Here is a 57,671-nt window from a genome sequence, read left to right on the forward strand (position 1 = left end):
GCTAAGTCTCGCCGTGGCTCATTTAAGTTACTAACGAGTACACTCAACCCTGCAATCACCCGATTCTATTCTCTGAGTTATAAGCCAGGATTTAGAGGGTATATTTTAAAACCTTATTCAGGAAAGACGCATCAATTAAGAGTGGCACTAAAAAGTGTGGGCGCAGCTATTTTAGGCGATGCAATGTATTCAGGCTCGCTATCAAATCGTACCTATTTACATGCATATGCATTGAGCTTTTTTTGGCAAAGTGAACAAATACAGCTAACTTTATTACCCGATAATGGTGATGAGTATTTGGCGTTAATTAAACATCAAGATTTTCAAGCATGGCAATCGCCATGGCAACTGGATTGGTAAATGAGCGAAAAAGTTACAGATATACGTTTTGGTGGTATTAAACGTTTATATGGTCATCAACAGTTTGATTGGCTTCAAGAAGCACATTTTTGTGTAGTAGGTATTGGTGGTGTAGGAAGCTGGACAGCAGAAGCACTTGCGCGTACTGGTGTTGGTAAAATAACACTTATAGATTTGGATGATATTTGCGCCACTAACGTAAATAGGCAAATTCATGCGTTAACGGGCACTATTGGTCAAGCTAAAGTCGATGCAATGAAAGCGCGCTGCGAGCTTATTAACCCAGAATGCCAAATTAGTGTAATAGATGACTTTATTACGCTTGATAATATTCAAGAGCATATTCAAGGTTTTGATTATGTAATTGATTGTATTGATGCAGTTAAAGAAAAAGCAGCATTAATTGCTCACTGTAAACGTAATAAACTACCTATAATTACAACTGGTGGTGCTGGCGGGCAAACAGATCCTAGCCAAATAACGTTTGGTGATGTAGCTAAAACTACGCAAGACCCATTACTTGCAAAGGTGCGCTATATTTTGCGCAAGCAATATAATTTTAGTAATAATCCTAAACGTAAGTTTAATATTGATTGTGTTTACTCAACAGAGCAATTGGTTTACCCAGGAAGCGATGGCAGCGTATGTCATGCTAAGCAAAGTGCTGATGGCACAATGAATATGGACTGTAATAATGGTTTTGGCTCTGTGACTATGATCACAGGAAGCTTTGGTTTTTTTGTTGCTGCAAAAGCGGTGCGTAAATATCTAGATAAAAAACAACGCTCACAAGCTTAGTTTTCGTTAACTAAGCTTGTGTTGTGCCATGGTTTGAATTTTTTCAACCATGGCTTTAATACCATTACCACGTGATGCGCTTAAGTGGCTTATAAGGCCGAGCTTTTCAAATTCTTCATACGCATTTTTATTCACTACCTGTTCTGGTGTAAGCCCGTTGTAAAGCGCTAAAATAATGGCTAATAATCCTTTTACTATACGAGTATCAGAGTCACCTATTACAACAAGTGTATTTTCGGTTAAGTCAAATTCAACGAACATCCATACTTTGCTTTCACAGCCTGGTACAAGTGCATCATCAGTTTTCAAAACATCAGCTAAAGCCGGTAACGTTTTTCCTAAAAGCATTATCTCACGATATTTTTGCTGCCAAGCGGTCGCATTTTTTATAGATTCTGTGACTTTTTTAAACGTATTTGTCATGAGTTATCCTAATTAATTCTATTAAACTGGTGTTCAATCTAATAAAGCGATACATTTTTTAAGTGAATCAATGAATATATCTACATCTTTGTAGGTATTATAAAAAGAAAAACTCGCTCTTAACGTTCCATTAAGCCCTAAATGTGTCATTAATGGTTGCGTACAATGGTGTCCGCTTCTGACAGCAACACCATATCCGTCAAGTAAAGTTGCCAAATCGTAAGGATGTTCATCTTTAAAATTAAAACAGAGTGTACCAATATTGTCAGATAGGTTGCTGAATATGGTAATGCCATCCACCTTTACCAATTTTTGTGCCGCGTAACTAAACAATTCTTGTTCATATTGCTGTATTTGCACGTGATCTAATTCATTTAAATAGTCTAAAGCGGCACCAAAGCCTAAAACTCCAGAAATATTTGGTGTGCCAGTTTCAAATTTTGCAGGCGCAGGGCGATAAGTGCTATGAGTTAAGTAAACTTTATCGATCATTTCACCGCCGGATTGGTAAATATCTAGCGTATTTAACTCTTCATATTGGCCATAAAGTACACCTAAGCCTGTTGGACCGAGCATTTTATGGCCTGAGCATACATAAAAGTCACAGTTTAATTCACGTAAATCGGGTTTTAAATGTAGTGCACCTTGGGCTCCGTCCACTAAAACAAGTGAATTCACCTCTTTTGCAGCTACAATTAGTGGCTTTAAATCAGTGATATTACCCAGCGTGTTCGATGCTTGTGTAATAGCTAATAACGCAGGTTTTGTTTCTTTTATAAATTCACAGCATTTTTGTATGTTTAGCGTGCCGTTATTATTTAGCGGCAGAGAGACTAATTTAGCTCTCGTCTGTTGGCTCACTAGTTGCCAAGGCACTATGTTTGCGTGATGCTCAAGCGGAGATATTATTATGGTATGACTTTCATCTAAACGCTTTTTTAAGCCGTTAGCGACCAAATTTATGGCTTCTGTAGCACCTTTAGTCCATACAATCTCTTTACTTAAGACATTAAAAAACCTTGCAGTTTTATCCCGGACTTGTTCATAAGAATAAGTGGCTTGCTCGCTAAGTGTATGGCGTCCACGGTGTACATTTGCATTTTGAGACGTATAAAACTCAGTAATTGTATCTATAACTGATTGAGGCTTTTGTGAGGTTGCTGCTGAGTCTAAATAAACAAGCGGGCAGCCGTTTATTGTTTGATTTAATGTCGGGAAGTCTTTTCTAATTTTATTTATATCAAACTTTAAAGTAGGCATAGCTCATCTACATAGTGTTTTTAAGGCAGGGATTGTAATCGGTTTATGATAATTCTCAAGTGCTGTTAATAAAAAAGGCCGCAAAATGCGGCCTTTTAAACTAACAAGCGCTAATTAACGCTTGTCAGTTGATACGTAGTCACGTTGAGTGTAACCAGTATACATTTGGCGAGGACGGCTGATCTTATGACCAGGTTGAGATAGCATCTCATCCCAGTGAGTGATCCAACCAACAGTACGTGCCATTGCAAAAATTACAGTGAACATGCTTGTTGGAATACCAATCGCTTTTAAGATAATACCAGAGTAGAAATCTACGTTAGGGTATAGTTTCTTCTCTACAAAGTACGGGTCTTCAAGGGCAATTTGCTCAAGCTTCATAGCAATATCAAGAAGTGGATCTTGGATATTTAGCTCAGCTAAAACTTCATGACACGTTTGACGCATTACTGTAGCACGTGGGTCGAAGTTTTTGTAAACGCGGTGACCAAAGCCCATAAGGCGGAATGGGTCAGCTTTGTCTTTAGCTTTAGCAACGTATTCATCAATACGGTCCACAGAGCCAATCTCTTCTAACATGTTTAAACATGCTTCGTTAGCGCCGCCGTGAGCAGGTCCCCATAAAGAAGCAATACCAGCTGCAATACATGCATACGGGTTAGCACCTGATGAACCAGCAAGACGAACTGTTGAAGTCGATGCATTTTGCTCATGATCTGCATGAAGCATAAAGATTTTATCCATAGCTTTAGCAGTTACAGGGTTAACTTTATATTCTTCAGCAGGTACAGAGAACATCATGTGTAAGAAGTTTTCTGCGTAGCTTAAATCGTTACGTGGGTATACAAACGGTTGGCCGATGTTTGTTTTATAAGCCATTGCAGCAATAGTTGGTAACTTAGCAACTAGCTTAACTGCGCTTGTTTTACGTTGTTCTGCATCAGTAATATCAAGGTCTTCATGATAAAAAGATGATAACGCACCCACTACGCCACAAAGCATTGCCATTGGGTGAGCGTCAAAGCGGAAACCTTGGAAAAAGTTAGCAATCTTCTCGTCAAGCATAGTGCTTGTAGTGATTTCATTCTTAAAAACTTCATATTGTTCTTTAGAAGGTAACTCACCATTTAAAAGTAAGTAGCAAAGCTCAATATAGTTAGAATCTTCAGCTAATTGCTCAATTGGGTAACCACGGTGAAGTAGTACACCTTTACCACCATCAATATAGGTGATTGCAGATTCACAAGAACCAGTCGACATGAAACCTGGGTCATAAGTAAAGTGACCATGTGAACCTAACGTACGTACGTCGATTACATCTTGGCCAGCAGTGCCTTGATAAATTGGAAGTTCGATTGGATCTAGTCCATCAATATGGACTGTGGCTTTTTTATCTGCCATCGCTATGTATCTCCTATTAAGATATCTATTCTGATTTTTAGATTTTAAAGTTCTGAAATCTGTTTTAAGCACATCTTCGCATTTTAACGTGAAAGAGGGGGTTAAAGTCAATTTTTATAAACATTATGCATATATGTATAATAAATATTCGGTATTAATTAAATATAATACTATTGGCTAATTCGCAAACATCTCTAAATAAACAAGAATTGTAAAAAGTCCTGTGGGTATATATACTAACGGTGGTTTTAAACCGTATTGTATTTGGGTAAACATATTCTTAACAGCTTAAAATTTACTGTTTTGTGAACTTTAACTATTTTGATACGTTTATTCTGATAGTTCCATCAGTAATATTTGGTGGGTTTTTAGAAAAACAAGTAGATGAGCTCCACTGTGAGCAAAGATGGGCAAGTAACTGTGAAAAAGCAAAGACCTGTAAATCTAGATCTAACAACTATATCTATGCCGGCAACGGCTAAAGCTTCAATTTTTCACCGCGTCACCGGTGTTGCATTGTTTTTTGCTTTAACGTTTGTCATTTGGGCTTGGTCTGAGTCTCTCTCTTCAGCTGAAGGTTTTGAATTCGTCAAGGGTCTGTTTAACGGATTCATTGCCAAATTTATAGCTTGGGGCACTGTTTCTGTATTAGGTTATCACCTTATTGGTGGCATCCGTCATATGATTATGGATATGGGACATTGGGAAGAACTTGAATCAGGTAACCTCAGCGCTAAAGTATCAATGGCTCTTGGTGTTGTGTTTGCCTTATTGGCAGGGGTGTGGATATGGTTTTAAATCAAGCAACTCTTAAACGTGATGGTGTACAAGATTTCGTATCTTTACGTACCACGGCATTAATAATCAGCGCGTACGCGATTTTTATTATCGGCTATTTTTTAGCGACGCCAGAAGTCACTTTCGAAGCCTGGACAGGCCTCTTCTCTAACCTAGCAATGAAAGGGTTTACTTTAATTACCCTTATTTGCATTATGGTTCATACCCGCATTGGCCTTTGGCAAGTTCTTACAGACTATGTTAAGTGTTCGAAGTTGCGTGCTGTTTTAGGTTTTGTTTTAAACCTAATGGCCGTTGCTTACGTAGCTATTGGTCTAATCGTATTATGGGGTGTTTAAGTGAAATATTCTGTTCGTGAATTTGACGCCGTAGTAATTGGTGCAGGTGGTGCTGGTATGCGCGCTGCTTTAGCAATTACAGAATCTGGCAAAACGTGTGCATTAATATCTAAAGTATTTCCAACGCGCTCACACACTGTATCTGCTCAAGGTGGTATTACAGTAGCGCTTGGTAATTCACACGAAGACAACTGGGAATGGCATATGTACGATACCGTTAAGGGTTCCGATTTTATCGGTGACCAAGACGCTATTGAATACATGTGTCAAACTGGCCCAGAAGCTATTACTGAATTAGAAAACATGGGACTACCATTTTCTCGTTTTGAAAATGGCCGTGTTTACCAACGTCCTTTCGGTGGTCAATCGAAAAACTTTGGTGGTGAACAAGCCGCACGTACTGCTGCTGCAGCTGACCGTACTGGTCATGCTTTACTTCATCTTCTATATCAACAAAACGTTAAAAACAAAACAAATGTATTCTCTGAGTGGTATGCACTTGACTTAGTTAAAAACGACAATGGCGATGTAGTAGGGTGTACAGCAATTGAGATTGAAACAGGTGAAATCACTTTCTTCAAATCTAAAGCAGTTGTATTAGCCACTGGTGGTGCAGGTCGTATATTCGCATCAACAACAAATGCTCACATTAACACCGGTGACGGTGTTGGTATGGCAACACGCGCTGGTATTTCTATGCAAGACATGGAAATGTGGCAGTTCCACCCAACGGGTATTGCAGGTGCTGGTACGCTAGTAACTGAAGGTTGTCGTGGTGAAGGCGGTTATCTTTTAAATAAAGATGGCGAGCGCTTCATGGAACGTTACGCACCAAATGCAAAAGACTTAGCGTCTCGCGATGTTGTTGCGCGTTCAATGATGACTGAAATCCGTGAAGGTCGTGGTTGTGATGGTCCTTGGGGTCCTCATATCAAGCTGAAACTTGACCATTTAGGTGAAGAAACGCTTAACCTACGTCTTCCTGGCGTATGTGACCTAGCTAAAACATTCGCTCACGTTGATCCAGCTAAAGAGCCAATTCCAGTAATTCCTACTTGTCATTATATGATGGGTGGTGTTCCTACTAACGTAAATGGACAAGCACTACAAATCGATGCTCAAGGCAACGAAAAAGTAGTTGAAGGTTTATTTGCTGTTGGTGAGATTGCATGTGTATCTGTACACGGTGCAAACCGCCTAGGTGGTAACTCATTACTAGATTTAGTTGTATTTGGCCGTGCTGCTGGTAACTTCTTAGGTAAATACCTTAAAGATGTTGAAGTATCAAAAGCGGCTTCAGAGTCAGATTTAGAAGCGTCTCTTGCACGTTACAACCGTTGGGAAAATTCAACGGCTGGCCAAGGTGAAGATCCAGTTCAAATCAAAAAAGACCTACAGCAATGTATGCAGCTTAACTTCTCGGTATTCCGTGAAGGCGATTCAATGGCTTCAGGTCTTCAAGAACTTAAAGAAATTCGTGAACGTCTGCAACATGCTCGTCTTGATGATAAATCATCAGACTTCAATACGCAGCGTATCGAATGTCTTGAACTAGATAACTTAATGGAAACAGCTTACTCAACTGCAGTAGCTGCAAACTTCCGTACAGAAAGCCGTGGTGCACATTCTCGCTTTGACTACCCAGATCGTGATGACGAAAACTGGTTATGTCACTCAGTATTCAATCCTGTAACGGATGAAATGAGTAAGCGTGATGTAAACTATGCGCCTAAAACGCGTGAAGCTTTCCCACCTAAAGCACGTGTTTACTAGGAGATAGACGATGGCACAAGTACAATTTTCAGTTTATCGTTATAATCCAGATGTTGACAACGCTCCTCGTATGCAAGAATACACCTTGCAAACAGAGGAAGGTCACGACATGATGGTGTTAGATGCACTTATTCTTTTAAAAGAACAAGATCCTACACTATCTTTTCGTCGTTCATGCCGTGAAGGTGTGTGTGGATCTGATGGTGTTAACATGAATGGTAAAAATGGTTTAGCATGTATTACTCCTTTATCTACGCTACAAAAAAATGGCAAAGGTAAAATTGTAGTACGTCCGTTACCAGGCTTACCTGTGGTTCGTGACCTTGTTATTGACATGAGTCAGTTCTACACTCAGTACGAAAAAGTTAAACCTTATTTAATTAATGATCAGCCTGCAGCAGGCGAGCGTCTTCAATCTATTGAAGAACGTGATAAATTAGATGGGCTATATGAGTGTATTTTGTGTGCATGTTGTTCGACATCGTGTCCTTCGTTCTGGTGGAACCCAGACAAGTTCATTGGTCCAGCAGGCCTTCTTCACGCTTACCGTTTCTTAGCTGATAGCCGAGATACAGCAACTGAAGAACGTTTAGCGGATTTAGACGATGCGTTCAGTGTGTTCCGTTGCCACAGTATCATGAACTGTGTTAGCGTTTGTCCTAAGGGTCTTAACCCGACTAAAGCAATTGGGCAAATCAAATCTATGTTATTAAACCGAGCGGTTTGATTACTTAGTAAACGTAAGATGGCTAATACAGATTATTAGCCATCTTGTTATGATAACTATTAATTTCTGCGCTAAAGAAAAGGGCTTATAAATGCACGAAGGTGTGATGAAGGCATGGCTAGAATCTTCACATTTAAACGGCGGCAACGTTGCTTATGTAGAAGAGCTTTATGAAGCGTATTTAGACGATGCGACTTCTGTGCCAGATGAATGGCGAGAAGTGTTCGAACAATTACCTAAAGTTGATGGTGTGGATGTTGAAGTAAAACATTCAGAAGTTCGAACGCAGTTTGCACAGCTTGCAAAAAACAAGCATAGAGAAGTAGTGGTAGCAGAGGGTAGTGGCGGTGACCTTAAACAGGTTAAAGTTCTACAACTTATTAATGCTTTCCGTTTTCGTGGACACCAAAATGCAAACCTAGATCCATTAGGTATTTGGCAACGAGAGCGTGTACGAGATTTAGAGCTAGAGTACCACGACTTATCTTCAAGTGATTTTGACCGCGAGTTTAACGTAGGATCGTTTGCCGTAGGCCGCGATACTATGCCTTTAGGTGAACTATACCAAGCACTAAAAACTACATATTGTGGTTCAATTGGCGCTGAGTATATGCACATCACATCAACAGAGGAAAAGCGTTGGTTACAACAGCGTTTAGAATCTGTCCAGTCTAGGCCAAAATTCGAAAAAGACGAAAAGCTGCGTATCCTAAAAGGATTAACTGCTGCTGACGGACTTGAAAAATATTTAGGGGCTAAGTTCCCAGGTGCTAAGCGTTTCTCACTTGAAGGTGGCGATGCGTTAGTTCCAATGTTAAAAGAGCTTATTCACCGCGCTGGTGAAAGCGGCCAACAAGAAGCTGTTATTGGTATGGCTCACCGTGGTCGTTTAAATGTTCTTGTAAATGTACTTGGTAAAAATCCATCAGAGTTATTTGATGAGTTTGCTGGTAAACATAAAGAAACATTAAGTTCTGGCGATGTTAAATACCACATGGGTTATTCATCTGACTTTGCTACTAAAGGTGGCAATGTTCATATGGCGCTTGCGTTTAACCCGTCTCATCTTGAAATTGTAAACCCAGTTGTTATGGGCTCAGTACGTGCTCGTCTTGACCGCTTAGGTGACAGTTCTGGTATTAAAGCTTTACCAATTACAATTCATGGTGATTCTGCGGTTACAGGCCAAGGTGTTGTACAAGAAACGTTTAACTTATCACAAACTAACGCGTTTAGTTGTGGTGGTAGTATTCGTATTGTTGTAAATAACCAAGTTGGTTTTACTACATCTAAACAAGACGATGTACGCTCTACAGATTACTGTACTGACATTGCTAAAATGGTTCAGTCACCTATCTTCCATGTTAACTCTGATGACCCTGAAGCAGTTGCATTTGTTACTCAAATTGCACTTGATTTCAGAAACCAGTTTAAACGTGACGTAGTAATCGATTTAGTATGTTACCGTCGCCATGGTCACAATGAAGCTGATGAGCCTAATGCAACTCAGCCTGTTATGTACCAAAAAATTAAAAAGCACCCAGTTCCACGTTTAATCTACGCAGATCAACTTATAGCTGAAGGCTCTTTTTCTGAACAAGAAATAAAAGCACTTGCTGATGAGTACCGTAATGCATTAGACGAAGGCAACTGTGTTGTTTCAGAAATACAACCAGAGACATCGCATTCTTCAGATTGGGCAAAGTATGTTGGCCATGAATGGGATGTTGATTACGATGCCAGCGTACCTGTTGAAGAGCTCAAAGCACTCGGTGAGAAAATCGCTTCTTACCCAGAGCAATATAAAGCACAGTCACGCGTTAAAAAGATTTATGATGATCGTAAATTAATGGCTTCTGGTGAGAAACCTCTAGATTGGGGTATGGCAGAAACACTTGCTTATGCAACAATTGCAACTGAAGGCACTGACATTCGTTTAACTGGTCAGGATTCAGGGCGTGGTACATTCTTCCATCGTCATGCTGTTGTTCACAGTCAATCAGACGGCGCTACTTATACACCTCTACAGCACTTAAGCGAAGATCAAGGTACTTTTGAAGTATTTGACTCTGTTTTATCTGAAGAAGCTGTTGTTGCTTTTGAATACGGTTATGCAACTGCAGAGCCTACTTCATTAGTGCTTTGGGAAGCACAGTTTGGTGATTTCGCCAACGGTGCACAGGTTGTATTTGACCAATTCCTAAGTTCTGGTGAGCAAAAATGGGGCCGTTTATGTGGTCTTACAATTTTGTTACCACATGGCTACGAAGGACAAGGTCCAGAGCATAGTTCAGCTCGTTTAGAGCGTTTCCTACAACTATGTGCTGATCACAACATGCAAGTATGTGTTCCATCTACTCCTGCACAAGTTTACGCTATGCTTCGTCGTCAATCAGTTCGACCACTACGTCGTCCGTTGATTGTTATGACGCCTAAGTCGTTGCTTCGTCATCCTCTTGCTACTTCATCGCTTGAAGAGCTATCGCATGGTGTTTTCCATAATATGATCGACGAAGTTGATGATATTAACCCTGAGAATGTTGAACGCGTTGTATTTTGTAGTGGTAAAGTTTATTACGAACTATTACAAGAGCGTCGTAAGCTAGAGCAAGATAATATTGCTATTGTTCGTGTTGAGCAGTTATATCCGTTCCCACATGATGAAATGCAAACAATTATGGAGCGTTACCAACACGTAACTGATTTTGTATGGTGTCAAGAAGAACCACAAAACCAAGGTGCATGGTACTGTTCACAACATCACTTTATTGATGCAATCCCACAAGGTGCTAAATTAAAATATGCAGGACGTAAAGCGTCTGCATCACCAGCGTGTGGTTACATGTCAGTACATACTAAAGAACAACAAGCGCTCGTTGCCGACGCGCTTACTATAGAAAATAAAGGATAAGCAATGAGCACAGAAATTAAAGTTCCTGTTCTTCCTGAGTCGGTTGCAGATGCTACCGTTGCTACATGGCATGTAAGTGTTGGCGACAAAGTAACTCGCGATCAAAACTTAGTAGACATTGAAACAGATAAAGTGGTTTTAGAAGTTGTTGCACAGCATGACGGTGTAATTACAGAAATATCACAAGAAGAAGGTGCAACCGTACTTGGCGATCAAGTTATGGGTTTACTTGGTGATGCTGATGCAGCGCCAGCAAGTGAAGGTTCATCTAAAGAAGAATCAGCACCAGCTAAATCAGAAGACGCGCCAGCGGCGCAATCAGCACCAGCATCAGAAGGTAAAGAAGTGGACATTAAAGTACCTGTACTTCCAGAATCAGTTGCAGACGCAACAATTGCTACATGGCATGTACAACCAGGTGACGCAGTAACACGCGACCAAAACTTGGTAGATATTGAAACAGATAAAGTTGTTCTTGAAGTAGTAGCTCAAGAAGATGGCATCATGGGTGAGATCATTCACAACGAAGGCGATACTGTACTAGGCGAGCAAGTAATTGGTTCGGTTAAAGCAGGCGGTGCACCAGCGGCTCCAGCTGCAAAAGCAGACGAAACGCCAGCAGCAGATTCTAGCGAAAGTTCAGATGTGTTAACACCATCAGTTCGTCGTTTAATTGCTGAGAAAGGCTTAGACGCTTCTAAAATTAACGGCACGGGTAAAAATGGCCGCGTAACTAAAGAAGACGTTGATACGTTCTTAAAAGCACCAGCGCCAGCGGCTAAAAAAGCAGAAGCTTCAGCTCCTGCAGCACCGATGGGCGATCGTACTCAAAAACGTGTTCCTATGACTCGCCTGCGTAAAACGATTGCTACACGTCTTCTTGAAGCTAAAAATTCAACTGCAATGTTAACAACATTCAACGAAGTGAACATGGAACCAATCATGAGCCTTCGTAAGCAGTACCAAGAAGTATTTGAAAAGCGTCATGGCATTCGTTTAGGTTTCATGTCTTTCTACGTGAAAGCGGTAACTGAAGCACTTAAACGCTTCCCAGATGTTAATGCATCAATTGATGGTGACGATATTGTTTACCATAACTATTTTGATATCAGCATTGCAGTATCTACTCCACGTGGTCTAGTTACTCCAGTACTTAAAGATTGTGACAAACTATCTGTTGCTGAAATCGAAAAGGGTATTCGTGAATTAGCACTTAAAGGTCGTGATGGTAAGCTAACGCTTGCAGATATGACCGGTGGTAATTTCACTATTACTAATGGCGGCGTATTTGGTTCATTACTATCTACACCTATCATTAACTTGCCACAGTCTTCAATTTTGGGTATGCATAAAATCCAAGACCGTCCGATGGCTGTAAATGGTAAAGTAGAAATACTTCCTATGATGTATTTAGCACTTTCTTATGACCACCGTATCATTGATGGTAAAGAATCTGTTGGTTTCTTAGTGACTATTAAAGAGTTACTTGAAGATCCAACTCGCTTATTGCTAGATGTTTAATCTAGTTGTATGAAATGTAAGCTGTGAATGAACATTCACAGCTTTTTTTTTGCGCCTTTGGTCTTACTGGGGTTTTCATGTTAAGCCTTGGGATCTATACTAGGTGCGCAATTTGGGATAGTTGTTTATTTGAAAAAATATTCAGCTCTTTTAGTATAAAAAATTGGATAAAGCATCATGAATTTGCATGAGTATCAGGCAAAACAACTTTTTGCCGAATATGGTTTACCAGTTTCTCAGGGTTTCGCTTGCGATACACCTGAAGAAGCTGCAGCAGCTGCTGAAAAAATCGGCGGTGATATGTGGGTTGTTAAAACTCAGGTTCACGCAGGTGGACGTGGTAAAGCTGGCGGTGTAAAGCTAGTAAAAACTATCGACGAAGTAAAAGCGTTTGCAGCTAACTGGTTGGGTAAAAACCTAGTTACTTACCAAACAGACGAGAAAGGCCAGCCAGTAGCTAAAATTTTAGTTGAAAGCTGTACTGACATTGCTAACGAATTGTACCTAGGTGCAGTAGTTGACCGTGCATCTCGCAAAGTAGTTTTCATGGCGTCTACTGAAGGCGGCGTTGAAATTGAAACTGTTGCTGAAGAAACACCAGAGCTTATCCACAAAGCTGAAATTGATCCATTAGTGGGTCCTCAAGCTTACCAAGCACGTGAACTAGGCTTCAAATTGGGTCTTAACCCAGTACAAATGAAGCAGTTTGTTAAGATCTTTATGGGTCTTGGTAACATGTTTACTGATTTTGATTTCGCACTACTTGAAATCAACCCGTTAGTAATTACAGACGAAGGTAACCTTCACTGTCTTGACGGAAAAATCGGTATTGATGGTAATGCACTTTACCGTCAACCTAAAATCCGTGAGTTCCACGATCCATCTCAAGAAGATGCACGTGAAGCACACGCAGCAAGCTTCGAGCTTAACTACGTTGCTCTAGATGGCAATGTTGGGTGTATGGTTAACGGTGCAGGCCTAGCAATGGGTACTATGGACATCGTAAACCTACACGGCGGCAAACCGGCTAACTTCCTAGATGTTGGCGGCGGCGCGACTAAAGAACGTGTTTCTGAAGCATTCAAAATCATCCTTTCTGACGACAATGTTAAAGCTGTTTTAGTAAACATCTTTGGCGGTATCGTACGTTGTGACATGATTGCTGAAGGTATCATTGGCGCAGTTAAAGAAGTTGGCGTAAATGTACCTGTAGTTGTACGTTTAGAAGGTACTAATGCTGAATTAGGTCGTGAAGTTCTTAAGAACTCAGGTCTAGATATCATTGCTGCTGAATCACTAACAGACGCTGCTGAGAAAGTTGTTGCTGCTGCGGAGGGCAAATAATGTCTGTATTAATCAATAAAGATACAAAAGTTATCTGTCAAGGTTTCACTGGTGGCCAAGGTACTTTCCACTCAGAGCAAGCGCTTGAGTACGGTACACAAATGGTTGGTGGTGTAAGCCCAGGTAAAGGCGGTCAAACGCATCTTGGTCTTCCTGTATTCAACACAGTTCGTGATGCTGTTCAAGAAACTGGCGCAACTGCTTCAGTTATCTACGTACCAGCTCCTTTCTGTAAAGATGCAATCTTAGAAGCTATCGATGCTGGCATCGAGCTGATTGTTTGTATCACTGAAGGTATCCCTACGCTTGATATGGTTGACGTTAAAGTTAAACTAGATCAAACAGGTACTCGTATGATCGGTCCTAACTGTCCAGGTGTTATTACTCCTGGTGAGACTAAGATTGGTATCATGCCTGGTCACATCCACAAACCTGGTAAAGTAGGTATTGTTTCTCGCTCTGGTACTTTAACGTACGAAGCGGTTAAGCAAACTACTGATGCTGGTTTTGGTCAGTCTACGTGTGTTGGTATTGGTGGTGATCCAATCCCAGGTACTAACTTTATCGACGTTCTAGAAATGTTCGAAAAAGATCCACAAACTGAAGCAATCGTAATGATTGGTGAAATTGGTGGTACTGCAGAAGAAGAAGCTGCAGAGTACATCAAAGCTAACGTAACTAAACCTGTAGTATCTTACATTGCTGGTGTTACTGCACCAGAAGGTAAGCGTATGGGTCACGCTGGCGCAATCATCGCAGGCGGTAAAGGTACTGCTGATGAGAAATTTGTTGCATTAGAAGCTGCGGGCGTAAAAACTGTACGTTCACTTGCTGAAATCGGTAAAGCACTTAAAGAGAAAACAGGCTGGTAATTGCTTGTTTCCTTTGAAAAGGCCCGCTTATGCGGGCCTTTTTGTTATTGAGGTAAATTTAGAACGGATAACTAATATGCTGAAAAAAGCGTACAGTCAAATCTTGTCGTTGTTTATTTATAGCCAGCTCGTTACATAATGCACGAATTGTTTTCTCTACTTGGTTCATAAAGCGGCCATAACCAATTTCATGTTTATCCTGCTGCGTTGCGACAATAACAAAATGTAGTGTTTCTACTAATTTTGTTGCTTCATAAAAATACTTAATTTGATTTTCATTTGATTCAACATTAAAGCTCAACTTTTGTAACTCTGCATTACCTTCATTTTTATCTATTTTACTGTTTCGGACAATGGGTATTGCGCCATTAGCTACCATTGCACCGTGTGTTAGTTTGTTTTGTTCACATGCGCGTTTAAAACTATCTGCAAAGTAATCATAAAACTTTTCCACATCGTTATTGTTCACTATTGTTTGAAACTGTGTTTTGATGGCCCGAGAAACCACAATGGTAAATGTTGCGTAAGTCATTTCAGCATAGTCACTAGGAATATTACATTGCCTTGATTGATAACGAGGGAAGAGGCTTCTGAGTTTATATCCATAACTCTCTTTATTTCCCTTATCTTTAGCAAATAGATCGTAAGTTAGATGTTGGTGATCGCGAAGTTTAAATTGGGGCTGATTTATAAATAACTGTTCTTGGAGTAAGTTTAATACTTTTTGCACTCTATTGTGAAACAAAGCGGAGTTTGCACGTAAGTCTTCACCCGTGGCTAAAAACAAGAAACGTATTTTCTTACTTTTTATATCTGGTGAGTAATAAATTTTATGTGCCTCGTGATAACGAGGATTATAAAAAAACAACATCTGCTTGTCGGTTTCTAGTTGATATGACTCATCATGAAAGCGTACAACCGGTAGTTTATCGTTTGCTAATAAATGTACATTATGCAGGTCATACTCATCACAACATGCAAATAATTGACGCGCAATACGCTCGTAGCAACAGTTTATAGTGCTAAAGCTATTATAAAATGCTTCATTAGGTATTATTTCAGCCAATAAATAGTGGTTAGCGCGTGCATTAGTTGGAATATATACACGGTGTTGATTAAGTGTCGCCATCTTAGAATCCTTATAAAGTAGGTTATTTAGCTACTATAATTGGCTTTGATGACCTAAATGTTGCGTTAAAACAAATTTTATTCATAAACAATTGAACAAGTGGATTAAAGTTAATCAATATCTAAAATAAACCTTAATCTATTGCTGTATGTTAGTGTATGTTTTTGTAATAATGCATTAGTTTTGTTATTACGTAATATTTAGAGGATCACACTCCTATGGCGGAAATTGAGAATCGCCCAAGTAACTTTATTAGAACCCGAATTGATGAAGACTTAGCAAGTGGCAAACATGCGACAACGCATACACGTTTTCCACCTGAGCCAAATGGCTTTTTACATATTGGCCATGCCAAATCAATTTGTTTGAATTTTGGTATCGCAAAAGACTACAATGGTTTATGTAACCTACGTTTTGACGATACAAACCCTGAAAAAGAAGACATTAACTACGTTAACTCTATTAAAGAGGATGTACAGTGGTTAGGCTTTAATTGGGATGGCGACATAAAGTATTCTTCTAACTATTTTGATACTTTATATGGTTACGCAGTAGAGCTTATTGAAAAAGGCTTAGCGTACGTTTGTTTTTTAACTGCAGACGAAGCACGACAGTACCGCGGTACATTAAAAGAGCCAGGTAAAAACAGTCCTTATAGAGATACCTCAGTTGAAGAAAACCTAGCGTTATTTGAAAAAATGCGCGCTGGCGAATTCAAAGAAGGTGAATGTGTACTGCGTGCTAAAATTGATATGGCAAGCTCATTTATGGTGCTTCGCGATCCAATTATTTACCGTGTACGTTTTGCTCATCATCACCAAACAGCTGACAAGTGGTGCATTTACCCAATGTATGACTTCACTCACTGTATTTCTGATGCGCTTGAAGGTATTACACATTCATTATGTACATTAGAGTTCCAAGATAACCGTCGTTTATACGACTGGGTACTTGATAACATTAGTTTAGAATGTCACCCACAGCAAATTGAGTTTTCGCGCTTAAATCTTGAATACACTATTATGTCAAAGCGTAAGCTAAATGATCTAGTAGTAAATAACTATGTAGAAGGGTGGGATGACCCTCGTATGCCTACTATTGCAGGTCTACGTCGTCGTGGTTATACACCAGGTTCAATCCGTGAATTTTGTTTGCGTATTGGTGTAACAAAACAAGAGAATATGGTTGAAATGGGCATGCTTGAAGCCTGTATCCGTGAAGACTTAAACGAAAATGCACCACGTGCAATGGCTGTACTCGATCCTGTTAAAATCGTTATTGAAAACTACGATGCAGATAAAGTTGAAACTTTATCAGTGGCTAATCACCCAAATAAAGAAGAAATGGGGCGTCGTGATGTTCCATTTACTCGTGAAATCTATATTGAACGAGAAGACTTTAAAGAAGAAGCGAATAACAAATTCAAACGTTTAGTACTTGATAAAGAAGTACGCTTACGTGGTGCTTATGTTATTAAAGCGCAGCGTGTTGAAAAAGACGAAAATGGCGAAATCACAACTATCTTCTGTACTTACGACAGCGAAACACTTGGTAAAAACCCAAGTGATGGTCGTAAAGTAAAAGGTGTTATTCATTGGGTTTCAGCACCAGAGTCTATTAGTGCAGAAGTTCGTTTATACGACCGCTTGTTTAGCGTACCAAATCCAGCAGCTGCAGAGGAATTTGAAACTACGCTAAACCCGGAGTCACTGGTTGTTTTACCTAATGCTAAATTAGAACCATCGCTTGCTAATTCACAAGCAGAGCAGGGCTTTCAGTTTGAGCGCACAGGTTATTTCTCTCGTGATTCTAAATCAGAGAACGTTGTGTTTAATCAAACAGTGGGTCTTCGCGATTCATGGTCTAAAACTCAATAAGTAATACTTAAAATATACCCAGGATTTACTGGGTATATTCAATATTATCGTCTTTTAGGCACAAAAAAACCTGCTGTTAGCAGGTTTTTTTATTGCTTATAAAATCGGTATTAGCTGTTAGCGTCGCTAAATTCTTTACACGCTACTTTATCATTACACTCACCGTATAAATACAAAGAATGGTTTGTAAGAGTAATACCATTTTCTTCAGCAATTTCTAGTTGACGACGCTCAATCATGTCATCTTCAAACTCTACTACTTTGCCACATTTCAAACATACTAAATGATCGTGGTGAGTGCTTCCTGAAAGTTCAAATACTGATTTTCCGCCTTCAAAGTGATGACGGCTTACAATACCCGCATCATCAAATTGGTTAAGTACGCGGTATACAGTTGCAAGACCAATTTCTTCACCTAGATCCAAAAGAATTTTGTAAACATCTTCAGCACTGATGTGTTGGTTATCTGGAGATTGTAAAATCTCTAATATTTTAATACGCGGTAAAGTTACTTTTAAACCGGCTTTTTTAAGTTCCAAGTTATGATCAGTCATTAAATCTGTCTCAATTTTATTTGGTTATACTAGACATCTTGCAAAGATGTACACGACACATTAGCAACAAACAGGATAACGTGCCTAAGCGTTAAGTGCAAAGAACAATTGATTTATATTGCCTCTAAAGCTTAAAACGCTAACTGTTTGATAATTATTTAAACAGCTAGCGATATATGCAGTAAATTAGTCAGCTAATTCACTTAAACACATTTCTTCATATACTTGAGCAGACCATGCTTTAACACGTTGTTCTGTAAGCTCTGGTTGACGGTCTTCGTCGATACCCAAACCTACAAAGTGCTTATCATCAGCCATTCCTTTAGATGCTTCAAAGTCATAGCTTTCACTTGGCCAATGGCCCACAACAATAGCGCCACGTTCAGTAACAATATCGTTGATCATGCCCATTGCATCTAAAAAGTACTCAGCGTAATCTTCTTGGTCACCACAACCAAAAATAGCAACAAGTTTACCTTCAAAGTCTACTTCCTCAAGTTCTGGGAAAAAGTCATCCCAGTCACATTGAGCTTCACCGTAGTACCAAGTAGGGATACCGAATAAGATTAAATCAAATTCAGCAATCTCTTCTTTAGAGCTTTTTGCAATATCATGAACAGCCACTAGCTTTTTACCCAATTCTTTTTGGATCATTTTTGCTACGTGTTCTGTGTTACCTGTGTCACTTCCGAAAAAAATGCCTACACTTGCCATGGATTTAAAACCTTTTATGTATCAATAGCCAATCTTTCTTGTAAAATCGTTTCAATCAGCGCACTGCGGCTAATATTTTGTGCATCTGCCATATCACTCAATGCTTGATATAACTGCGATGAAACTTTAAATTCAACACGCTTTAAACCACGTGCTTTATCTCTTTTTATTTGATTACGTTTATTTACCTTTAACTGCATATCCCGAGAAAGGGGATTGGTTTTAGGTCTGCCTGGGCGTTTTTCGTATTCAAATAAATCGAGTGTAGTTCTATCTGTTTCTGACTTCGCCATGCTTAACCTACACCTGCGCCTTGCCAAAATACTTGAATAAGCCCTTTAGCAATAAAGCCTGAACAACCTAAAAAGAGCACGCCCCAAACAATGTATTGTCCGAACTTTGGTACATTGCCACTTTTTAGTACGTCTTTAATTGCCATGCCGATGAATATGAAAATACCGGCTAAGCCAAAATACAACCCTAGGGTATCAAATTCGTTAATTAACTGACTGACCATCAACGTATAACCTTTAAATTAAACGGCGCGTACTATAGCATATAAATATTCATATATTTAGTGCGCTGAATCAAAACACGCGATTAAAATTGCTTTAAACCGCAGTTAAAAAGTCATTTATCGCTTTATTAACAGCAAGAGGCTTTTGAGCATGAAGCCAATGACCTGCGCCATGAATAATTTTAGCCTTGGTGTTTTTAAAGCGTGCTGTAATTGCAGTACGATGCTCGGGCAATATATAGTCAGAATCATTACCTTTAATGAAAAGAGTATCGCATAAACAAGAATTGTTTTCATTAACATTGGATGTGATTGTCGAATATTTTTCATCAAGCACATTTAGGTTAAATCGCCATGCAAAATGACCTTCTTCATTTTTAGCGAGGCTTTTAAGTAAAAATTGTCGAACCCCCAGCTCTTCTATATAAGGCTGCATAATTGCATCAGCTTGCTTTCTATCATCTATTGATTGCGTTGAAACTGCTTTTAATGCTTGTAATATTTTTGTGTGGCGAGCAGGGTAACTAACAGGTGCGATATCAAGTACAACCAATTTATTTACCAGTTCAGGGTGTGTCAGTGCTAATTCCATTGCGACTTTCCCACCCATAGAATGCCCAACTAAATGAGCTTTATCTATGTTTAAATGTGCTAATAACTCAACAATATCTTGAGCCATTGCAGGGTAGTTCATTTCATCACTATGAGGAGAAAGCCCGTGGTTGCGTAAATCAACGTTAATAACATTAAAGTGTTCACTTAATGGTTTTGCGATTACATTTAGGTTTTCTAATGATCCAAAAAGTCCGTGGATCAAGATAACATTAGGGCCTTGCCCTTGTTGCTTGTAATTTAACTGCATACACGCCTCCTGAAAATTTCGCCATAGTTTGCCGAGCATTGCTCTAAAAAGCAAAAAATACAGCGACTATTTATAAAATTGGGCTTTTGTTTGTTAAATCAACAACAATCAAGTAAATATTAATATGTTTACGGGAGTGCTTGTTGTAACTCGCATTTCTGATTGGTTTGGGTATAATCACACGGGAGAAAAAAATGTGACCCGTAATGACAGGAAGAACATGAAACAAATCGACATAGACGACGAGTTATATCAGTATATTGCAAGCAATACGCAAAGTATTGGTGAAAGTGCATCCACTATTTTACGTCGTTTATTAAATCTGAGCGGCGAAAAAATTCAAACCGCAAACGTAGAACTAACTCAAAATAATCAAACTGCGACTACGTCTACCGCCACATTAAAAAGCTCAGAGCTACCTGCTGCTGAGACTTCAAAAAAACAAACGCCTGTAGCTCACGCACCCGTGAAGCAAAAAAGCGATAATGTTTTTAATGTATTAAATAAAGAAGAGCTGGCAATGCAAAAGGGTGTTGTTGGGCGCTTTTTGTTTATTTTAAGTGCATTTTACCGCACACATAAAACTGATTTTTCGGCTGTGCTAGATATAAAAGGGCGTGACCGTGTTTACTTTGCTACTAGTAAAGAAGCCTTAGTAAATAGCGGTAGTAGTATGAACCCTAAAAACATAACTGATAGTGAATATTGGGTTATGACAAATTCTAATACAACGCGTAAAAAAATGATGCTTCATGAAGTTGCTCTTTGCCTTGGATATAGTGCAGAGCAAGCTGAAAAAATTCGCGATTACCTGTAAGGAAATATAATGGCTATTCACTCAGGCGCAGGCAAAACTGCTCCACAATCAGCACTGGTTAACGTACCTAAATTAGTATCTGCGTATTACTTAAACGAACCTGATCTTGAACAAAATCCAGAGCATTGTGTGGCTTTTGGTACATCAGGCCACCGTGGTTGTTCTTACGATGTTAAATTTAACGAGTCACACATTTTAGCGATTACTCAGGCTATTTGTGATTATAGAAAACAAAATGATATTTTTGGTCCGTTATTTTTAGGTAAAGACACACACGCACTGAGTGAGGCTGCATTTAATTCAGCTATTGAAGTTTTAGTTGCTAACGAAGTGCAAGTGATAACGCAAGAAAACGGTGACTTTACACCAACGCCAGTTATTAGCCACGCCATAGTTAGCCATAACAAGCTACACCCAAATGAGCTTGCAGACGGTATTGTTGTTACGCCTTCACATAACCCTCCTGAAGATGGTGGCTTTAAATACAACCCACCTAATGGCGGACCTGCTGATACCGACGTCACTAAGTGGATTGAAGACAGAGCAAATCAACTTTTATTAGAAGACTTGGTTGAAGTTGAGTTATTCCCATTCGCTAAAGCTTCACGTTCAGGCTTTATTCGCTACGAAGATTTAATGACTCCTTATATTGATGATTTAGCAAATATCGTTAATTTAAAAGCCATTAGCGATGCAGGTATCAAAATTGGTATTGATCCACTAGGTGGTTCAGGTATTAATTTTTGGCCTGTTATTGCTAAAAAATATAATTTAGATTTAACCGTCGTTAATGATGTTGTTGACCCACGTTTTGCTTTTATGCCACTTGATAAAGATGGCAAAATTCGTATGGATTGTTCATCACCTTATTCAATGGCAAACCTTATTGCATTAAAAGATGATTTTGATGTGTCTATTGGTAACGACCCTGACTACGATCGCCACGGTATTGTAACGCCAGATGGTTTAATGAATCCAAACCACTTTTTAGCAGTGGCAATTGATTACTTACTTAAACACCGTGAATGGAATGAAACAGTAGAGATTGGTAAAACACTGGTTTCTAGCTCTATGATCGATAAAGTAGCAGCGCGCAATAATCGAAAAGTAAAAGAAGTACCCGTAGGCTTTAAATGGTTTGTTGAAGGCTTAAGCAAAGGCAAGCTTGCCTTTGGTGGCGAAGAAAGCGCAGGTGCTGCATTCTTACGTTTTGATGGCTCTGTATGGTGTACAGATAAAGACGGCTTTATTATGGGGCTACTTGCTGCAGAAATACTTGCAGTAACAGGTAAAACTCCATCAGCGCTTTATAAAGAACTAGAACAAGAGTTTGGTTCTCCAATTTATAAACGCCTAGATGCACCGGCCTCAAGCGGCCAAAAGTCACGTTTAAAAGCATTGAGTGCTTCTGATGTTAAAGCAGATACACTTGCTGGCGAACCTATTTTGCAAAAACTGACTCATGCACCAGGCAACGATGCCGCCATTGGTGGTTTAAAAGTGGTCACTGAAAATGGCTGGTTTGCAGCGCGTCCATCAGGTACTGAAGATATTTATAAAATATACCTTGAATCATTTAAAGGTGAAGAGCATTTAGCGTTACTTGAAAAAGAAGCTAAAAAGTTAGTCGATTCTGTGATCAGCTAACACTGCTTAAACTATTTTAAAACGGCTGATTTATTCAGCCGTTTTTGTTTCTATACCTCTACCTTGTGCATATATATGCATAAGAGTTTACTCTCACATTACTTTTAAAGGGCTTATTACATGTCAGCCAATCCATCTTACTTAAATGAATTAAAACAAACAGGTGATTTTTTAACGCTTAGTCGTGACAACGAATGGCATTTAGATGCAGGTGAATTTGTTTTAGATAATGGAACTCGTGTAAATATACACGATACCGGTGTAATTGAGTTTCAACCTGCTGTTAAAACAAGCAAAGATGTAATTTATTCAAGCGCTGTACACGGTAACGAAACTGCGCCAATTGAAATTTGTGATGCGCTCATTAAACAAATTATAAAAGGTGAGCTAGTCCTTAAGCAGCGTGTTTTATTTATTTATGGTAATCCACAATCAATTAATATTGGCCTGCGTTTTGTAGAAGAAAACTTAAATAGATTATTTAATGGTCACCATACAGTTGAAGGTGTACCAATGAATAATGAACGAAACCGCGCTGCAAAGCTTGAGCAATACGTAAGTGACTTTTATGCCCGTGGCCAGCAAGGCAGTAGCCGATGTCATTACGACTTACACACCGCAATTAGAGGCTCTAAAAACGAAAAATTTGCTGTGTATCCATTTTTACATGGTAAGCCATGGAAAAAGTCACAGTTACAATTTTTATTGAGCTGTGGTGTAAATACCGTACTTATGATGAAATCACCCGCAACAACGTTTAGCTATTATTCGTCGTTTGTTCATGGTGCAGACTCGTTTACGGTAGAGCTGGGTCAGGTTAAGCCATTTGGCCAAAATGATATGGCCCGCTTTGAAAAAACAAAGCAAACATTAACTGCATTAATTAGCCAAAATGAAGTTAAATACCCTGATTTTAATGCAAGTGAGTTTGAGTTATTTGCAGTGCACCGCACAATTAATAGAACAAAGGATGATTTTAGTTTCCCTTTTTCTGATGATGCTGAGAACTTTACTGGCTTTGCGAAAGGTGAACTACTTGCAACCGACGGTGATACAGCGATTTACGCTGACGTTGAAGGTGAGGCTATTATATTTCCAAATGCGAGCGTAGCATTAGGCCAAAGAGCACTGCTTACTGTTATTCCAATGGATATTGATAGTAATTTCGTCTAATTAAACTCATCAGACCACGACTGGCTTCAAGTTAACTATATGATTACTCTTAATTAAAGTAACCGTATCGTTAACTTGCCACTTATTTAACCTGTATTTGCTTTTGTTTCGTCCCAGATGTGTTGAATAACACTTTACGTTAACGTAAAGTGTTGGCAGCTTTAATTAAAGATAGTGCAGATGTTGCAAAGTTTAACCAGCAACAATCACCCACAATAATAATTTAAAGGGGCACTGTTTTACCGACAACAAAAGAAGGTAGGTTATGAGTAATCCAAATAACGTATCGCTGAATATTAACCACGAGCTTGAATTTATTGATGGCCAAGCACTTAATATTCCAACCCTTAGTATTTTAACTGAGGACGGCGACATTCATCCTAGTGCAACCGCACCTGATATTTCAAAACATACCGCTATTAAGTTATATGAAACAATGCGTTTTATACGTTTGTTAGATGAACGTATGCAAGGCGCGCAGCGCCAAGGTCGTGTTAGTTTTTATATGCAATGCCTAGGCGAAGAAGCCGCAGTTACAGCCTCTGCTGCTGCTCTTGATCAAGACGATATGATCATGGCTCAATATCGTGAACAAGCTGCACTACATTATCGTGGTTTTACACTCGATCAATTTATGAACCAAATGTTCTCAAATGAATTGGATTTAGGTAAAGGTCGCCAAATGCCAATCCATTATGGCTCTAAAGCGCTAAACTACATGACGATTTCATCGCCACTGGGTACGCAAATACCACAGGCAACAGGTTATGCATATGGTCAAAAAATAAAGCATATCGACGCTAAAACAGGTGAGCTTGCAAGCACAATTGATAACGTGACTATTTGTTACTTTGGTGAAGGTGCTGCATCAGAAGGTGACTTTCATGCGGGCTTAAATATGGCGGCTGTTCACAAAGCGCCGGTTATATTTTTTGCACGTAATAACGGCTATGCCATATCTACCCCTGCTGATGAACAGTTTAAAGGCGATGGTATTGCGTCGCGTGGTGTAGGTTATGGTATTAAAACAATTCGTGTTGATGGCACAGATGCACTTGCTGTGTATGCAGCGACCAAAAAAGCACGCGAAATAGCCTCAACACAAGGTGAGCCTGTGCTTATTGAATCGATTGCTTATCGATTAGGCGCGCATTCTACATCAGACGATCCCAGTGGTTATCGCTCTAAGGATGAAGAGGCAAATAATCAAATCTGTCCTATTGATAAATTTAGAAAATGGTTGGTCAAGCAAGATTGGTTAAACGAAGAAGACGATATAAAAGCAAAAGAGTCGATTCGTGAAGAAATTTTAGCAGCGCTTAAGCGTGCTGAAGTTGTTGACAAGCCCGCTTTAGAAGAATTGGTATCTGACGTTTACGATACACCAATTCCATTATTGCAACGTCAGTACGAGCAATTAAAAGAACATATAAAACAGCATCCAGATGCTTACCCAGTAACTGCAGGGAGAATTAAGTAATGGCTAAAATGAACATGCTCCACGCAATTAACTCTGCCCTCGATATTACGTTGAACGAACACCCTCAAGCCTGTATTTTTGGCGAAGATGTTGGTTACTTCGGTGGTGTATTTAGAGCAACATCAGGCTTGCAAGAAAAGTACGGTAAGCATCGCGTTTTTAATACGCCTTTAACCGAACAAGGTATTTTAGGTTTCGCTAATGGCTTAGCGGCTTTTGGTGCGCCTGCATTGGCAGAAATTCAATTTGCTGATTATATATTCCCAGCGTTTGATCAAATAGTAAATGAAGCCGCTAAATTTCGTTATCGCAGTGGTAATGAATTTAATGTAGGTAACTTAACTATTCGTACGCCTTATGGCGGTGGTATTGCTGGTGGCTTATATCACTCGCAATCACCCGAAGCCTATTTTGCACATACACCGGGCTTAAAAGTGGTTGTACCGCGTAACCCTTATCAAGCTAAGGGGTTATTACGTGCCTCTATTAAAGATGATAACCCTGTCATATTTTTTGAGCCTAAGCGTTTATATCGTGCATCAACAGGCGAAGTGCCAGAAGAAGATTATAGTATTGAATTAGGCACGGCTGAAGTAGTAAAAGAGGGTACCGATATTACGCTTTTAGCGTGGGGTGCTCAAATGGAGATTATTGAAGAGGCAGCACAGCAAGCAAGCGAGCAAGGTATAAGCTGTGAAGTAATAGATCTTCGTAGTATTTTACCATGGGATGTTGAAACGATTGCTAAATCGGTTATTAAAACCGGTCGTTTAATCGTAAGCCATGAAGCGCCTATAACTAATGGCTTTGGTGCCGAAATAGCAGCAACAATACAACAAGCGTGTTTCTTGCATTTAGAGTCGCCAATTTTACGTGTATGTGGTCTAGATACACCATACCCGTTGGCACTTGAAAAAGAATACGTACCGGATGCACTAAAAGTGTTGGCTGCAATTAAACAATCAATGGATTTTTAGGGGTTACCATGGCGAAAGATTTTATATTACCCGATATTGGTGAAGGCATTGTTGAATGCGAAGTTGTTGAGTGGCTAGTTCAAGAAGGCGAAACCGTATCTGAGGATCAGCCAATTTGTGATGTGATGACAGACAAAGCATTAGTACAAATTCCGGCAGTGCATGATGGTATTATTACAAAGCTATATTATCAAAAAGGTGAAATTGCTAAAGTACATGCGCCTTTATTTGCTATGGATGTAACTGGTGATAGTACTAGTAATGAAGTAGTAGAAGAGCCAGTTCAAGCTGAAAATCAAACTAATAACAATGCATCTGATGTAGTTGAGGACTTTATACTCCCTGATATTGGTGAAGGTATTGTTGAGTGTGAGATTGTTGATTGGTTAGTCGCAGAAGGCGATGAAATAGAAGAAGACCAAGCGGTTTGTGATGTAATGACCGACAAAGCATTAGTACAAATTCCGGCAAAATATACAGGCACAGTAAAAAAACTATATTACCAAAAAGGTGAAATAGCAAAAGTACATAGCCCGTTGTTTCAAATGACAATTGCAGGCAGTGCAGTAAAGCCAAATGTTGATATAAACCAAGCGGTCGTAAAGGCTCAAACTAATGCCGTCGCTGAAAAAGTTGCCTCTGTTAAAACTCAGCAAGCTGCAAAGGTTATCAATCAAAAAGCGGTTGCGTCGCCTGCAGTTCGTCGTAAAGCACGTGAACTTGATGTTGATTTAACGTGCGTACCAGGTAGTGGAAAAAATGGACGTATTTACAAGCAAGATATTGAAGAGTTTGTAAAAGGCGAAGTGCCAAATACTATTGATACTTCACCGCTTAATAGTGATGCTTCTCAAAGTGCTGTACAAAACCAAACACAGAATCAAAGCGGTGGCGTACGAGTAGAGCAAATTAAAGGCATTAAAGCGGCCATGGCCAAGCAAATGGTGGCATCGGTTTCAACTATTCCGCACTTTACGTTTAGTGATGAAATAGACTTAACACAGCTTATAGCTTTGCGCAGCTCCTTAAAAGAGCAGTACAAAGCACAAGGCGTAAAGCTCACCATGATGCCATTTTTTGTAAAAGCACTCTCGCTAGCAATGAAAGAGTACCCTGTACTTAATTCAAAAGTGAATGATGATTGCTCAGAGCTTACCTATTATAACGATCATAATATTGGTATAGCGGTTGATTCAAAAATTGGCTTGTTAGTGCCTAATATTAAATCGTGCCAGAGTAAGAGTATTGTTGATGTGGCTAATGATTTAACACGCTTAACTCACTCAGCGCGAGAAGGGCGTGTTGCACCTGATGATTTAAAAGGTGGGACAATTAGTATCTCTAACATTGGTGCGATTGGCGGCACTATTGCGACCCCAATAATTAATAAACCAGAAGTAGCTATTGTTGCGCTTGGTAAACTACAGCATCTACCACGTTTTGACGAAAGTGGGCAGGTTGTGAGTAAAGCGATAATGCAAGTAAGTTGGTCTGGCGATCATCGTGTTATTGATGGCGGAACGATTGCTCGCTTTAATAACCTATGGAAATCGTACTTAGAAAATCCATCGGCAATGATGATGGCAATGAGTTAATAATATAATTGTTTAAACCTAATAAAAAACCAGCAATTTGCTGGTTTTTTGTTTTAAATGAGTCTGTTTTTATTTAAGATACAAGTGTTACTAAAAAGTAATAAAGTTAACCCCGTTAGGGAATATAAAAAATAACACTAAGGAAATTTCATGGAACATTATATGAACGCGCTTCGCAGCTACGCCGATTTTTCAGGCCGTAATCGTCGTAAAGCATATTGGATGTTTGTATTGATTAACACTTTAATCTCTATAGCACTTTCATTCGTTGATGAATTAATTGGCTTTTATATTATCAGCAATATTTATAGTTTAGCACTATTGATACCTAGTTTGAGTGCTGGCGCACGTCGCCTTCATGATACTGGCCGTTCAGGCTGGTGGCAGTTACTTTGGTTAGTGCCAGTAATTGGTTGGATTGTTTTAATTGTTTTTCTTGCACAAGATTCACATGAAGGTGAGAACGATTACGGACCAAATCCAAAAGAACTAGCTGCAGAGCCAGCTTCTGTATAAGAAAAATAACTTAATTAAAAAGCTCAGCAATTGCTGAGCTTTTTTGTATATGGCAATTTTAACTTAAAAAGTAAAGGCCATAACCAACGGCCAAAGCCGGAATAGATGTATACACAGTCGCAATTACAGCCGCTTTGGGTGCCATTGCTATTGCTGGAAATAACGCATCACCATCGTTAGATATTGCATTAGCAGTTAATGCACTAAATGGAATAATACCTTGAATATAAAGCGTTGTAACAATTATTTGCGGGCCACAACCTGGTAAAAAACCAATCACTACAGCAATTAGTGGCGCTAAATAAGCGTAATGTGCAAACCAGTTTTTTAAATCAAGACCTGCTATATTTACTAAAATCTCAAACAACATAAACGATGCCACTACCCATGCGGTTACAAAGTGTGTGTCTTGAAGTACTTTAATAATTTTAGAAGGTGGATTACATTCATCGTCTTCTGAGGTTACTTCTTTATAGCTTTCACCTTTAGAAGAATACGCCCATATAGTTACAGTAAATAACGCCATTGCAGCACCAAAAATACTAATACTTGTGCCTGTGTATTTTCCAAATTGATCAAAGTCGACATTAAATGCAATTAAAAAAGCAATAATGAGGCTTGGAATAATAGCGAACATCCAAACGGGTTTGCTTATTTTAATTATACGAGTTGGCAATACTTTAACTTGGTGTTTTTGTTCTTGCTTTGTTGGGCGTAAAAAGTCTTTTGCATGAAGGGCGTTTACTATAACACCACAAAGCGTGCCTACTACTAAGCCAATGGCCATTATGGTTAAACCTTCAGTAGGGCGAGTGGCAAGGAGTAAAAATGCGGCATCTCCCATTGTAGCTGTTAAAACAGCAACAATAGCCCCAAAACTTGCTTGGCCTTTTGTAAACTGGGTAACCACTATTATTGCACCACCACATCCAGGAAGGGCACCTAAAACGGCAGCAAAAAATATTTCTAATACCGGCGATTTAGCACTTAAATAACTAAGTTCTAATTGAGGTAAATGCTCTATGGCGTAGTAATAAATTAATAATGTAGCAGCAACAAATACGCTAACTTGAAAAAAAGCATCGCTTAGTGCTGTTATTGTAATTTCACGAAGTGATGGCACAGCTAAACATACCAATAAAAAAAGTGGCAATAATAAACGTTTATTTTGGCTAACAAAGCGTTTAGAAGCGGGCGTAATAAATCCTATTTGAGAGAGTAAAATCATACAGTGTTACCAATTAAATAAACTTAGTAACACTGTATATTTTAATTAAATGATAATCAATATCATTTGCATCTATTTAAATCGATTACTCTCTTTGAGTTTTTCGATGTTAAACCAATGCTATTTACGTTGAAATTCTGAGCTTGCATTCCACGTTGGCCATTGCTCTTGCTCAGAAATATCAAAACCTACTTTATAAAACAATTGTAAGTCTTGAACAGCACCCGATAAATCCCATTCGTCACGGTAACGATCACATGGTTGATGATAACAACCGCGAAGTACCAAACTCATGCGTTTACGATAATTAGCTGTTTCTTCGTCAGCTGCGACTGTGCCACCGCCTGCGTACATGGCTGGAATGCCCATATTAGCAAATGCAAAGTGATCAGAGCGGTAATAGCCACCAGATGATGGTTTAAGATCGCCTGATATTGTTCTGCCTTGCTCTTTAGCTGCAGTTGCTAAAAACTCATCCATTTGTGACTTACCAATACCAACCACATTCATGTCTTTTACTTTGCCTAATAAATTTAAGCTATCCATGTTTATGTTAGCGACTGTTTTATTAGCTGCAATCACTGGGTTAGCTGCATAGTATTTAGAACCTAGTAAGCCTTGCTCTTCAGCAGTTACCGCTAAAAATGTCATTGAGCGGCTAGGATGCTTAGGTAATTTAGTAAAGGCTTCAGCTACTTCAATAAGCCCAGCTGTACCCGTTGCGTTGTCGTGAGCACCGTTGTAAATTTGATCACCTTTACGTGTTTTATCTGTACCTAAGTGATCCCAATGCGCCGAGTAAATAACATGCTCATCTGGTTGCTCGCTTCCTGGTAACGTAGCGATAAAGTTATACGACACTGATTTTTTAATCGTGTTTTTAACATTAACAGAAGCAGTTAAATCGCCCATATCAACATGGTAAGCACCTTTAGCTGCGTTTTCTTTCGCAGTATCGAAATCTAATCCTGCTTTAGTAAAAAGCTCTTTTGCTACGTCAGTTGTAACCCAGCCTTCAACGGCTACGCGGTCCATATTGTTGTTTTCTTTTTGAAAACCAAACTGCTCACCGCTCCAAGAGTTTTCAACTACTGACCATGGGTATGACGCAGGTGCTGTTTCATGAATAATAATTGCGCCAGCTGCACCTTGTCGACTTGCTTCTTCATATTTGTATGTCCAACGACCGTAATAAGTCATTGCGTCGCCAGTAAATAAAGCAGGGTCTTTTGTTGCAAAGCCCGGATCGTTAACCAGCATTACAACCGTTTTGCCCTTAACGTCTAACCCTTCGTAGTCATTCCAATTGTATTCAGGTGCATTAACGCCGTAGCCCACAAAAACAAGTTCAGAATTTTCTATGCCTTCTTGTGCGCTAATGCGGCTGCTACCCATAACCATATCTTTTTTATATTGATAGTCTTTACCACCAATACTAAGCACCATATTCGAATCAGCTTCCAAAGAAACCAATGGCACTTCTTGTAAGTAACTGTCGCCATTACCTGGTTTTAAACCTAAAGCTTTAAACTGCGCAGTTAAATAATCAAGCGTTAGCTTTTCGCCAGGTGATGAAGGAGCACGGCCACCAAACTCATCCGATGCGAGTACTTTTACATGTTTAGCCAGTTCATCAGCTTGAATACTGTTATAACCATTTGTTACATCAGTAGGGGTAATACTTGTTGTTGCGCAACCTGCTAAAACAGCAGTAGTGAGGAGTGTGAGAGAGGAATAATGTTTCATGTCAGCTCTTTTTTTGTTTTGAGTTGTGATTAGTATATTAACTTCTATTAAGCAGAACCAGTTTTTGCGGTAAACTTCTCGTAAATTATAGGCATAAATTGTTAAAGGTTTAAATGAAGCGTTTTACTCCCCCCGAGCAGTGGCAAATCAGTAGTTTAGAAACAGGTGCATTTGCGCATTTACGTGAGCTATTTAAAGTTAACGAACTAACAGATTGGCCGGCGCCGCAGTGGTTTTCTCCATTTTTAACTGCTATTAATGAGAATAATATTCCTATTACTTTTGAAGATGATGCAAAGGTAGACTTTGGCGATCGGTATTACGAGCAAGTAATTTTTGAAACGGGTGTTGTACCTACACGCAGTGAAAATTGGCATGACTTATTTGGTGGGTTTATATGGTGTTTATTTCCAAAAACCAAAGCGTTAATAAACCATAGACATGTGCAAGATATTGCTGAGCATGGACTGCAACAGCGTACTAAGCATCGTAATGCACTAACGCTTTTTGATGAGTGTGGTGTTGTATTAGCTATAAGTGAGAGTAAATGGCAGCGGTGGCTTTGCGAACACCAATGGAAAACTGCATTCGTTGAACACAAACATGAGTGGGGTAAAACAATAAAACCTTTTATGTTTGGTCATGCTAATTATGAAATGCTAACAAAGCCTTATATAGGTTTGACGGGTAAAGCGTTATTCGTTTGTGTACCTAATGAAATATTTTGTAAAGATTTAGTAACTCAATACCAGTACCTTGACCAAGCCCTTTATGAGATGATTAATACAGATAACTGCTTAGCCGATAACAAAAAGCTTTCACCACTGCCTTTATTAGGTGTTCCAGGCTGGCATGACGAAAACAAAGACGACTCTTTTTACAACAATACAGATTATTTTAGAGCGAAACGAAGGATGCGAACATGATAGAAGTTGCTGGGCTTAAAAAGAAATTTAAGCTAACTAAAGATCACAAAAAAAATAAAATAGACGACATCGATCCTCGTGAAGATAAAGACTACTTTCACTCAGTACGAGACGTTAGTTTTAGTTGCGCTAAAGGTGAGGTACTTGGATTGCTCGGCCCAAATGGTGCGGGAAAAACGACGACATTGAGAATGATTTCAACTGCGTTGAAGCCCGATGAAGGCTCAATAACGATTGCTGGAAACGATATTGTAAAAAAACCGCTACTAGGGCGTAAGTCTATTGGGTTTTTATCAGGCTCTACGGGTTTGTATGGCCGCTTAACTGTAAAAGAAAACATAGAGTATTTTGCAAAGCTTCATGGCATGAACAAAAGCGATATAGCATCGCGTTGTGATGAGCTATTTACATTGCTAGATATGCATAAATTTGTAGATAAACGGGCAGAAAACCTTTCAACAGGTATGAAGCAAAAAGCAAATATAGCGCGTGCAGTTGTTCATCGCCCAGCAGTTGTGGTACTTGATGAGCCAACAACGGGCCTTGATATAATGACAACACAAACAGTTATTAAATTTATCAAAGGTTTAAAGGCGCAAGGGACGCCTGTTATTTTCTCAACCCATCATCTAGATGAAGTTACACTTTTATGTGACCGTGTCGCTGTAATTAACGAAGGTATTAGCTGTTTTGACGGAACAGTAGAAGAGTTTAAACAAGCAGGCAATAGTGATGAGCTTAACCAAGCGTTTATGAATATATTAACGGAGAAACATGATGTTTGAGGTTTTTAAAAAGGAATTAAGAGAGTTATTACGCGATAAAAAAACGCTATTATTTGTAGTCGCGCTCCCTGTTGCTATATTTCCGTTATTGTTTGCCGTAATGGCATTTATAAGCTCGCAAGCTGCAATGGACGCTGAGCAAAAAGTAAATACTTACGCGATTATCAACGGTGAATACGCACAAGAATTTACTGACAAAGTGTTTTATCACAAAAGTTTTGAGCTTTATAAAGGGGATAAAACCTTTAACAATATTGATGAGCTTAAAGCTGGTGTAATCGCTGGCGATATTGATATGGGTATTTATTTACCAAGTCATGCTGTGCAAACATTGGACGATGGAAAACAAAGCCAGTGGCAGGTTGTTTTTAACGATTCAAAATCTATCAACTTTTTATTCGAACGCGTTAAAGAGCTCGCAAAAGAATACAGTGACGTGCTGCAAACTCAAAAGCTAATCAGTTTTGGTATTGAAGAGTCTGTTAAAAAATCTATTCTTAATCCAATTGAAGTCATAAAAGTAGATACCGCCGATAAACGTGAAAACCTTGGCGAAAAAATTGGCGGTTTTTTACCTTACCTACTTATTCCATTAGTATTGATGGGGGCAACTTATCCCGCTATTGATTTAGGCGCTGGCGAAAAAGAACGCGGCACACTAGAAACACTGCTACTTACACCTATTACGCGTACAGAGCTGGTGCTTGGTAAATTTATAACCTTGTTAACTACATCCATTGCCTCCACAACCATAACCGTCTTAAGTATGGGCTGTTGGATAGCATTGGCGCTCGCATTTGCCGATCTTGATTTTATTAAAGCCGCGTTTAGTACATTAGCAGTTACCGATTTACTAATGATATTTGTACTATTGTTACCTGTTGCAGCTATATTTTCGGCCTTAGCTCTGGCTATATCTATCTATGCTCGCACGTTTAAAGAAGCGCAAAATTATATGGCACCACTTAGTATGGGCGTATTTTTCCCGATTATTATTTCAATCATGCCAAATATGGAACTCACTGCTAAAACAGCATTCATTCCTGTTACAAACGTAGCATTAGCAATTAAAGAAATAGTAAAAGGGACTGTTGATTACACATTTGTAGGCTTAATATTTTTAGCCACTGCAATCATTGCTGCTGGACTATTGGCATTTTGTGTTAAGTGGTTTAACAGAGAAGATGTGCTATTTAGATAATTATATAGATTTAGCACTCTGAAGATATATAAAAGGTAGCATTGGCTACCTTTTATATTTTAAAGGAATGATTGGTTGAAACAACTATTTTATAATCTGTGTAAGTCGATATGGGTACTCTCATTCATTTATAATTCATATAGAGAGAGTGTTCTAAATAAAACTAATGATTTAGTCTTTTTATTATAAAAATTATAACGATAACTGATTAGTTTGAGGGTCCAATTCTCACTTTAATACTCTATACTAATAACAATAAAAATTTATGGTGATGGTAAATGTTAAAAAGAAATATTTTTTTGAATGTGACAAAAAATAATAAATTAATGCTCGTTGCAACAATAATATTTGTTCTTATAGCTTTACCATCTCTGTATTTGTTCGATCAAAAAGTAAGAAGTGATGTGTATAATTCAGCTCAAATAGAATTAAAGCGTGAACTTGAAACAAAGAGCTATTCATTAAAAAAACATCTTAAAGACAGTGTTACCGCCATTCGTTTTTTAGATGCTACACCACCAATACAAGGCATTACCCGCGCTAAAGAAAATAAACTAATTGATCCTGTTCTTGGTACGCCAATAGATGTTTGGCAAGAGCGCTTAGCAAGTATTTTTACTGGTTTTATGCAGACCGATGACAGTATTTTGCAAGCTCGCTATATTATGCTCGAAGATGGTGGGCAAGAGATTGTTAGAGTTGACCGAAATCAACTTGGAGAGATTAATCGACTGCAAGGTCTGCAATTACAAAAAAAAGGTCAACGCGATTACATAATCAAAGCAAGCATGCTTGATAAGAAAAGTGTTTATATTTCTCCAATTAACTACAACCGTGAAAATGGACAGATACAAGAACCTTATATAAGCACTTTTCGTGTTGCTAAGCCTGTTTTTGATGAAAATAATAAAATATTTGCAATATTAGTTACTAATTACTTTGCGGATAAATTACTTGAAGATTTAACAGTTGAATCTCCACAAGGGACGCAGATTTACCTTATGAATAATGAAGGTGAATTTTTATATCATCCAAACCCTCAACTTCGATTCCGTTTTGAATTTAATAAAACTAAAACATGGTCTGAAGAATTCTCCACTGCAACTACCATGACAGAGCAAGGCACTTTACCAATAAGTAATTATCCAGTGGCTTACACTTTAAAAAAACGAATTTCGTTTGAGGGTGATATAGCCATGCTACCTTTAGAGCTTGGTGTAAGTGTTGATACAAAAACATTGTTTGCAAAGGTGAATGAGAGACGTCAAAACTTTATTGCAATGTTAGTGGTATTTTTTAGCGTATTTTTAGTTATTGCTTTTTTATACCAACGTTTTATAAACCGCAAGCTGTTAATTAATTCTCTAAAAGAGCAAAACAATAAAGTAATAGAAAATTCTTTGGATGCTATTTTTACAATTGAGCAAAACGGCGAAATTGTTCACTTTAATAATACCGCTAAAGAGGTTTTTGGTAGTTCAATTTCAGGCACTAATCCTGATTTTGTCTCGCTGTTTAATTTAAACGACGCAGACACTAATTGTATACAAGAGACTATTACAAACGGTTCAAAAATGCCGTTTGAAGCTATCTACACAGATGGTTATGGCAACAAACAATACTTTTCTATCACGCTTAGTAGTATTTTTGACGTATATAATAACCGTTATCAGGTAGCGGCTATTTTAAGAAATATTAGCTCATTAAAAAATACGCAATCAGAGCTCGAAGCGTTAAACAGTACTCTGGAGCTAAAGGTTTCACAAAGGACCATTGAACTAAAACGTGCAATTGACCAAGCATTAGCAGCAAGCCAAGCAAAAAGTGACTTTGTAGCAAATATCTCTCACGAAATACGCACACCAATGAATGGCGTACTAGGGATGCTTGAAATGCTCAAAGAAGATGGCTTAACCGATCAACAATACCATTATTTAAAACTAGCAAATAGCAGTGCTAATTCATTGATGAATCTGATTAACGATATTCTTGATTTTTCTAAAATAGAAGCAGGTAAGCTTGATATTGATAACCATACATTTGATGTTGTTACAGTATGTAGCGATATGATTAGCTCTTTAGCGTTACAGGGCCAACGCAAAGGTCTTGAAGTATTTTTAGATACTAAAGATGTAGTAGATAGAATGGTTATTGGCGACAGCCATCGACTTAAACAAATTTTAATTAACTTAGTTAATAATGCGTTTAAATTTACCCACCGAGGTGAAGTAAGTTTAACTGTCGGCTCCAAGTACATTACTGACTCAAAGTTATTAATGAGCTTTACAATAAAAGATACCGGAATTGGTATAGCGACTGAAAACATAGACAAACTATTTGAAGTATTTACGCAAGAAGATTCAAGCACGACCCGCCACTTTGGTGGTACAGGCTTAGGTTTATCTATATGTAAAAAACTTGCTCAGTTAATGGGTGGTAATATTACGGTTATAAGCAAAAAGGGCGCGGGTAGTACCTTTACCGCAACGGTTGAGCTACACGTTGCACAAGAGAAAAAATTAAACACAGGTATAGAGCTTGCTACAAGTATTAACGTAGCGGCATTAATAGCGCGCGATAACGTTTATAAAAACGTATGCGACTTATTGTTATTAACCTGCAAAGTAAAAGCAGAAAACATTGTACGACTTGACTACTTTAGTGAGCACAAAGAGTTTGAAGCTGATTTATTATTAATTGATGATGAGCATCCTCAAATTGATCCGTTAATTGATTACTGTAAACAGTTTAATAAAAAGTATGTTTTAATTTTACGAGATATGGTTACAGATAAGCCAATCAAAACGGTATTACCTGAAGGCAGCCATATTTTAAATAAACCACTCACTCAAGATCAATTCAGCTATAAATTGGCCAGCTTATTTGGTGCTAGTAGTGACTGTATCATAGCGCCACCAAAAGGCTTGGAAGAGGAACAAGTAGAGCCTGACCTATCTGCGTATCATGTATTATTAGTTGACGATAATATGATAAACATTGAAGTAGCTAAGGCGATATTAAAGCGTACTAAAGTAAAAATCACTTGTGCGTCAGACGGTATAGAAGCCTTAGAAGCACTGAGAGAAAACGAAGAGCAAGCTTTTGATGTTATATTAATGGATTGCCAAATGCCCAATTTAAATGGCTACGATACCACAAGTGAAATTAGAAATAGTAAGGCAGGGGTAGATTATACTCACATACCGATTATCGCTATGACAGCGAGTGCGATGGAAGGTGATAGAGAGCGTTGTTTAGCTGCTGGAATGAACGACTACATTACTAAACCAATTAAACCACAAACTTTAAAAGACAAGCTAATTACTTGGTTAAGTTAATCGTTTTGAAAATCAGCTGCTAAGCAGCTGATTTTTTTGGTTTGGTATTTGTTGACGTATTTAAAGGCGTGTTAAGAATAGCTATGTCTGCGCTATCGAGTATAAATTGTGTATCTGACCAATGTAGTAATTCTATCTTTCCATCTTGCTGCTCTACAAGCGCAGTACAGCTCTCAATCCAATCACCATCGTTACAGTACATAATACCGTCATCCACTTTAATTTTGGGATGGTGAATGTGTCCACAAATAATACCGTCTACGTTTTGTTTTTTAGCTTCATGAACTGCGGCATCTTCAAAGGCACTAATCGCTTCTCGAGCTTTGTGTACCCGAGCTTTTACCCACGATGCAAGCGAGTAGTAGTTACCACCAAATATTTTACGTATACGATTGGTCCAGCGATTTAAAAATAATAAAAAGTCGTATCCTGCATCCCCCGCAATACTAACAAGTTTGTTATAACGAGTCGCTGAATCAAAGTCGTCGCCGTGTATAAGTAAAAACCGTTTATTAGCTTTAGTGGTGTGAATAAACTGCTGGTGGATTTCAACACCAAATAATGTTTGATTTATATAGTTTCTAAACGCTTCATCATGATTACCGGGAATATAAATGACACGTGTACCGCTAGCTGCTTTTGTCTGTATGCAGTTTAATACTTCATAATGAGAAGGGTGCCAATAAAACTGTCGCTTCATTGACCATAAGTCAATAATATCACCCACTAAATAAAGTGTGTCAGATTCTACCGAGTTTAAAAAATCAAGTAAGTAATCAGCTTTACAATCTTTGTAACCTAAATGAACATCAGATATCCAAATGGCTGGATAATGTTGTTTTTTACGCAGTTGATTGTTTGTCATGCCCGTCATCCATAGTGTAATAATTAAACACTGTAGATAAATCTAATGACACTTATGAGACACTTTAGCGAAGCCTCCATGACAATTTATACCAAGGCACGTAATTAAATGATTTCTACAAAGCTAGGAAAGGTGAGTCATTGAGCAGCTATTATTACGCATTGCTATTAATCGAGCATAAAAAAGGCCGCATTTTAAATGCGGCCTTTTAGTCTATTTTGAGCGTGCGTGTTATTAACCTTTAACAGCCGCTTTAATTGCATCAATTGCAGTGTCAATATCAATCATTAGCTTTTCACCGGTGCGGCGGTTTTTAAGCTCAACTTTATTCTCGTCAAGGTTACGCTCACCAATCACCAGCGTGAATGGTACACCAATTAGTTCCATGTCATTAAACATAACACCAGGGCGCTCTTTACGGTCATCAAATAACACATCAAGACCTGCATCTTTTAAACCTTGGTAAAGGTTATTTGCAATATCAGGAATACGATGCGATTTGTGCATGTTCATTGGAACGATCGCTAAATCGAATGGCGCGATTGATTGTGGCCAAATGATCCCGTATTGATCGTTGTTTTGCTCAATAGCAGCAGCAACAATACGTGAAACACCAATACCGTAACAACCCATGGTCATGGTTTGGTTTTTACCACCTTCGTTTAATACTCCCGCTTTCATTGCTTCTGAGTATTTAGTGCCAAGTTGGAATATATGACCTACTTCAATACCGCGTTTTATTTGTAAAACGCCTTGGCCACATGGGCTCATATCGCCTTCAACAATATTACGAATATCAGCAACTTCGTAATCAGTTACGTCACGATCCCAGTTAATACCGCTGTAGTGCTCGTCGTCTTTATTAGCACCGGCAACAAAATCAGCAAGGATATTAGCGGCTCTATCCACAATAATAGGCATAGATAAGCCCACAGGGCCTAATGAGCCAGGTTTTGCACCAATAGCAGCAATAATATCTGCCTCTGTTGCCATTTCAAGCGGAGAGTCTACTAATGGGTGCTTTTCAGCTTTTAATTCATTTAAATCATGATCGCCACGAAGTACAAGCGCCACTAAACCACGTGCATCGTTTTCATCAGGTGCACCGTAAACAATTAAGGTTTTAACACCGCGATGAGGTTTTACACCGTAGTGCTTTTTAAGCTCATTAATTGTTTTAGCGTCAGGAGTAGGGAATGCTTTTAACTCTTTACTTGCTTCTGGGCGTGGATCGTTTGGCGCTAGTGCTTCTGCTTTTTCAATATTAGCTGCGTAATCACTGCCATCACTAAATGCAATTGCATCTTCGCCCGACTCAGCAAGTACATGAAACTCGTGTGATAAGCTACCACCAATAGACCCAGTATCAGCAAGTACAGGGCGGTAATCAAGGCCTAAACGCTCAAAAATGTTACAGTATGCTTTGTGCATCGCTTGATAAGTCGCATCTAAACACTCTTCACTTAAGTGAAAAGAGTAGGCATCTTTCATTGTAAATTCACGAGCACGCATCACACCAAAGCGAGGGCGACGTTCGTCGCGTACTTTAGTTTGTACTTGATATAAAGTAACTGGTAACTGCTTGTAGCTGCTTATTTCTTTACGTACGAAATCAGTTATTACTTCTTCGTGTGTTGGACCAAGTGCAAACGTACGGTTATGACGGTCTGTGAAGCGCATAAGCTCAGGACCAAATTCATTCCAACGGCCAGACTCTTCCCACAAATCAGCGGGTTGAATTACAGGCATTAGCATTTCAATAGCACCTGCTTTGTCCATCTCTTCACGTACAATGTTTTCTACTTTACGTAGCACACGTAAACCAGAGGGTAACCAAGTGTATAAACCCGAAGCGACGCGACGGATCATACCGGCTCTAAGCATTAACTGATGCGATACGATTTCAGCATCTGATGGCGTTTCTTTAAGTGTTGCGAGTATATATTGGCTTGTACGCATGTTTTTTCCGAAATAGAGTAATTATGTTCTTTTAATAGAGCTTAAGTTTAACAGCGGATGCTTTTACACTAAAGCGCTAAGTGAGTTATTTAGTTTTTTTCTATGTTTGTTACTACGTTATGCTCGCCATTGACTTGCCAGCGAATATTATAATTGTACAAAGTCATACCATAGCTTTGCTCGCCGTCTTTTTGTTTTTTATAGGCAGGGCGGGGATCTTGTTTTAAAACATTAGCTATAAAATCATGTAAATCTGGGTATTGTGTTTGCGCATTAACAAACTCAATTGCCTGAGGGCTAAATTCAACCGTCATTTGTGTTTCAGGGCGCGTGTCAGCAAAGCCAGCACTGGCGTCAAGCATTGCATCTGAATAGGGTAAGTACGGTTTAATATCGATAATGGGTGTGCCATCAAGTAAATCAATGCCAGCGAGTAATAAGCTAAGTTGTCCATTTTTATATTCAATACCTTCAAGTTTTACGGCGCTCATTCCAATTGCGTTTGGTCTGAATGTAGCACGGGTAGCAAATACACCTTTTCGCTCATTCCCACCTAAACGAGGTGGGCGCACCATGGCAGAATAACCTTTATCGGCCGTTTCATGAAAACGAAATAACAACCAAATATGAGTAAATTCATCTAAACCACGTACAAACTCTTCGCGATTAAAATCAGGTGCAAAAATAAGTTTTGCCTTGGCTTGTGGCACTAAACGAGGCTGCCTAGGTATAGCAAACTTTTGTTTATAAGGAGATTCAATGTGGCCAATAGCCGAAATGGTATAATCGCTCATAGTACTCGGGTACAAATAAAATAGAGCGCTATTCTACCTGCATTTAGTAATTATGGCATTAGTGTAAGTAAGTTTATTGCGTATACCAATTTTATTAAAAATATGATTATTCAAGCGCATTAAATAGCGCACTTACTTCGTTAAAAATTATTCATATAGACCATCTGGTTTAAAAATACTTATTAGACCGAGTGGTTTATATTAATGTATTTAAAAAGGACCTAAAACAAAAAAGGGCAAGCTAATAAGCTTACCCTTTTCAAGCATGTTAAAGATTAATTAAAACATGTATTGAACTGATACAGACGCTACATCCATGTCTGGATCAATATCGTCATCAAGTTTGTAGCGTTCGTACTCTAAACGAAATTGTACATTTGTTGTAAGTGCGTATTCAATACCCGCACCGTAAAATGCATCACCACCATCTGTAGACGCTGTTACGCCACCTACTGGTAAATCTTGTGTGTAATCTGCATCCCACTCAAGCCAACCGCCTTTTGCATATACAGAAAAGCTCTCTGTTATTGGGTAGCCCAAACGTGCGGCAAGCGATACGCCATCAATTTCAGCTTTGCTGTCTATATCACTTACTTCATCAAAGTTTTGATAAGCAAGTTCTAAGCTTAGGTATTCGTTAAACTGAGTACCAATATAGCCTTTAAGCATTTGTGCATCGTCGTCAAAGTCAGTGTCGTTGTCACTGTCTTCAAATTCAAAAGAATATTGACCGTAACCGATACCAGTATAAATACGTGGAGAATCGAAATCAGAAATGTCAGCGTGTGCTGCAGAGTTAAAACCCAGTGTTGCTAGTGCGATAGCTGAAAGAGAAAGTGTTTTAATCATTGAATAGCTCCTTTACAAAAAATAATCAAATGCTTGATTTCATTAATCAAACTTCAATTATCTAATTGCAGCGAGCGTGCCAATATTAAAATGGATTAAAAACACGCCATAATTAGTTCTTTTGTATTGGTTTTTACATTATTTAGCGTGTTTTATAATCAAAGTGAACTTTTGTGTAATCGTGTACTCTAAAATAAGTTGTATGTTTTACAAAGTATAGTGAGTTTTTTACATAGGCTTACTTTATTTAAATTACTAATTAGACTTCGTGAAGCAAGTTTTCTGTTTCAATTGCTATTTCTTTCATTTTTATAGCGTAATTTTCTAATTTAATGTCTTCATCGGTCACTGCTTTAAACGAAGGCACTTCTATTGGGTAGCCCGTTTCATCCATTGCAATAAAGCTGATAACACAATGGTTTGTTTCAACCATATTTTGCGTTTTTGGATCGCCACACCTAACTTGAATAAATATTTGCATGCTACTTCTACCCGTATGGGCAATTTTAGCTTCTACTTCGACTATTTGACCCACTAAAATAGGGCGTCTAAATTTAACACCCGCAACCGAAACAGTTACGCAGTAATGACCACTCCAACCTGCAGCGCACGCATAACCTGCTTGGTCAATCCACTTCATGACGGCCCCACCATGAACTTTACCACCAAAATTCACATCAGTAGGCTCTGCTAAAAAACGAAAAATAACTTTTGACGACGGCATAAATAACACTCTTATTATTAAAACTACTATTAGCATAACGTAAAAAAGGGGCCGAAGCCCCTGCAATTTAGGATATGTTTATAATTTATATGTAAAAAACGTAGTTATATAGCTATACAGCGCATAATTTAGTTACATATTAGGATAATTTGGCCCACCTGCACCTTCAGGTGTTACCCATGTAATGTTTTGGCTTGGGTCTTTAATATCGCAGGTTTTACAGTGCACACAGTTTTGGGCATTTATAACAAACTCTTTATTGCCTGCAATTTCTTGTACTTCGTAAACGCCTGCAGGGCAATAACGTTGTGCGGGTTCATCAAATTTAACTAAATTTACGTTAATAGGAATTGACGCATCTTTAAGCTTTAAATGACAGGGCTGTGACTCTTCGTGGTTAGTATTTGATAAAAACACACTTGAGAGTTTATCAAAGCTAAGGTGTCCATCTGGTTTTGGGTATGCAATTTTGTCAGCTGCGTTAGCATCAACAAGGGTAGAGTGATCGGGTGTATTATCTTTAAACGTAAAGGGTAAACCACCATTAAAAATGTTTTGATCAAGCGTGTTATACGCACCACCTAAAAATTTACCGAGTTTGTGCATAGCAGGGCCAAAGTTACGAGATTGATATAACTCTTTATATGCCCATGATTGCTCAAACGCAGTTTGATAATGAGTTAAATTGGTATTTGCTAACTCATTTTGCAATGCTTCAAAAATAACCTCTGCGGCAATCATTCCTGATTTCATTGCAGTGTGATTACCTTTAATTTTTGCAAAATTAAGAGTGCCTGCATCACACCCAACAAGTAAACCACCAGCAAAATGCATTTTTGGTAATGAATGCAAGCCACCTTTAGCAATAGCACGCGCACCGTAAGCAATACGTTCAGCGCCTTCAAGTACGTTTTCAAATACAGGATGGTGCTTCATTCGCTGAAACTCATCAAACGGGCTCAAATGTGGGTTTGAGTAATTTAAATCAACAATTAAACCAACAACAACTTGATTGTTTTCACTGTGATACATAAATGCACCACCATTAGTATCGCCGCTAAGTGGCCAACCTGTACCATGAACTACCTTGCCAAGCTCATGTTTACTTTCATCTATTTGCCAGATTTCTTTAAAGCCTAAACCATAATGCTGCGGTGATGAATCTGCATCAAGTACAAACTCATTGATTAGTTGTTTACCTAAATGACCTCGGCAACCTTCGGCAAAAATAGTGTATTTTGCACGAAGCTCCATGCCTGGCATGTAACCGTCTTTTTCATTACCATCTTTGTCTACACCCATATCGCCAGTAATAATGCCTTTTACTGCTTCATCTTCAATTATTAAAGAGTGTGCGCTAAATCCTGGAAATATCTCTACGCCTAAGCTTTCAGCTTGCTCTGCAAGCCATCGACATACATTGCCCATAGATACAATGTAGTTACCATCATTATGAAATGTTTTTGGTGTAGCAAAGTGGGGGATTGATGTCGCTTTTTGCTCATTGTTAAACCAATAAATTTCATCGTTAGTTACTTTGGTTGTAACCGGTGCGCCAAGCTCTTGCCAATTAGGTAGTAGTTCATCCAAAGCTTTGGTTTCAAAAACAGCACCAGAGAGTACATGTGCTCCTACTTCAGAACCTTTTTCGACTACGCAAATCATGCACTCTTGTTGTTTTTCTTGTGCTAATTGCGCGAGTTTAATTGCACTTGAAAGCCCAGCAGGGCCTGCACCAACAATTACTGCATCAAATTCCATGGTTTCACGTTCTACCATAATAACCTCTTTATCTATGACGGACTTATTTGAATGTTTACTACGCATTTAAATAAGGTGTACAGCCTATTTATAACCTTGCAAATTAAACGTTACAGACTGTGAATAGTTAAAGGTTATTTTAGGTTGACGTTTACGTCAACAGGAAGTAGTCTAATTTCATAAAATAAATAGGTTGACGTGCACGTTACCTTGTAGGTTTAAATAATTATGGAGTTCCTATGAAAGTTCTCGTACCAATAAAAAGAGTGATTGATTACAACGTAAAAGCACGCGTTAAAAGTGATAACAGCGACGTTGATTTAAACAACGTTAAAATGGCAATGAACCCGTTTTGTGAGATTGCTATAGAAGAAGCAATTCGCCTTAAAGAAGCCGGTACCGCCACTGATGTGGTTGCTGTAACTATTGGTGCAAAAGCATCGCAAGAGCAATTACGCACAGCATTAGCATTGGGTGCTGACAAAGCCATTCACATCGAAACCGATGAAAAGCTCGAGTCACTTCATATTGCAAAACTACTCGCTAAAATTGTAGAGCAAGAAACGCCTGAACTTGTCATTTTAGGTAAGCAGTCAATTGACTCAGATAATAATCAAACAGGTCAAATGCTTGCTGCATTAACTAATCGCGGGCAAGGTACATTTGCATCAAAAGTAGTTATTGAAAATGGCAAAGTAAACGTAACACGCGAAGTTGATGGCGGGCTGCAAACGGTAGCACTTAATTTACCGGCAGTTGTTACAACTGATTTACGCTTAAATGAGCCTCGCTATGCATCACTGCCAAATATTATGAAAGCCAAACGTAAGCCGCTTGAAGTAATAGCAGCAGATTCGCTTGGTGTTGATTTAACACCGCGTATGCAATTAATAAGTGTAGAAGAGCCAGCTAAACGCACCGCAGGAATTATTGTAGAAGACGTAGCGCAGCTTGTAGAAAAATTAAAAACAGAGGCAAAGGTGATTTAAATGAAAACACTCGTAATTGCAGAGCACGACAACGGTGCCTTAAAACCAGAAACCTCAAAAACTATTAACGCCGCAGTAAAAATGGGTTTTCCTATTGATGTACTAATTGCAGGTAACAACTTAAGCACAATGAGCTCACAAGTGGCCAGCATTGATGGCGTAACTAATGTTTTAGTTGCTGATAATAGCGTTTATGAACATCAGTTAGCTGAGAGCATGAGCGATTTAGTTTTATCAATTAGCGACAACTACAGCCACATTGTTGCAAGTGCTACTACAACGGGCAAAAACTTTATGCCACGTGTTGCTGCGCTATTAGATGTTGCGCAAATTTCTGAAATTATCGCAGTAGTGGACGCCGATACATTTAAACGTCCAATTTATGCAGGTAATGCAATCGCCACGGTTAAATCACTCGACAGTAAAAAAGTAATTACCGTACGTGCCAGTAGCTTTGATTTACAAGGTGAGCAATCAGCTGTTGCTATAACAAGCATTGATACAGTATCAGATTCACAATTAAGCAGCTTTGTAAGTGTTGAGCAAACCGAATCAGAACGCCCTGAGCTTACAGCAGCTAGTGTGGTCATATCGGGTGGTCGCGGTATGCAAAACGGCGAAAACTTTGCATTACTTAATGGTATTGCCGATAAACTAGGTGCAGCTATTGGTGCATCGCGTGCAGCAGTTGATGCAGGCTTTGTACCTAACGACATGCAAGTAGGGCAAACAGGTAAAATTGTAGCACCTAACTTATATATTGCTGTAGGTATCAGCGGTGCTATTCAGCATTTAGCCGGTATGAAAGACTCAAAAGTAATCGTCGCGATAAATAAAGACCCAGACGCACCTATTTTTCAGGTAGCTGACTACGGTTTAGTGGCTGATTTGTTTGAAGTACTGCCACAGTTAGAGAGTGCTTTATAGTCTTTAAATAAACAAATTTATTCTGGTTGAAAGCCGTGGTGCTCTTTGAGTGCTGCGGCTTTTTTATTCGGTAGATTAAAGACACAAAAAAACCAGCCAATTGGCCGGTTTTTAGTATTTATAAACATCTTACTAAATATTAGTAAGTTGCGCTGCCTTTAGTACGAGGGAAGGCAATAACGTCACGTACGTTGCCCATACCTGTTACATAAGCAACTAAGCGTTCAAAGCCTAAACCAAAGCCTGAATGTGGCACGCTACCGTATTTACGTAAATCGCGGTACCAGCTGTAATCCTCTTTGTTTAAGCCCATTTCTTCTAGGCGTGCATCAAGCACATCAAGGCGTTCTTCACGTTGTGAACCACCAATGATCTCACCAATACCTGGTGCTACAACATCCATTGCGGCAACAGTTTTACCGTCTTCGTTTTGACGCATGTAGAATGCTTTAATGTCACGTGGGTAGTTTTTAATAACTACCGGTGCTTTAAAGTGCTCTTCAGCTAAGTAACGCTCGTGCTCAGACTGTAAGTCTACGCCCCATTCAACAGCGTACTCAAACTTTTTGCCACAGTTTTTAAGGATTTCTACAGCGTCTGTGTAGTCAACTTGTGCAAAGTCTTTATCTACAAATTCTTCTAAACGCGTAATTGCGGTTTTTTCTACACGTTGTGCAAAAAATTCCATATCATCACGGCGCTCTTCAAGTACGGCTTTAAACACATACTTAAGCATGTTTTCAGCAAGTTTTGCTATGTCTTCTAAATCAGCAAACGCTACTTCAGGTTCTACCATCCAAAATTCTGCAAGGTGGCGAGATGTATTTGAATTCTCTGCGCGGAATGTAGGGCCAAATGTATAAATTTTTGACATTGCAGACGCGTAAGTTTCGCCATTTAACTGACCAGATACAGTAAGGAATGCTTCTTTACCGAAGAAATCTTCGCTGTAATCAACATCGCCTTTATCTGTAAGTGGTAAGTTTTGCATATCTAGCGTTGATACACGGAACATCTCACCCGCGCCTTCACAGTCACTTGCCGTAATGATTGGCGTGCTGATCCAGTAAAAGCCTTGCTCGTGGTAAAAACGGTGAATAGCTTGTGCTAAACAGTTGCGTACACGAGTTACCGCGCCAATCATATTTGTACGAGGGCGAAGGTGAGCGTGCTCACGTAAGTACTCAATGCTGTGGCGCTTTGCCGACATTGGGTATGAATCTGGGTTTTCTACCCAACCTAACACAGTCACTGAGTTAGCTTGAATTTCGTAAGATTGACCTTGGCCAGCAGATTGAACTAAAACACCAGTAACCGACACAGAACAACCGGCTGTTAAGCTAGTAACTTCATCATAATTATTCAGTGAATTAGGAACTACCGCTTGAATAGGATCAAAACACGAACCGTCATGAACGGCTAAAAATGAAATTCCTGCTTTTGAATCGCGGCGAGTACGGATCCAGCCCTTAATTGTTACTTGGCTGTCTACCGCAACATTGCCTTTTAATAGCTCTGAAATCGCTAAATGGCTCATCTTCACTCCAATGATATAAGTTGCCTAACTATTTTATTTTAACTGTGCGCAACACTCGGGCATAAATTGCACATAAACGGTGCTGCACTTGAACCCTGTATCTTACCTAGTAAAGTTAAATAAAAAAACTATTGTGGGCAACTCTTTAAAAGTTTTTATGCATGCGGTTTATTTTTAAACAGTTTTTAGAGTTTAATTGCCACTATTATGATTTGTTGCTCTGAAATTTAATGATTTTGTGGCATTATTAACATCCAAACTAAATTAATATTTATTCACCCTTAAAAAATCGATGCTATGAAACAAGTTTTTATTTTACGAGGACTACCAGGAAGTGGTAAGTCTTACTACGCGCAAAGCCTTGCTGACGAATTAGGTGGAGCCGACGAAAGTCAGTATCTAATTTGCTCAACTGATGATTACTTTAATAATGAGCAGGGCGAATATCATTTTGATAAATTTAAGTTACCACAATTTCATAATTTAAATTTGGCGCGCTTTATAAATGCACTTGCTCAAGGCATTCCATTGGTGATTGTAGATAACACCAATATTAAAAAGTGGGAATTTATAGCTTACTCTCAAGCTGCCGTTGCTTTAGGTTATCAAGTAAAAGAAGTGATAGTGGGTGAAGTAAAAGACAAAGCTATGCAGCACCTATACGCTAAACGAAACTCACATAATGTGCCGCTAAAAACTATAAGTAAAATGGCCTACATGTTTGAGTGGTAATCACTTAGAGATTAGATAAGGCTTTTATATCGCATTGTGTAATGGCATCTAAATGAGCAGTGATTTTTTCATTGCTCCAATCCCACCAAGCTATATCTAGCAGCGTATTTATTGTTTTATCGTCAAATCTGGTTTTTATCACTTTAGCGGGATTTCCACCTACAACGCTATAAGCAGGTACATCGCAGGTAACAACTGATTTACTGGCAATAATAGCGCCGCTGCCAATTTTTACCCCGGGCATAATTGTAGCGTTATAACCAATCCAAACATCATGACCAATTTCTGTATTGCCTTTAAAGGGTAAATCATTTGATTTTGGTGCAAATTTTTCCCAGCCATTACCAAATATAAAAAATGGATAAGTAGAAAATCCAGAAGTTTGATGGTTAGCGCCATTCATTATAAAAGTAACGTCTTTAGCTATCGCACAAAACTTACCTATGATCAGACGATCCCCAATAAAATCGAAATGGTAAAGCACATTTTTTTCAAAATTCTCAGGGCCATCAGGATCGTCATAATATGTATAATCGCCTACTTCAATATTGATAGAAGTAATATAGTTTTTTAAAAAACCTACTTGAGGAAAACCTTCCATTGGTGAAGGATTATTGGGGTTTGGTCCGTTCATGGGGTTTCCTCTTAATTTTGAGTTAGGTATAGATATTAATCTATAGATTTATAAACCGCTAGTGGGTGCGATGTGCTTAGTGATACATGCACTTCGTCGCCTGGATTTACCACAACTTCATGGCTTACTCTGCTAGTTACAACCGTAGAACACGCAAGTTTTACAGCGCACAAGCGGCTGCCACCTTCAAAACGTACCCAAATTACTTCGCCGTTATTGCCAACACTGCTTTGTACAAGTAATACATCGTCTGGTCGAAGTAGTACATCAACGTCGCCACTTTCACAGTCAACGCCATGAGCGGGCGCATTACCAATTGAGGTAGTGGCTTGTCCTTGGTTAAATTGGCCGCTAATAAAGCTGGCTTCACCTAAAAAGCGTGCCACAAAGCGATTGTTTGGGGTACTAAAACAGCGCTCGGGTGTATCGATTTGCTGAATTTCGCCGCCTTTAAGCACACCAACGCGGTCGCCAACGGAGAGTGCTTCTTCTTGGTCGTGTGTTACCCAAATAGCGGGTACTCCAGCGGCTTTAAGTGCGTTTCTAATATCCCAACGAAGCATGTCTTTAAGGGCGGCATCTAAGTTTGAGAGCGGCTCATCAAGTAATACAAAGTCAGGTTGGTGGGCAAGGGTGCGCGCTAGTGCAACGCGCTGCTTTTGTCCGCCAGAAAGTGTTGCTGGTTTTTTGTCTCTAAAATCGCTCAGTCCAAGTAGGTTTATCCAATACTCAGCAGGGGCTGTATCTTTTAATCTAAAACAAATGTTTTGCTGTACGGTTAAGTGCGGAAATAAAGCAAAATCTTGAAACACCATACCTACACTGCGTTTTTCAGGAGGTAGTGTTAATTTGGGAGTAGCGCGCCATTTACCCGTGTTTATTTCGCCTTCGCTAATAGGTATAAGGCCAGCAAGGGCTTGTAAAATTGTACTTTTACCACAACCTGTTGGCCCTACAAGCATAAGGATTTCGTTTTCACCCAGCGAAAAGTTTAAATCGCTTACTACGCGGTTACTGCCATAATCTATAGACAACTGACTTACAGATAGCATTGTTTCTTAAATCCTTAATGTTCAAACTGGTTGCGTTTTTCGCCAGACATCATAATAGCTAACCCGCAGGCAGATATCACTACTAACAATAATCCAGGAATAGCGGCGCGACCAAAATAGCCCGCTTCGTATACACGCCATAAATAAGTAGAGAGGGTTTCAAACCCTGTTGGGCCAAGTAATAGCGTGGCTTCTAGTTCGCGCATTGACTCTAAAAACACCAGTGCTGCACCGGCAATAATACCGCGCATAGTTAAAGGTAGTGTTATGCGAGTAAATACTTCACGTGGGCTTGACCCTAATACGCGCGCAGACTTCACTAGGCTTGGATCTAAGTGTTCAGTGCTTGTTCTAACAGAGCCTACAGCAAGTGGTAAAAATCGCAGCATGTAAGCAATAATAAGCAATCCCAGTGTTTGATATAAAAACGGCAACTGCAAACCACCGTAAACAAGCGCTGTGCCCATTACTATACCCGGAATACCAAAACCAAAGTAAGTAACACGCTCCATTATACGACCCGCTTTTCCACTCAGTGCAGCATGTGCAACGGGGATAGCAACGATAACGGCTACAATTGCCGCAATACCCGATGCATACGTAGAGTTCCATGCAATATTAAAATCAAATGAGCTAAAACCATCGCGAGCTAACCAAAGCGAAAATATAGCCAAAGGCAAGCCAATAGCAAGCAGTAAAACAGGTGCAAACGTAACAAACATGGCACTTAATTGTACTTTACTTGGAAATAAAATTAACGGGCGCCCATGGCGCTCAGGTGCTGTTTTTATTTGTGATTCAACTAAAAGTAAAAAACCGACAATAACCATCAGTTGAAGTGAAAGCATGGCAGCTCGCCCTAACGCAAAGGCATTGTATTCAACATAAATTACGCGGGTAAAGGTATCTAAGCGCATCATTGCGGGCGTGCCAAAGTCTGATAACGTATAAAGCGCGACTAACAATGAGCCTGCTGCAATACCGTTAACTACGCGCGGTAATATAACTTTAAATATACTTTGCGTCATCGACATACCCAGCGTTCTTGCGGCATTAACCATGCTTGCGTCAAGGCTCAGTAGGGATGAGCGAGTTGTCATCATTACAAATGGGAAGGTATAAAGCGTCATTACAATGGCGGCGCCTGTTAGGCCATACATTGATGGTGTTTCTATTCCTGTTAAGGTATTTATTTCGCCACCGGGGCCAAAAGCAGCATAGAGGGTAAACGCGCCAATATAACTGGGAATTGCCAGTGGGGCTGCAAATACAACCAACCAGAGCTTTTTAAAAGGTAAATGCACATACGCGCTAATAAACGCCAGTGGCACACCAATTAAAATAGATCCGAGTACTGTTAAACCCATTAACGATAACGTGTTACCTAAAATTTGCAGATTGTGGGTGTCAAACACTGAGCTTGCATCGCTTGCAAGCACAATTAATACATAAACAGGGGTTAGCGCAACAAGCGCTGCAAGCAGCGCCATTGGATAAGAGGCAGGTATTTTCATTACAATACGCCGCTGCTTCGCATCAAATCTATAGTAGGGCGTAAATCAGCTAGCTGTGTTAAATCTACTTTAGGTGGAGAAATATTAGCAAGTGACGGTAAACCCTCAGGTTGGGTAATACCATTTACTAACGGAATTTCGTACGCTTCACTGGCTAAGTAACCCTGTACTTCTTTACTTAGTAAGTAACGCATAAAGTTAGTTGCAAGCGGATCGTCGTTAAGCGCTAATACACCCGATGCATTAACTAAACAGCCCGCATCATTTTGTGTAAATGCTAAATCTAGCTTGGCATCAGGCTTACCTGATTTTAAACGCAATGTGTAATAGTGATTAGCAAAACCAATATCAACTTCACCGCGTTCAACGCCCATAACAACACCTAGCTCGCCGGCGTATGTTTTAGCACGTTTTTGAATCTTTTTAAGCCACTTAGCGGTTTTGTCATCGCCTTCTAAGATTCGCATTGCGGTTACAAACGATTGAAAAGAAGCGTAGGCGGGCGCCCAGCCAATACTTAAATCGCTGTCGGCAATTTCCATAATACTTGTTGGAATTTGATCTTTTGTCAAACGCGACGTGTTATATGGCAATGTACGAATACGGCCAGTTACTGGTGCCCACTCTTTATATCTAAATTGTGGTTGTAACTGAGCAGATAAATCACCTGGGATAGGTTGTGCAAGGCCAGCATCGGTTACTAAACCAATTGCGCCTGAATCAACTGCCCAAAATAAATCAGCGCGGCGAACGCCTGCTTTAGCTTCTGCAACAATGGTATTTGCTAAAGCAGCAGTAGGACCTCGGCGTATACCGAGTTTAAAGTCTGGATTTTTTTTCTGGATTGCTTGTAATACGTTTTCATACAAACCACCTTCGCCTCGGCCTAAATAAAGCGTTAACTCGCCTTTAAGCTTTGGTAAATCGTCAACAGAAACAGGGTTTGCTATATCAGCGGCTAGCGCACGAGAAAGAGGCAGTGGCAATGAGCCAACCACCCCTAACGCGGCTAGGCCTTGAATAAAGGTCCTACGCTTCACTTAAAATACATCCTTACGTGCTTTTTCGGCTTTTTCTATTAAAACCTTAGCGCGGTCTAATTTTGTTTGCATATCACTGATCACATCGCGTACTTCGTCTACGCTTTTGCTGTTTGTAATGGCTTGTGGCAGTGTTACGTTAAAGTCTTTTTCCAGCACTTCAACTAGTTTTGCATCTTGTTCAATAAGAGTTCCTTCAACGCCTTCAAACAGGTGCAGATAAGTATCGTGAACAATTTCAGTTGCTTCGTCTCGTAAACGCTCAGCAAATTTAGCTACTACACGGTCTAATTTGTGCTTAATTTCATCAATTGTGGCACTTTGTGTCATTTGAGTTGTAGCGGTTGCTTTTACTGTGTCTAACAAGCCTTTTTGCTGGAATTTTGCAGCAAGCTTAACAGCCCCAAGGCCTTGCCACAAGGCTATGTTCATCGCTTTTTGCTGTTTACGAACTTCCTCAGCAGGCTCTTTATTATCAATGGCCATTTTTACGCCATAAAGACCCTGCCAAATAGAAGCGTATACTGGTACAAAGTTAGTTTCTATTGCGCTGTGAAACTTAACTGATTCCCAATATTCAATTAAATCATCAGTTTTTACAGATTTTGCGCCTTTAGTATCGTAGTCGCTTACCATGGTATCAACTTTGCCTACCATCCATTCTACTTCTTCTGCGTAACTTTTAAGGTTAGCTTGAAGATGATTAACATGCTCGCCAATAGGGCCGTTAGCTAATACTGGTTGAGCCATAAACGCCGAGGCTAGTAAAAGGCTTGCACCTAAAGTTTTGGCTGGTTTAAATAGTAATTTCATAGCAAAGAAGTCCAAAAGGTAATTGTAAATGATAGACATTATCATATAGCTAATGGTTAACGAGATCAATAACTACAAACTCGCTTAATAGATAAAAACACTAAATGTAGCGGTAGGTTACAGCAAATAGCGCTATAACCAGTATTAGGATTAGTTATTGAGACCGACTATTAAGCGTAATGCTTGCCCTTAATGGCATTATAAATGGCATCACACAGTGTTTTTATACTTGTGTCGTCACTTATATACGGTGGCATAAGGTAAATTAGTTTACCGAATGGGCGTATCCATACGCCTTGCTCTACAAAATAAGCCTGAATTTTAGCAACATCAACATTTCCCCCAGTGTCGCTTAGTTCAACAACGCCTATTGCACCTAAGGTACGCACATTGGCAACCGCATCTAGTTCACTGCATTTCTTAAGTTGTTGTAGCTGTGTGTTTATTTGCTTTATTCGATGTTGCCAGTTTTGCTCAAGTAACAAGTCAATACTTGCACAGGCCGCTGCACAGGCAAGCGGATTACCCATAAAAGTAGGGCCGTGCATTAAAACACCTGCTTCACCTTCGCTTATGCCAATGGCTATTTTATCACTTGTTATAGTGGCCGATAGCGTCATTGAGCCGCCGGTTAATGCTTTACCAATACACATTATATCGGGCTCTATATTGGCGTGCTCTACAGCAAATAATTTACCTGTACGGCCAAAGCCTGTGGCTATTTCGTCGCAAATTAGCAGTACATTATATTGGGTGCACAATTTACGAACGCAAGCTAAATAATCGGGGTGATAAAAGTTCATCCCACCTGCGTTTTGTACAATAGGCTCAATGATAAAGGCGGCTACTTGGCTGTGGTTTGCTTTAAAGTATTCTTCAAGCTCTTGGGCTTCGGTTTGGTTAAACTCGCTCCCAAATTTACTAACCGGTGCAGGCACAAATACGTGTTCAGGTAAAAAGCCGCTATACAAACTATGCATTGAGTTAACGGGGTCGCATACGCTCATGGCCGCAAAAGTGTCGCCATGGTAGCCCTTGTAAGGCGTCATTAATTTTTGTTTTGTTGTGATGCCTTGGCTTAACCAATACTGCAGCGCCATTTTAATTGCTACTTCAACACTTACTGATCCGCTGTCGGCTAAAAACACTTTAGTTAAACTAGGCGGCGTTATATTGACTATTTTTTTGCACAGCTCTACCGCACTGTTATGTGTAATACCGCCAAACATAATGTGGCTCATATTATTAATTTGCTCAATCATGGCGTTATTTATAACAGGGTGGTTATAGCCATGTATGGCGCTCCACCATGAGGCCATGCCATCGATTAATTGCTCGCCAGTTTCAAGATGAATAATGTTGTGATTTGCATGTGTAACGGGGTATACCGGAATTGGCTTAGTCATAGATGTATATGGATGCCAAATGTGCTCACGATCAAAATCAAGGTCAATCGTATTTTTTTTAATCATATGTAAACTTTAACTCGGTGGGGTTAGTTGACAATGGTACTTCAACTCGTAGACTAAGCCAATATCACCACTGAGAAAAAATAAGAGAGTATTATGGAACTTGCACCTGTTCGTCATGATTGGACCCACGCTGAAGTTAAAGCAGTATTTGAAATGCCATTTAACGATTTACTTTTTAAAGCCGCATCGGTTCACCGTGCTAACTTCAATCCAAATGAAGTGCAAATTTCTACGTTGTTATCAATTAAAACAGGCGCTTGCCCAGAAGATTGTAAGTATTGCCCGCAGTCGGGCCATTACCGAACAGATTTAGAACGCGAGCGCTTAATAGAAGTAGAAAAAGTAGTCGAGCAAGCACGCCTTGCAAAACAAAAAGGCGCGACGCGTTTTTGTATGGGCGCTGCATGGTCAGATCCAAAAAACAGAGACATGCCATACATTTCGCAAATGGTTAAAGAAGTAAAAGAGCTAGGGTTAGAAACCTGTATGACGCTAGGTAAACTCACAAACGAAAAAGCCCATGAACTTCGAGACGCAGGGCTTGATTACTACAATCACAACCTTGACACGTCACCTGAGTATTACGAGCAAATTATATCAACCCGTACTTTTCAAGATAGATTAAATACCATTGACCACGTACGCGATGCTGGTATGAAAGTATGCTCGGGCGGAATAGTAGGTATGGGCGAGCAAGCAAGCGACCGTTATGGGTTACTGATGCAGCTAGCTAATTTGCCACAACAGCCAGAAAGCGTGCCTATTAATATGTTAGTTAAAGTTAAAGGCACACCGCTTGAAAACGCAGACGATTTAGATCACTTTGAATTTATTCGTACCATAGCAACAGCGCGCATTATGATGCCACATAGCTATGTGCGTTTATCGGCAGGGCGAAACGCCATGAACGAGCAAATGCAATCGATGTGTTTTTTTGCAGGCGCTAACTCAATATTTTATGGCGATAAGCTACTTACCACCGAAAACCCAGATGCTGATGCCGATATGAACCTAATTAAAAAATTAGGTATGAACCCAGAAAAGCGTCACGACTATTCAGACGAAGCAGTAGAAGCCTCGCTTTCATCGCAAGTAGCCGACAAAGCAACCTCTGAATTGTTTTACGAAGCGTAGGCTTTTATATTTATGCCTTTTGATTTTATAAATACGCATCTGCAGGCTCGCCAGCAAGATGCGTTACTTCGTAAACGCCACGTAGTACAACATGCAACAGCGCGCACCATAACGGTTAATAATAAAATCTACCTTAACTTTGCCAGTAACGACTACTTAGGTTTTGGTGATGTGGCTGTTAACCTTAATGACTCCCACGCATTAGGGAGTCACAGCTCAGCATTGGTTACGGGTTATCAGGCTCAGCAAAAAGCGCTTGAACAATACTTATGTGAGCAATTTGGTTATGGCGCAGCAATGCTATTTAACTCAGGGTTTAGCGCTAATAGCAGCGTAATTAAAGCGTTGTTTCAAGATAAAGCCGCTGCGCAAAACAGTGCTATTTTTCAAGATAAGTTAAATCATGCAAGCTTGATTGACGGGGCTATGCATTCTAACGCGGCTTTAGTACGTTTTAATCACAACGACATGAATCACTTACGCTCACGGCTCGAAAAATCAAAAGCTCAAAACAAGCTAATTATAAGCGAAGGTGTGTTTTCGATGGATGGCGATACCGCGCCTCTTAAAGAATTACTCGCACTTGCAAAACAGCACAACGCATGGCTAATGATTGACGACGCACACGGCTTTGGTGCATTAGGTATAACCGGTTTGGGTAGTTGCGAAGCGTTTATTACTAAAACGCTGCCAGATATATTAGTTATTACCTTTGGTAAAGCAGTGGCTAGTAGTGGCGCCTGTGTATTAGGTAGTAAACAGTTTATTGATTACATGCTGCAATTTAATCGCGATTACACGTATTCAACCGCTATGTCGCCGCTTATGGCAAGCCACACACTTGCGCGTATTAAAAGCATAAAAACAGCTGATGATAAACGCGATAAGCTAAATGCCAATATTGCATTATTTAAGCAACTCACTAAAAGCCATAATATTGCTGTAATGGAGTCAAACACCGCCATACAACCCATTGTATTAGGCTGCGCTGAGCAAACATTGCAAGCGGCAGATAAACTTAAACAACAGGGTATTTGGCTCACTGCAATTAGACCGCCCACAGTTGCACATAACACCTCACGTTTGCGCATTACTTTAACCGCCGCGCATACCGAGCAAGACATAACGCACTTAGCTAAGCATTTAGTAGGTGCAATAGTATGACTGCTCAGCCAGTATTAAAAACAGACCTAGTGCAAACACAACTTGTAAAACCGTGCCTTGTAAGTAGCGAATTGGACATAGAGTTAAACAAGGAGCCAAGTCG

Annotated in this window: 52 protein-coding genes (2 of these 52 cut by a window edge); 28 read left to right on the forward strand and 24 right to left on the reverse strand. The window is 39.4% G+C overall.

The window, feature by feature from the left end:
- Together H5087_RS07280 and tcdA are read left to right on the forward strand one after the other, a co-directional pair.
- Window positions 1–360, forward strand: partial view of a TIGR01621 family pseudouridine synthase gene (locus tag H5087_RS07280; RefSeq protein ID WP_182671592.1) — the 3' portion only. The gene continues 321 nt to the left of window position 1, outside the view; the window shows 360 of its 681 coding nt (coding positions 322–681); its start codon lies beyond the left edge, outside the window; it ends in the stop codon at window positions 358–360.
- A complete protein-coding gene (gene tcdA / locus H5087_RS07285) occupies window positions 361–1,158 on the forward strand; it encodes a tRNA cyclic N6-threonylcarbamoyladenosine(37) synthase TcdA (protein ID WP_002961793.1) in 798 nt (265 codons plus the stop codon).
- 6 nt (window positions 1,159–1,164) lie between these two features.
- Here the strand turns inward: tcdA and H5087_RS07290 are convergent, their stop codons facing one another.
- From H5087_RS07290 to H5087_RS07300, 3 genes are all read right to left on the reverse strand, one after another.
- Window positions 1,165–1,581 carry a SufE family protein gene (locus H5087_RS07290; RefSeq protein ID WP_182671593.1) on the reverse strand — a complete coding sequence of 139 codons (417 nt, stop codon included), beginning with the start codon at window positions 1,579–1,581 and terminating at the stop codon, window positions 1,165–1,167.
- Window positions 1,582–1,614: 33 nt separating this feature from the next.
- Window positions 1,615–2,841 carry a SufS family cysteine desulfurase gene (locus H5087_RS07295; protein ID WP_182671594.1) on the reverse strand — a complete coding sequence of 409 codons (1,227 nt, stop codon included), beginning with the start codon at window positions 2,839–2,841 and terminating at the stop codon, window positions 1,615–1,617.
- A 114-nt stretch (window positions 2,842–2,955) separates the two neighbouring features.
- Window positions 2,956–4,242 carry a citrate synthase gene (locus tag H5087_RS07300; protein ID WP_002961796.1) on the reverse strand — a complete coding sequence of 429 codons (1,287 nt, stop codon included), beginning with the start codon at window positions 4,240–4,242 and terminating at the stop codon, window positions 2,956–2,958.
- 420 nt (window positions 4,243–4,662) lie between these two features.
- Between H5087_RS07300 and sdhC the strand changes: the two genes are divergently transcribed.
- From sdhC to sucD, 8 genes are all read left to right on the forward strand, one after another.
- Complete coding sequence (sdhC, locus tag H5087_RS07305) at window positions 4,663–5,040, forward strand: succinate dehydrogenase, cytochrome b556 subunit (protein WP_182671595.1); 378 nt, start codon at window positions 4,663–4,665, stop codon at window positions 5,038–5,040.
- Window positions 5,031–5,378, forward strand: a complete 348-nt coding sequence (gene sdhD, locus H5087_RS07310; RefSeq protein WP_002961798.1) for a succinate dehydrogenase, hydrophobic membrane anchor protein — start codon at window positions 5,031–5,033, stop codon at window positions 5,376–5,378. The genes sdhC and sdhD overlap by 10 nt, the downstream gene beginning before the upstream one ends.
- Window positions 5,379–7,151, forward strand: coding sequence for a succinate dehydrogenase flavoprotein subunit (gene sdhA / locus H5087_RS07315; protein WP_002961801.1), 1,773 nt, complete (start codon window positions 5,379–5,381; stop codon window positions 7,149–7,151).
- Window positions 7,152–7,161: 10 nt separating this feature from the next.
- Window positions 7,162–7,878, forward strand: coding sequence for a succinate dehydrogenase iron-sulfur subunit (locus tag H5087_RS07320; RefSeq protein WP_002961804.1), 717 nt, complete (start codon window positions 7,162–7,164; stop codon window positions 7,876–7,878).
- Window positions 7,879–7,969: 91 nt separating this feature from the next.
- Complete coding sequence (gene sucA, locus H5087_RS07325) at window positions 7,970–10,789, forward strand: 2-oxoglutarate dehydrogenase E1 component (RefSeq protein ID WP_182671596.1); 2,820 nt, start codon at window positions 7,970–7,972, stop codon at window positions 10,787–10,789.
- 3 nt (window positions 10,790–10,792) lie between these two features.
- Window positions 10,793–12,310: a 2-oxoglutarate dehydrogenase complex dihydrolipoyllysine-residue succinyltransferase gene (odhB, locus tag H5087_RS07330; protein ID WP_182671597.1), complete on the forward strand. Its 1,518-nt coding sequence runs from the start codon at window positions 10,793–10,795 to the stop codon at window positions 12,308–12,310.
- 177 nt (window positions 12,311–12,487) lie between these two features.
- Window positions 12,488–13,654 (forward strand): ADP-forming succinate--CoA ligase subunit beta, encoded by a 1,167-nt coding sequence (gene sucC, locus H5087_RS07335; protein WP_002961809.1) that lies wholly within the window; start codon window positions 12,488–12,490, stop codon window positions 13,652–13,654.
- Complete coding sequence (sucD, locus tag H5087_RS07340) at window positions 13,654–14,526, forward strand: succinate--CoA ligase subunit alpha (protein WP_182671598.1); 873 nt, start codon at window positions 13,654–13,656, stop codon at window positions 14,524–14,526. Before sucC ends, sucD begins: the two co-directional genes overlap by 1 nt.
- A gap of 58 nt (window positions 14,527–14,584) precedes the next feature.
- On the opposite strand, the gene H5087_RS07345 is transcribed toward sucD, so the two are convergent.
- A complete protein-coding gene (locus H5087_RS07345) occupies window positions 14,585–15,655 on the reverse strand; it encodes a DUF3083 family protein (RefSeq protein WP_182671599.1) in 1,071 nt (356 codons plus the stop codon).
- A 218-nt stretch (window positions 15,656–15,873) separates the two neighbouring features.
- Between H5087_RS07345 and glnS the strand changes: the two genes are divergently transcribed.
- A complete protein-coding gene (gene glnS / locus H5087_RS07350) occupies window positions 15,874–17,532 on the forward strand; it encodes a glutamine--tRNA ligase (protein WP_024596870.1) in 1,659 nt (552 codons plus the stop codon).
- A gap of 110 nt (window positions 17,533–17,642) precedes the next feature.
- Here glnS and fur read toward each other — a convergent pair whose 3' ends face one another.
- The 5 genes from fur to H5087_RS07375 form a co-directional block, all read right to left on the reverse strand.
- Window positions 17,643–18,086 carry a ferric iron uptake transcriptional regulator gene (gene fur, locus H5087_RS07355; protein ID WP_182671600.1) on the reverse strand — a complete coding sequence of 148 codons (444 nt, stop codon included), beginning with the start codon at window positions 18,084–18,086 and terminating at the stop codon, window positions 17,643–17,645.
- Between the two features lie 186 nt (window positions 18,087–18,272).
- Entirely contained in the window at window positions 18,273–18,800 is a 528-nt protein-coding gene (gene fldA, locus H5087_RS07360; RefSeq protein WP_007586856.1) for a flavodoxin FldA, read from the reverse strand.
- 14 nt (window positions 18,801–18,814) lie between these two features.
- A complete protein-coding gene (gene ybfE, locus H5087_RS07365; protein WP_002962928.1) occupies window positions 18,815–19,093 on the reverse strand; it encodes a LexA regulated protein in 279 nt (92 codons plus the stop codon).
- A 2-nt stretch (window positions 19,094–19,095) separates the two neighbouring features.
- Window positions 19,096–19,317 carry a DUF2788 domain-containing protein gene (locus tag H5087_RS07370; protein WP_002962930.1) on the reverse strand — a complete coding sequence of 74 codons (222 nt, stop codon included), beginning with the start codon at window positions 19,315–19,317 and terminating at the stop codon, window positions 19,096–19,098.
- Between the two features lie 94 nt (window positions 19,318–19,411).
- Window positions 19,412–20,179: an alpha/beta fold hydrolase gene (locus H5087_RS07375; protein WP_002962931.1), complete on the reverse strand. Its 768-nt coding sequence runs from the start codon at window positions 20,177–20,179 to the stop codon at window positions 19,412–19,414.
- A gap of 220 nt (window positions 20,180–20,399) precedes the next feature.
- On the opposite strand from H5087_RS07375, the gene seqA reads away from it, so the two are divergent.
- The 7 genes from seqA (at window position 20,400) to H5087_RS07410 (ending at window position 28,384) form a co-directional block, all read left to right on the forward strand.
- The gene (gene seqA, locus H5087_RS07380; RefSeq protein ID WP_002962932.1) at window positions 20,400–20,996 is read left to right on the forward strand and encodes a replication initiation negative regulator SeqA; all 597 of its coding nucleotides are present in this window, start codon (window positions 20,400–20,402) and stop codon (window positions 20,994–20,996) included.
- Between the two features lie 9 nt (window positions 20,997–21,005).
- The gene (gene pgm / locus H5087_RS07385; protein ID WP_182671601.1) at window positions 21,006–22,643 is read left to right on the forward strand and encodes a phosphoglucomutase (alpha-D-glucose-1,6-bisphosphate-dependent); all 1,638 of its coding nucleotides are present in this window, start codon (window positions 21,006–21,008) and stop codon (window positions 22,641–22,643) included.
- A gap of 120 nt (window positions 22,644–22,763) precedes the next feature.
- Window positions 22,764–23,816, forward strand: coding sequence for a succinylglutamate desuccinylase (astE, locus tag H5087_RS07390; RefSeq protein ID WP_182671602.1), 1,053 nt, complete (start codon window positions 22,764–22,766; stop codon window positions 23,814–23,816).
- A 265-nt stretch (window positions 23,817–24,081) separates the two neighbouring features.
- The gene (locus H5087_RS07395; RefSeq protein ID WP_182671603.1) at window positions 24,082–25,296 is read left to right on the forward strand and encodes a thiamine pyrophosphate-dependent dehydrogenase E1 component subunit alpha; all 1,215 of its coding nucleotides are present in this window, start codon (window positions 24,082–24,084) and stop codon (window positions 25,294–25,296) included.
- Entirely contained in the window at window positions 25,296–26,273 is a 978-nt protein-coding gene (locus H5087_RS07400; RefSeq protein ID WP_182671604.1) for an alpha-ketoacid dehydrogenase subunit beta, read from the forward strand. Before H5087_RS07395 ends, H5087_RS07400 begins: the two co-directional genes overlap by 1 nt.
- 8 nt (window positions 26,274–26,281) lie before the next feature.
- On the forward strand, window positions 26,282–27,868 hold the full coding sequence (locus H5087_RS07405; RefSeq protein ID WP_182671605.1) for a dihydrolipoyllysine-residue acetyltransferase: 1,587 nt from the start codon (window positions 26,282–26,284) through the stop codon (window positions 27,866–27,868).
- A 150-nt stretch (window positions 27,869–28,018) separates the two neighbouring features.
- Complete coding sequence (locus H5087_RS07410; protein WP_182671606.1) at window positions 28,019–28,384, forward strand: DUF805 domain-containing protein; 366 nt, start codon at window positions 28,019–28,021, stop codon at window positions 28,382–28,384.
- Window positions 28,385–28,442: 58 nt separating this feature from the next.
- Here H5087_RS07410 and H5087_RS07415 read toward each other — a convergent pair whose 3' ends face one another.
- Together H5087_RS07415 and H5087_RS07420 are read right to left on the reverse strand one after the other, a co-directional pair.
- On the reverse strand, window positions 28,443–29,612 hold the full coding sequence (locus tag H5087_RS07415; protein WP_138489105.1) for a putative manganese transporter: 1,170 nt from the start codon (window positions 29,610–29,612) through the stop codon (window positions 28,443–28,445).
- A 120-nt stretch (window positions 29,613–29,732) separates the two neighbouring features.
- Window positions 29,733–31,358, reverse strand: a complete 1,626-nt coding sequence (locus H5087_RS07420; protein ID WP_182671607.1) for a M28 family metallopeptidase — start codon at window positions 31,356–31,358, stop codon at window positions 29,733–29,735.
- 113 nt (window positions 31,359–31,471) lie between these two features.
- On the opposite strand from H5087_RS07420, the gene H5087_RS07425 reads away from it, so the two are divergent.
- The 4 genes from H5087_RS07425 (at window position 31,472) to H5087_RS07440 (ending at window position 37,608) form a co-directional block, all read left to right on the forward strand.
- Window positions 31,472–32,284 carry a DUF3025 domain-containing protein gene (locus H5087_RS07425; RefSeq protein ID WP_154903068.1) on the forward strand — a complete coding sequence of 271 codons (813 nt, stop codon included), beginning with the start codon at window positions 31,472–31,474 and terminating at the stop codon, window positions 32,282–32,284.
- Window positions 32,281–33,069, forward strand: a complete 789-nt coding sequence (locus H5087_RS07430; protein WP_182671608.1) for an ATP-binding cassette domain-containing protein — start codon at window positions 32,281–32,283, stop codon at window positions 33,067–33,069. Before H5087_RS07425 ends, H5087_RS07430 begins: the two co-directional genes overlap by 4 nt.
- Window positions 33,062–34,270 (forward strand): ABC transporter permease, encoded by a 1,209-nt coding sequence (locus tag H5087_RS07435; RefSeq protein WP_182671654.1) that lies wholly within the window; start codon window positions 33,062–33,064, stop codon window positions 34,268–34,270. Before H5087_RS07430 ends, H5087_RS07435 begins: the two co-directional genes overlap by 8 nt.
- Window positions 34,271–34,596: 326 nt before the next feature.
- A complete protein-coding gene (locus tag H5087_RS07440) occupies window positions 34,597–37,608 on the forward strand; it encodes an ATP-binding protein (RefSeq protein ID WP_404936094.1) in 3,012 nt (1,003 codons plus the stop codon).
- A gap of 19 nt (window positions 37,609–37,627) precedes the next feature.
- Here the strand turns inward: H5087_RS07440 and H5087_RS07445 are convergent, their stop codons facing one another.
- The 6 genes from H5087_RS07445 to H5087_RS07470 all read right to left on the reverse strand — a co-directional run bounded on the left by H5087_RS07445 (window position 37,628) and on the right by H5087_RS07470 (window position 44,578).
- Complete coding sequence (locus H5087_RS07445) at window positions 37,628–38,473, reverse strand: UDP-2,3-diacylglucosamine diphosphatase (protein WP_182671610.1); 846 nt, start codon at window positions 38,471–38,473, stop codon at window positions 37,628–37,630.
- Window positions 38,474–38,707: 234 nt separating this feature from the next.
- Complete coding sequence (locus H5087_RS07450) at window positions 38,708–40,432, reverse strand: proline--tRNA ligase (protein ID WP_182671611.1); 1,725 nt, start codon at window positions 40,430–40,432, stop codon at window positions 38,708–38,710.
- Between the two features lie 89 nt (window positions 40,433–40,521).
- A complete protein-coding gene (tsaA, locus tag H5087_RS07455) occupies window positions 40,522–41,226 on the reverse strand; it encodes a tRNA (N6-threonylcarbamoyladenosine(37)-N6)-methyltransferase TrmO (protein WP_002961223.1) in 705 nt (234 codons plus the stop codon).
- Window positions 41,227–41,505: 279 nt separating this feature from the next.
- A complete protein-coding gene (locus H5087_RS07460) occupies window positions 41,506–42,075 on the reverse strand; it encodes an outer membrane beta-barrel protein (RefSeq protein WP_002961225.1) in 570 nt (189 codons plus the stop codon).
- Window positions 42,076–42,334: 259 nt separating this feature from the next.
- On the reverse strand, window positions 42,335–42,799 hold the full coding sequence (locus H5087_RS07465; protein ID WP_002961226.1) for an acyl-CoA thioesterase: 465 nt from the start codon (window positions 42,797–42,799) through the stop codon (window positions 42,335–42,337).
- A 132-nt stretch (window positions 42,800–42,931) separates the two neighbouring features.
- Window positions 42,932–44,578: an electron transfer flavoprotein-ubiquinone oxidoreductase gene (locus tag H5087_RS07470; protein ID WP_182671612.1), complete on the reverse strand. Its 1,647-nt coding sequence runs from the start codon at window positions 44,576–44,578 to the stop codon at window positions 42,932–42,934.
- Window positions 44,579–44,799: 221 nt separating this feature from the next.
- Here H5087_RS07470 and H5087_RS07475 point away from each other — a divergent pair, with 221 nt between their 5' ends.
- Both H5087_RS07475 and H5087_RS07480 read left to right on the forward strand, forming a co-directional pair.
- Window positions 44,800–45,549: an electron transfer flavoprotein subunit beta/FixA family protein gene (locus H5087_RS07475; RefSeq protein ID WP_182671613.1), complete on the forward strand. Its 750-nt coding sequence runs from the start codon at window positions 44,800–44,802 to the stop codon at window positions 45,547–45,549.
- A complete protein-coding gene (locus tag H5087_RS07480) occupies window positions 45,550–46,476 on the forward strand; it encodes an electron transfer flavoprotein subunit alpha/FixB family protein (RefSeq protein ID WP_182671614.1) in 927 nt (308 codons plus the stop codon).
- Window positions 46,477–46,615: 139 nt separating this feature from the next.
- Here H5087_RS07480 and asnS read toward each other — a convergent pair whose 3' ends face one another.
- The gene (asnS, locus tag H5087_RS07485) at window positions 46,616–48,013 is read right to left on the reverse strand and encodes an asparagine--tRNA ligase (protein WP_002961230.1); all 1,398 of its coding nucleotides are present in this window, start codon (window positions 48,011–48,013) and stop codon (window positions 46,616–46,618) included.
- Between the two features lie 297 nt (window positions 48,014–48,310).
- Between asnS and H5087_RS07490 the strand changes: the two genes are divergently transcribed.
- Complete coding sequence (locus tag H5087_RS07490; RefSeq protein WP_002961231.1) at window positions 48,311–48,745, forward strand: ATP-binding protein; 435 nt, start codon at window positions 48,311–48,313, stop codon at window positions 48,743–48,745.
- Between the two features lie 4 nt (window positions 48,746–48,749).
- Here the strand turns inward: H5087_RS07490 and H5087_RS07495 are convergent, their stop codons facing one another.
- The 6 genes from H5087_RS07495 to bioA form a co-directional block, all read right to left on the reverse strand.
- On the reverse strand, window positions 48,750–49,379 hold the full coding sequence (locus tag H5087_RS07495; protein WP_182671615.1) for a Vat family streptogramin A O-acetyltransferase: 630 nt from the start codon (window positions 49,377–49,379) through the stop codon (window positions 48,750–48,752).
- Window positions 49,380–49,414: 35 nt separating this feature from the next.
- A complete protein-coding gene (locus H5087_RS07500; RefSeq protein ID WP_182671616.1) occupies window positions 49,415–50,431 on the reverse strand; it encodes an ABC transporter ATP-binding protein in 1,017 nt (338 codons plus the stop codon).
- A 14-nt stretch (window positions 50,432–50,445) separates the two neighbouring features.
- Window positions 50,446–51,945 carry an iron ABC transporter permease gene (locus H5087_RS07505; RefSeq protein ID WP_182671617.1) on the reverse strand — a complete coding sequence of 500 codons (1,500 nt, stop codon included), beginning with the start codon at window positions 51,943–51,945 and terminating at the stop codon, window positions 50,446–50,448.
- Window positions 51,945–52,985: an extracellular solute-binding protein gene (locus H5087_RS07510; protein WP_096793161.1), complete on the reverse strand. Its 1,041-nt coding sequence runs from the start codon at window positions 52,983–52,985 to the stop codon at window positions 51,945–51,947. Before H5087_RS07510 ends, H5087_RS07505 begins: the two co-directional genes overlap by 1 nt.
- Complete coding sequence (locus H5087_RS07515; protein WP_154903076.1) at window positions 52,986–53,798, reverse strand: hypothetical protein; 813 nt, start codon at window positions 53,796–53,798, stop codon at window positions 52,986–52,988.
- 170 nt (window positions 53,799–53,968) lie between these two features.
- Window positions 53,969–55,270, reverse strand: coding sequence for an adenosylmethionine--8-amino-7-oxononanoate transaminase (gene bioA, locus H5087_RS07520; protein WP_182671618.1), 1,302 nt, complete (start codon window positions 55,268–55,270; stop codon window positions 53,969–53,971).
- Window positions 55,271–55,363: 93 nt separating this feature from the next.
- On the opposite strand from bioA, the gene bioB reads away from it, so the two are divergent.
- The 3 genes in view from bioB to H5087_RS07535 are tightly spaced (at most 12 nt apart) and all read left to right on the forward strand, a layout consistent with a single transcriptional unit that may run on beyond the window.
- The gene (bioB, locus tag H5087_RS07525) at window positions 55,364–56,404 is read left to right on the forward strand and encodes a biotin synthase BioB (protein ID WP_182671619.1); all 1,041 of its coding nucleotides are present in this window, start codon (window positions 55,364–55,366) and stop codon (window positions 56,402–56,404) included.
- Window positions 56,405–56,416: 12 nt separating this feature from the next.
- Entirely contained in the window at window positions 56,417–57,568 is a 1,152-nt protein-coding gene (locus H5087_RS07530) for an 8-amino-7-oxononanoate synthase (RefSeq protein ID WP_182671620.1), read from the forward strand.
- Window positions 57,565–57,671, forward strand: the 5' portion of a protein-coding gene (locus tag H5087_RS07535) for a methyltransferase domain-containing protein (protein ID WP_182671621.1). It continues 769 nt past the right edge of the window; only the first 107 of its 876 coding nucleotides appear in the window; the start codon lies at window positions 57,565–57,567; its stop codon lies off the right edge, out of view. The genes H5087_RS07530 and H5087_RS07535 overlap by 4 nt, the downstream gene beginning before the upstream one ends.

Source organism: Pseudoalteromonas sp. SR43-7, assembly GCF_014163785.1.
Classification (GTDB): domain Bacteria; phylum Pseudomonadota; class Gammaproteobacteria; order Enterobacterales; family Alteromonadaceae; genus Pseudoalteromonas; species Pseudoalteromonas distincta.

Excerpts from the sequence above, each read along its gene's own strand:
- H5087_RS07505 (WP_182671617.1), bottom strand. The coding sequence starts at position 51,945 with ATGAAAATACCTGCCTCTTATCCAATGGCGCTGCTTGCAGCGCTTGTT.
- sucC (WP_002961809.1), top strand. The coding sequence starts at position 12,488 with ATGAATTTGCATGAGTATCAGGCAAAACAACTTTTTGCCGAATATGGT.
- H5087_RS07430 (WP_182671608.1), top strand. The coding sequence starts at position 32,281 with ATGATAGAAGTTGCTGGGCTTAAAAAGAAATTTAAGCTAACTAAAGAT.
- pgm (WP_182671601.1), top strand. The coding sequence starts at position 21,006 with ATGGCTATTCACTCAGGCGCAGGCAAAACTGCTCCACAATCAGCACTG.
- H5087_RS07375 (WP_002962931.1), bottom strand. The coding sequence starts at position 20,179 with ATGCAGTTAAATTACAAGCAACAAGGGCAAGGCCCTAATGTTATCTTG.
- sucA (WP_182671596.1), top strand. The coding sequence starts at position 7,970 with ATGCACGAAGGTGTGATGAAGGCATGGCTAGAATCTTCACATTTAAAC.
- H5087_RS07445 (WP_182671610.1), bottom strand. The coding sequence starts at position 38,473 with ATGACAAACAATCAACTGCGTAAAAAACAACATTATCCAGCCATTTGG.
- astE (WP_182671602.1), top strand. The coding sequence starts at position 22,764 with ATGTCAGCCAATCCATCTTACTTAAATGAATTAAAACAAACAGGTGAT.
- tsaA (WP_002961223.1), bottom strand. The coding sequence starts at position 41,226 with ATGAGCGATTATACCATTTCGGCTATTGGCCACATTGAATCTCCTTAT.
- fldA (WP_007586856.1), bottom strand. The coding sequence starts at position 18,800 with ATGGCAAGTGTAGGCATTTTTTTCGGAAGTGACACAGGTAACACAGAA.
- H5087_RS07405 (WP_182671605.1), top strand. The coding sequence starts at position 26,282 with ATGGCGAAAGATTTTATATTACCCGATATTGGTGAAGGCATTGTTGAA.
- H5087_RS07470 (WP_182671612.1), bottom strand. The coding sequence starts at position 44,578 with ATGGTAGAACGTGAAACCATGGAATTTGATGCAGTAATTGTTGGTGCA.
- H5087_RS07295 (WP_182671594.1), bottom strand. The coding sequence starts at position 2,841 with ATGCCTACTTTAAAGTTTGATATAAATAAAATTAGAAAAGACTTCCCG.
- H5087_RS07290 (WP_182671593.1), bottom strand. The coding sequence starts at position 1,581 with ATGACAAATACGTTTAAAAAAGTCACAGAATCTATAAAAAATGCGACC.
- H5087_RS07345 (WP_182671599.1), bottom strand. The coding sequence starts at position 15,655 with ATGGCGACACTTAATCAACACCGTGTATATATTCCAACTAATGCACGC.
- bioA (WP_182671618.1), bottom strand. The coding sequence starts at position 55,270 with ATGATTAAAAAAAATACGATTGACCTTGATTTTGATCGTGAGCACATT.
- H5087_RS07530 (WP_182671620.1), top strand. The coding sequence starts at position 56,417 with ATGCCTTTTGATTTTATAAATACGCATCTGCAGGCTCGCCAGCAAGAT.
- seqA (WP_002962932.1), top strand. The coding sequence starts at position 20,400 with ATGAAACAAATCGACATAGACGACGAGTTATATCAGTATATTGCAAGC.
- sdhD (WP_002961798.1), top strand. The coding sequence starts at position 5,031 with ATGGTTTTAAATCAAGCAACTCTTAAACGTGATGGTGTACAAGATTTC.
- H5087_RS07420 (WP_182671607.1), bottom strand. The coding sequence starts at position 31,358 with ATGAAACATTATTCCTCTCTCACACTCCTCACTACTGCTGTTTTAGCA.
- H5087_RS07475 (WP_182671613.1), top strand. The coding sequence starts at position 44,800 with ATGAAAGTTCTCGTACCAATAAAAAGAGTGATTGATTACAACGTAAAA.
- H5087_RS07440 (WP_404936094.1), top strand. The coding sequence starts at position 34,597 with ATGCTCGTTGCAACAATAATATTTGTTCTTATAGCTTTACCATCTCTG.
- H5087_RS07490 (WP_002961231.1), top strand. The coding sequence starts at position 48,311 with ATGAAACAAGTTTTTATTTTACGAGGACTACCAGGAAGTGGTAAGTCT.
- H5087_RS07500 (WP_182671616.1), bottom strand. The coding sequence starts at position 50,431 with ATGCTATCTGTAAGTCAGTTGTCTATAGATTATGGCAGTAACCGCGTA.
- H5087_RS07400 (WP_182671604.1), top strand. The coding sequence starts at position 25,296 with ATGGCTAAAATGAACATGCTCCACGCAATTAACTCTGCCCTCGATATT.
- tcdA (WP_002961793.1), top strand. The coding sequence starts at position 361 with ATGAGCGAAAAAGTTACAGATATACGTTTTGGTGGTATTAAACGTTTA.
- ybfE (WP_002962928.1), bottom strand. The coding sequence starts at position 19,093 with ATGGCGAAGTCAGAAACAGATAGAACTACACTCGATTTATTTGAATAC.
- H5087_RS07415 (WP_138489105.1), bottom strand. The coding sequence starts at position 29,612 with ATGATTTTACTCTCTCAAATAGGATTTATTACGCCCGCTTCTAAACGC.
- bioB (WP_182671619.1), top strand. The coding sequence starts at position 55,364 with ATGGAACTTGCACCTGTTCGTCATGATTGGACCCACGCTGAAGTTAAA.
- fur (WP_182671600.1), bottom strand. The coding sequence starts at position 18,086 with ATGACTGATCATAACTTGGAACTTAAAAAAGCCGGTTTAAAAGTAACT.
- H5087_RS07425 (WP_154903068.1), top strand. The coding sequence starts at position 31,472 with ATGAAGCGTTTTACTCCCCCCGAGCAGTGGCAAATCAGTAGTTTAGAA.
- H5087_RS07320 (WP_002961804.1), top strand. The coding sequence starts at position 7,162 with ATGGCACAAGTACAATTTTCAGTTTATCGTTATAATCCAGATGTTGAC.
- H5087_RS07370 (WP_002962930.1), bottom strand. The coding sequence starts at position 19,317 with ATGGTCAGTCAGTTAATTAACGAATTTGATACCCTAGGGTTGTATTTT.
- H5087_RS07300 (WP_002961796.1), bottom strand. The coding sequence starts at position 4,242 with ATGGCAGATAAAAAAGCCACAGTCCATATTGATGGACTAGATCCAATC.
- H5087_RS07460 (WP_002961225.1), bottom strand. The coding sequence starts at position 42,075 with ATGATTAAAACACTTTCTCTTTCAGCTATCGCACTAGCAACACTGGGT.
- H5087_RS07465 (WP_002961226.1), bottom strand. The coding sequence starts at position 42,799 with ATGCCGTCGTCAAAAGTTATTTTTCGTTTTTTAGCAGAGCCTACTGAT.
- H5087_RS07480 (WP_182671614.1), top strand. The coding sequence starts at position 45,550 with ATGAAAACACTCGTAATTGCAGAGCACGACAACGGTGCCTTAAAACCA.
- sucD (WP_182671598.1), top strand. The coding sequence starts at position 13,654 with ATGTCTGTATTAATCAATAAAGATACAAAAGTTATCTGTCAAGGTTTC.
- glnS (WP_024596870.1), top strand. The coding sequence starts at position 15,874 with ATGGCGGAAATTGAGAATCGCCCAAGTAACTTTATTAGAACCCGAATT.
- H5087_RS07435 (WP_182671654.1), top strand. The coding sequence starts at position 33,062 with ATGTTTGAGGTTTTTAAAAAGGAATTAAGAGAGTTATTACGCGATAAA.
- H5087_RS07495 (WP_182671615.1), bottom strand. The coding sequence starts at position 49,379 with ATGAACGGACCAAACCCCAATAATCCTTCACCAATGGAAGGTTTTCCT.
- H5087_RS07515 (WP_154903076.1), bottom strand. The coding sequence starts at position 53,798 with ATGAAATTACTATTTAAACCAGCCAAAACTTTAGGTGCAAGCCTTTTA.
- asnS (WP_002961230.1), bottom strand. The coding sequence starts at position 48,013 with ATGAGCCATTTAGCGATTTCAGAGCTATTAAAAGGCAATGTTGCGGTA.
- H5087_RS07450 (WP_182671611.1), bottom strand. The coding sequence starts at position 40,432 with ATGCGTACAAGCCAATATATACTCGCAACACTTAAAGAAACGCCATCA.
- H5087_RS07410 (WP_182671606.1), top strand. The coding sequence starts at position 28,019 with ATGGAACATTATATGAACGCGCTTCGCAGCTACGCCGATTTTTCAGGC.
- H5087_RS07395 (WP_182671603.1), top strand. The coding sequence starts at position 24,082 with ATGAGTAATCCAAATAACGTATCGCTGAATATTAACCACGAGCTTGAA.
- odhB (WP_182671597.1), top strand. The coding sequence starts at position 10,793 with ATGAGCACAGAAATTAAAGTTCCTGTTCTTCCTGAGTCGGTTGCAGAT.